This window comes from Pleurocapsa sp. FMAR1 (genome assembly GCF_963665995.1).
Taxonomy (GTDB): domain Bacteria; phylum Cyanobacteriota; class Cyanobacteriia; order Cyanobacteriales; family Xenococcaceae; genus Waterburya.
The window spans coordinates 2,593,282-2,650,952 of the sequence record NZ_OY762512.1; the positions used below are offsets into that span (position 1 = coordinate 2,593,282).

Consider the following 57,671-nt stretch of genomic DNA (forward strand, 5'->3'; position numbering starts at 1 on the left):
GAATCATATAGAGTTTTTGAGGTTAATTGTGTCATCGATCTTGATTCCAAATAGTTGTATGGTTTTCCTTCGATTCTATCTAAATACTTTTTTTCCCTAGTTCTTATTTCAGCGTCTAAACTAAAACATAAGACAAGATTACTGAAGAAAGTTGTTATTTTTAGCTTACTAGCTGTCCTTTTTGCGATCCCAAACTCAGGTTAGTTAGTTGTTAATTGCTTATTACTATTTATCAATAGATACTTATCTACCGCATCTTTATCTAAGAGTTTGGAAATTAGATATCCTTGTCCTCGATCGCAGTTTAAACTTTTGAGCAGATTTAGCTGAAAATTGTTTTCGATACCTGTGGCTGTAACCACCATCTTCATTTGATGAGCGATCGCAATAATTTGCTTTAACAGTAGCGTGGTCGATTTTTCCTGTTCTAAATTAGGAGTTGCTTGACCAATGTGAGCAATTAAAGAACGATCTATCGATAATTCATCAAAAGGAAAACGATGAAGGCAGGTTAGAGATGAATAACCCGAACCGAATTTGTCTAAACAAAGTTTTACCCGACGTTTTTTTAACTCCTGCAAAATACTCAAAGTATTCTGAGGCTGTTCTAGTAATACCGTTTCGGGGATATCAAACTTAATATGTTGTCCCTGAATTTTGATTTTACGCAAAATCATATCAACCTTATCAACCAAACTAGGATGAAAAAGCTGTTTAGCCGATAGGTTGATACAAATTCCCAGGTTGTTTTGACCTTTATTATTATGTTGCCAATGTTGAATATGTTGACAAGCCTGTTTTAAAACCAAGTTACCGATCGCATTCATCAAACCCATATCTTCGGCTGTAGCGATAAAATCTTGAGGTAGAATAACTCCTTGTTGGGGATGATGCCAACGAACCAAAGCTTCTAATTCAATAATTTGCTGGGTTGCTAAAGATATTATGGGTAGATAATAATTGACAAATTCTTGGTATTTAATTGCCTGTTTTAAGCTCATTTCCTGATTTGCCAACTCTTGATCTTCTTGAAGCTGAATATACATTTCTGGCTTAAATACCTGATAGCGATCGCCCTCTAAGTCTTTTGCTTGCTGCATGGCAATATCAGCATCGTTAAATAGACGGTCTATATCTTGATAATCTTGGCTGCCAATCACTATACCCATGTTGGCATTGATTAAGATTTTTCTTTGTTTGATCGCAAACGGAGTAGTCAGCTTTTGTCTAATTTTTTCAACTACAGCGATCGCCTCATTCACATTGCGGATCTTATCTAAGAAGATAGCAAACTCATCCCCTTCCAAGCGACTAAGTAACGCTGAATCGGGTAAACAAGAGTCTAGTTTATGAGCGATCGCCATTAACAGTTGGTTGGTTTCGACATTACTGATGGTGCATTTAATGGTCTTAAAGCGATCGCATTCTAATAAGATTACGGCAAAATAGTAATTAGGCTGCTGTCCCGTAACTCTCAATGCCTGCTTGAGACGACTAACAAAAGAATTACGGTTACCAAAGCCAGTGATCGGATCGTTAAGAGCCATCTTCAATAGTCTATCCTGAGCCTGCTGACGGAGATTAACTTCCTCTTGTAGCTGCTGATTGCTGTTTTCAAGTTCAGCGGTGCGCTCTTTTACTTTTTGCTCTAGTTGATTATTAAGCTCAATAATTTTGCTGTTGTTGGACTTGATGGTAATTTGATTGACAACTCTAACTACCACCTCTTCGATTTCAAAAGGCTTATTAATGTAGTCTACGCCGCCAACTTTAAAGGCTCTTTTCTTGTTGGCAAAATTATCCAAAGCACTGATAAAGATGACAGGAATATCTTTAGTTTGTGCATCAGCCTTGAGTTGTTCACATACCTGATAACCATCAATGTCAGGCATCTTAATATCTAATAAAATTAAATCAGCCCAACCAGATCGAGCAACTTTTATTGCTTCAAAGCCATTGTCAATACAACGAGTTTGATAACCCCGCTTATTTAAAATAGCAGCGAGTAACTCCAAATTATCTAGAGTATCATCAACAATTAAAAGATTTGCTTGGGGTCTTTCAGTCTGATTAGTGTTCAAGAAACCGTTTAGAAATGTTTTTTAGGTATGTAAATTTATAGTTCCCGAAAATCATTTGAAGGTATCATCCATGAATGATAAGTTTAATTACCATCTAAAGTTAAATAGAAATGCTTTTTATCTATTTTTTATAAATAAGTAGATATACGTAAATAACTGCCAAATTAAAAAAACTAAAATTTGGATGTATTAATTATCCTGACTCGTCGCCAATGTTACTATGTCTGATACGGAACAGACATAACTTTAAATTTATGCAAGACTATCGTACATAACTCAAATTAAAAGCCTTAATTAAATGATCAAGTTTTCTAAATTGATTAACTTTAATTAGGCAACTAGATTAAGATGCTAGGTTACGTTGGGTATTGTTGAGTTTTGCCCAACTTTCTATCTCAAAAGATTTTGGTTTTAGTCATTTAAATTATTCCCAAACAAATCCAAAATAAATGTCGTATAAAAAAGGTTATACAAATGTTCCTTATGTATTGGTTGTTGCGGATAACCAAGATGATCTATATCTCATCGGCTATATTCTAGAAGGAATGAATCTCAAATACTACGGAATTAGTGACAGCGAAAAAGTTCTAGATTTAGCAATAGATCAAACGCCTGAGTTTATTGTTCTAGATATAGTTATGCCCAAAATCTCTGGATTTGATATTATTAGCCAGCTTAAATCTAATATATTCACTAAAGATATTCCAGTTATTGCAGTAACAGGATTGGATAGATTTTATTATCAATCAAAAATTGCCAGCGCAGGTTTTGATGATTGTATTTATAAACCTTTTGCTTTTGAAGACTTTGAAGCCAAGCTAAAGTCTTCTTTTGTAAAGTTTAATTTTCAAGAAATATTCTTTGCTATTTGAATCTTATTATTAAACGAATCAGTATTATCTATTTAAGCTGTTATTTTCTTTTTTTAAGTCACTTTAAACTGTTATGCTGGCTAGATTGGCAATACCCAGTTTAAACTTGGTAATAATCTACAGTTGTATTGTTTATAGCTATAGTAAAGTGTTTTTCAATTTTCAAACCAAAAATTTTAAAAATTTATCAGTCTTTAGATAGACGATTTCCAGCAAAAGTCATGAGATATTGATATTAGTAAAAAAGTCTTTAAGAATAGTGTTTCAGTAAAGCTAAAGTCTTTTTTCATCAACATATCAACTTTCGATAAATGGCGAAAGCAAACTCATGAATAGTACCTCTCACAAACGTGCTGCTGGTTTATTTCATAATCGAGACAAAGCAGAGTCGGCAGTCCACGATCTTAAAGATAGTGGCTATGATATGCACAAAGTCTCGATCATCGCCAAAGATGCTGACCAGATAGATGGTGTAGAAACTACGGAAAAAATAGGTGATAAAGCTGATGATGGTGCTACTACTGGTGCGTTAACAGGCGGTACTTTAGGCGGTATTACTGGTTTATTAGTTGGTTTAGGTACATTAGCAATTCCAGGTGTGGGACCAATCTTACTTGCAGGAGCAGGGGCGACAACCATCGCTACGACTCTGGCTGGTGCAGGTATTGGCGTAGCAGCAGGCGGATTAGTAGGTGCTTTGGTAGGATTAGGCATCCCTGAAGAGAAAGCCAAAATCTATACAGATAGCGTCAAAGATGGCAGCTTTCTGGTGATGGTTAATGGTACAGAGGCAGAGATTGCTCGTGCAGAGGCAATTATGCATCATCATGGTATTGAAGAATTTGGTATCTATGATGCTCCAACTTCAAATGCAGAATCAACTGTAGGTGCAAACATAGCCCACATAGATGAAGATATCAAAACCAGAACTGATATTGCTGACGGCGAAAAAATTAAACTGTATGAAGAACGCCTAACGGTTAATAAGCAACGTGCCAAAACAGGAGAGGTTTCTATTGGCAAGCGAGTTGAAACCGAAATAGCCAACATATCTGTACCTGTGGAAAAAGAGCGTCTTGTAATTGAACGCAAAAACGTCATGGGAGAAGCAATTAGTCCTGAAACTGTTCACTTTGGAGATGGGGAAACAGTAAACGTCGATCTTTATGAAGAAACTGCCACGATTAATAAGCAAGTTTTTGTTCGTGAAGAAGTTAACGTTCACAAAGAAGTAGAGCAAGAAACTGTACAAAAGAGTGAAACTATTCGTCGCGAAGAATTAGAGATAGACGAAGAAGGTGATGTAATCCGACACTAACTCGGCTGTAAAAACACGATTGGGCAAAAGATAGAGCTAGATTCAACTTTTCAAAAATTTAATAGAACTTAAGCACCCAGTCTCAGCTTGAAACTGGTAGGGATTAAAGAATTTATTTTGCCCTTTGCTTCTAATGAAACCTTAATTTTGAATCTTCAACTTAGTTAATTCGATTACCACAATCGTTTAATCAACTGAATTTTTATTAAATTAAGAGGAAATATAATGAACAAACTAATAGTATTTTTAATGGGCAGTGTTTTGCTTTTCGGTGCAGTAAGCTGTGATGCAGCCAGAACAAGCTCCGATGCTCCTACTTCTAATGATGGCAAGGTAGAACAGGCAACAAAGGTAAAAGACACTAAAGAAGACTCTAGCAATAAAACTCGCCAAAATCAGCTAAATTCTGATATTCGCGCTAGAGAACAACGCAATGATATGGCTGGCGATCGCACTAAAAGAGCCGATGCCGATCTCGAAAGCGAAGTTAGGGCGAAGTTAGAATCTAATATCCCTCGCGCCAAGCTGACTGTCAAAGCTAATGATGGTAATCTAGTTGTTCTGGGAACAGTTCGCGATCAAAAAGAGTTTAATACCATTGAACCTTTAGCTCAAGAAATTCTTGGTGTTGATAAGGTCAATGTCGAAGGAGTTAAGATCGTAGCTACCAAATCATAAGCAAGTCGATTGCTTTGTCAGTGATGACAGTTAGCCTGATAATATCTGTTCTCACTAGTTTTGAAAATATAAGGATATGCCAGGCTAAGTTTGCAAATAATCTGTGACTATTCAGAATCTTTATTGGGCAGTCGCGTAAGGTATTGGCGATGCCTACGGCTAACCTCGTAATCGCCTAAATCAGCAATAGCTTAATTATTCACACAAAATATTTGGAGTTTTCTATGTCTTCTTTTAATCGAGGTACTCTCGTAACCATCATCTGTGAAATGGTTTTACAAGACCGTTTAATTAAGTTAATGAAAACATTGAATGTTTCTGGGTATACAATTATTCCAGCACAGGGCGCAGGTAGTCATGGTAAACGGATGGGAGATGTAGCAGGCTACAATACCAACATTGAAGTCAAAACAGTCGTTACCCCCGAAGTATCCACTCAATTGCTTGAAGATTTAGCAGACCTTGCCCAAAATCATGCTCTAATCGCCTTCAGGCAAAATGTAGAGGGTCTGTTTAATTAGCATCAAGCGTAAAATATATAAAACAGCAACCCTAATGAGACAATAGTTAGGCTATGAATTGTGTCAACTAGTTAGATTTAGTTAATATGACAACTGCGATCGCAACTCAACTAAAATCGCTCATTGATAGTCAGACAGAATTAGTCGAACTAAAAAATGCCGATGTCTATTGGCAAAGCAAGATAAATCAGGCAGTGATAAACGCTGACGCACCTATATACTTGCTATTTCCCAAGACTGTAGATGCTTTGGCAAAAATAGTTAAGCAGGCATCTCAAAACCAATGGCGTATTCTGATTTGCGGTAATGGCAGTAAATTAACTTGGGGTAATCTAAGCCAGGATATAAGCTTAGTAATCAGCACTCAAAAATGCGATCGCCTGATTGAACACGCCGTAGGAGATCTTACGGTAACGGCAGAAGCGGGAATGAAAATAGCGGATCTACAAGCAGTATTGCGATCGCACAATCAATTTTTACCCATCGATCCTAGTTATCCACAGACAGCTACTCTGGGAGGAATAGTCGCCACAGCCGATACTGGAAGCTGGCGACAGCGTTACGCTGGAGTGCGCGATCTGCTACTAGGATTATCTTTTGTCCGCGCTGATGGTGAAATTGCCAAAGCGGGAGGTAGAGTCGTTAAAAACGTAGCGGGTTATGACCTAATGAAATTGTTTACTGGTGCTTATGGTACTTTGGGGCTAATTTCGCAGCTTACTTTTCGGACTTATCCTTTAATTGCCACTTCTCAAACTTTATTATTAACAGGGAAAGCAGAGCAAATCGCTCAAGCTTGTCAGACGATCCGTAATTCTGGTTTAACTCCTACTGCTTTAGATTTACTTTCGGCTACGGTGGTAGATCGATTAGGTTTAGGGAAAGATATTGGTTTAGTGATGCGTTGGCAAACCATACCAGAAAGTATTGAGCAACAGATAGAGCAAGTACAGGCGATTGCCAAAGATTTAAGTTTAACCTACAAAAACTATCAAGATCGCTTAGAAACAGATTTATGGCAACAATGCGCCACTATCACCACAACTCCTGATTCTGATACAGCAATCACCTGCAAAATAGGTATTTCTCCCACTGCTGCCCTAAATTTTCTACAATTAAAACAGATTAGCTCGCCAAATATCGCCGTTAGAGTTCACGCAGCTAGTGGCATTGGAGAACTACAGCTAAAAAATATAGATAATCGGGCGATCGCCCAAATGCGTTCATATTGCCAACAAAACTACGGTTTTCTCACTATCCTTCATGCACCCAAATCAGTTAAACAAAAAATAGATATTTGGGGCTATACAGGCAATGCTAAACAAACTATGCAAACAATCAAAAACCAGTTCGATCCTCAGAATATTCTTAATCCTAGCCGTTTTCTTGTATAAATAACGATTACAAAAAGCTTAGAGCTTAAAGCTGATAGCCACGAACAGTATCACTAGCAATTTCTACCGCCAACCAGCAACGACTTTAAAATGACTAACTTTGATGCTAAAAATCCTCCGAAGCCAGAATTAATAGATACCTGTGTTCATTGTGGCTTTTGTCTTGCTACCTGTCCTAGTTATCGAGTCATTGGCAAAGAAATGGATTCTCCTAGAGGCAGAATTTATTTAATGGATGCCATCAATAAGGGCGAGGCAACTATCGACATGGCAACCTCTGAGCATTTTGATTCCTGCTTAGGCTGTCTTGCTTGCGTAACTACCTGCCCCTCTGGAGTGCAGTACGACAAATTAATCGCAGCTACTCGCCCGCAGATAGAAAGAAATCAACCCCGCAGTTTAGCCGACAGATTAATTAGAACTTTAATTTTCAATCTGTTTCCCTATCCCAACCGTCTACGCATCTTGCTTCCCCCTTTGTGGCTATATCAAAAATCAGGTTTACAAAAGTTTCTACGTAGCCAAGGAATACTTAAAAAGTTTGTTCCCCGTTTGGCAGCGATGGAGGCGATTTTACCTGCTATTACTGCTGATGCTTGGCAAGATAACTTACCCGAAGTTATACCCGCCCAAGGAAAACAACGCTATCGAGTGGGCATGATTTTGGGCTGTGTCCAGCGACTATTTTTTTCTCCTGTAAATGAAGCGACTGCCAGAGTATTAACTGCTAATGGTTGCGAAATTGTAATTCCCAAAACCCAGGGCTGTTGTGCTGCCCTGCCCGCCCATCAAGGACAAGAAGCTCAAGCCCAAACATTAGCCAGACAGATGATCGATAGCTTTATAGATCTTAAACTTGATGCAATCATTATTAATGCAGCCGGTTGTGGACATACCCTTAAAGAATATGGTCATATTTTGGCTGATGATCCAGAATATAAAGCCAAGGCTGAAGCATTTGCCAGCCAAGTTAAAGATGTTCAAGAGTTCTTATCCTCAATAGAATTAACCGCCGAACTACACGCCGTAACCTCATCAGAAATCACAATTGTCTATCAAGATGCTTGCCATCTTTTACACGGACAAAAAATTAGTCTTCAACCTCGTCAACTCTTAAGACAAATTCCTGGCGTTAAATTACGCGAACCTCTTGATGCTGGCTTATGCTGTGGTAGTGCTGGCATTTATAATATGTTGCAGCCTGAAACAGCAGATGAATTAGGCAGACAAAAAGCCACCAATCTAATCAATACGGGAGCAAGTTTGATTGCTTCTGCTAATCCTGGTTGTTCTTTACAAATACAAAAGCACTTAGAGTTACAAAATTCCCAGGTTAAATTATTACATCCAATTGAATTGTTAGACTATTCAATTCAAGGAAAAAAAATAGATTAGGTTAAAGCATAAAACCCAGTTTACAGGTTTGGCGATCGCCAGTCTTGTCATTATCTAGCAGAGTAAGTCAGCGGTCATAAGCCCTTGTATACTCTTAAAGTCCATCTTAGAAACAAAAAAGAGGTGATTTCAAGTAAAAAACGCTAATATTTTTATTAACGATAATAAAGTTTTGTAACTAAAAGTGACCGCAACCTATCCTCAAGATATTTCCACCGCCTCTAGTAGTTGGTACTCCTTAAAACCAATTTGGCAAGGAGGACAAGAAACCGTCCAGCAAGGATTGCCCCATAAGCAGTTAGCACCTACATGGCAAATGCTTTTATTGGGAGATGGCTCGCCGACTCACCTTTTGCAATTACTTACAGGCGAAAGAACTGAAGTAGACGTGATTGATATGTCTTTAATTGGTAAAAAAGACGATGGCGCACCAGAAGAAATTGAGGCGATCGCCGAACCAAGATTACGAAGACAAGTATGGTTGCGAACTGCATCAGGTCAAAGGTTAGCTTATGCTGCCTCTTGGTGGAACGCTAGTAATGTTGATGATTATCTGCAAAATCGCTCTTTACCCGTATGGCGAAATCTTTCTACACTTCATACAGAACTTTATCGAGATGTACGAGGAGTTTATTATGGTAATTCTTCGGCTTTAGAGTCGGCTTTTGGCGAAAAAGCACCCTTTTGGGGTCGTCATTACCTTTTTTGGCACAACAGTCAACCTTTAACTTTAATATACGAGGTTTTTTCTCCCTATTTACAGAAATATCTGGGAGAAATGACGCAAAAATAAAAACATTAAGCCACTAAATCTAAATTCTTTATAATTTCTTGACCCTATCTTTACGTCCTGACCATATACTGACATCCAGAAAGCGCAAATTTGGCGTTTTTAATTTTATAAATCACGAGGATATTATTATGGGTTTTCTTGGGAAACTGTTTGGCAGAAAAGAAGAAGATAAAGCAGCTAAAGCAGGAAAAGTTAAGGTTGCAGCAGCAGCCAAAGATAACGATATTGCCCCAGAAAAGGTTGGTTTAGATGGTCAATTTGACGAAAGCGGTTTAGCAAAGCGTGTTGCTCAAGCACTAGATGAAGCGGGAATTTCTGATAGTGTTGGACTTTGGGTGGCACAAACAGGCAGTACAGTTGTTTTAAAATATAACCCTGATGCTGAAAGCGTTCTTTCCAAAGCAGAACAAGTTGCTAAAGGTGTAGACGGAGCAAGCGCCGTTCAAACCGTACCTAATAGCTAAAAAATAAGTTAATACAAGTCCAATTATTAGAGCCGAAGGGCTTTGGCTATGATGTTTTTCGCATCTAGCCTTTTTTATTCAATAGCTATTTAACGCGAGTTCGGGATAAGAAAGAGACAAACAGATAAGCTGAAATTAACCATAAATCAGTATTTGTCTATCTCATGTTTATTAAAGACAAAATTATTTTGTTCGATTGGTGATGTCTTGATTCAGTCGCTTAAAGTTGAGGAATCCGCCCAAAGCGCTTCTTGTTCAACAAAGGCGCTTTGCCTTATGTAGCTCAACGGAGGGAACCTCCCTTCGGGTTCGTGCCTTTGCTCAAGTCGGGGAACCCTTTTGGCACTTTGACGGGCGGTATAAACGTCGCAGCAAAGCTACGACGACACGCCCTCCTCAACGGGTCACACAAAGGCGCACTTCCGCATGTGCCGCAACGCAAGTGCCTCACCACCGCAACTGCTTCACCGCAACGCTATTGAAAAGCATTCCCTTGCAAGGGAATGCTAACGGGTGTTGAACCATGCGCGGGGGTCTTTCCTCTTTTCGATCTGAATCGCTTTTTGTCTGAGTTTTGAACCTAGTTGGAGAAAACAACAATTAAATATTGGTTACTGCTCTCGCCTTCGCGATCGCCAACTGAGCCTAGGTGAAATGATGACAATTCTCATTTCGTTTCATACTTCTAGATAAATGAATTTATTGAGTGGATTAATTGCCTACTCTCACTGTTCTAAAAAACCCTCAATCGCAATTGATAACTTTGCTTTGCCCGCTTCTGGTTAAGCTGAACTCGCGTTAGTTAATTCCTAAGCTATGAGATTTGAACTTCATTTTATCGTTGTTTAAAACACACAAAAGTTGCATTATCACTTTTGGCATAGGACTCAGCTGTTTTTCAGCTCTTCATATTTTAGTTTAACTCACGTCGCCAAGTAGCGCCCCTGCTCCTGGCAGACTGCTGCCAATAGCCATCGTCGTCTCGTCAAACACGGTGGGGTCGCCGAACTCTAGTCCTAAAATATCGGCAATAGCCTGAGTGTCCGCCAAACCAGCATTGTAGTTGCCGTCAAGCGGTGTAATTGTGACCCTGTCAGCGAGGAAGTTGGAACCCTCGCTGTTAGGGTCGTCGGAAAGAACCGAATCCTCGAATGTAAAGCCGAAGGTGTCCGTGTTTCCTGGAAACGAAATCAGCTCAACGCCGACATCGAGCGCGGTAGCCTCGTCAAGCTTAGTGAAGGCAACGTCTTCGAGGCTGCCAGCAAGCGGGACATTGATATTAAGACCGCTGTCGCCTGTCAGAAAGTCCCCGTTAGCTGGTGCTGTTTCGAGCAGTGAGTCAATCACCTCGGTCGAGATGGCAGCTGCATTCTCAAACGCCGACTCCGTGCTTTCAAAGGGCGACGACGGAAGCTCTGTCGACACAGCGATCGCAGGAATGTCGTCGTCAAAGATGGAAGTCACCACTGGAGCGATCGTTGCCGACGTGTTGGCTGTGATGCCAGTGCTAGGACCAGCGCCGACGCCCGAGACGACGAGATCTGGTGCTTCCTCCGCGAACACTTCTGGCAGCAGCACATCTAGACCGCTCGAGAGCGTCGTGTTCGGTGTGGCGTTGACGGCGAAGCTTCCAGGGGTGAACTCCTGAGCCGCCCAAGGTCCAGAAATTGTAAGTGCCGTACCCTCAAAGCTCTGATCGACGAGAGGCGCGATGACCGTGACGTTATGACCAGCTTCTAGCAGCGCGTCTCGCTGCGCGATGAGACCAGACGAATCAAAGCCGTCGTCGTTGGTCAGCAGGATATTAAGGGCTACATCGGAATCATCTTTCTCGTTGAAGACATCAGCGAGACGAGCCTCGAGCGTCGCACGGTCAGATTCTGAAGAGAACCAGTTGCCGTCGATCGCCGACACGGTAATCCGATCGAGTAGAAACTGCGCGCCCTCTGAGATTGCGTTGCCAGACGATTCTTCGACGGGGATGAAATCGGATGCAAGAAAGATTGGATCTTTGGAGTCTGGGATGTCAAAGAATTCGGTTGGTGTGCCAGATGCCCCTGGTGGCTCTACCTCAGTCGCGTCGGGATCTAGAACGATCGGAAACATAGCCGTGGCTTCTTCGTCGATGAGCGTCATCGCTACGCCATCGAGGGTTTCCGATTCTGGCACATTAATTGAGAGACCGATGCCCTCTGGCAGGAGCGGCGCGCCTTCAGTCTGAGAAGTTTCGAGATCCTTAAGCACCTCGACCACGAACCCAGCAGAGCGCTCGAAAGCAAGATCGGGGTTCTCATTGTCGGCAGCCGACACTGCGATCGCCGGTAAGCCTTCAAACAAAGCGGCAACCGCGCCGTTGACCGTGCCTGAGATATTATTACTCGTGCCGATGTTTTCGCCCGCGTTCGTACCTGAAATGACGACGTCGATCGCCTCCCCAGGGAAGATCGCGCCGAGATCGGCTAACTCGAGTCCTGTCAAGACCGTTGGCACTACTGCGGCGTCAACGGCGAAGCTGCTGGGTCCAAATTCTTCGGACGCTTCGATCGTAAAGGAGCTGGTCAAGGCATCTAATCCGCCGAGCGTGCTGCCCTGCGCGCTCTGCTGGGACTCTGGAGCCACGACCGCCACGTCGTGCCCAGCTGCGACAAGACCGTTAAATAGAGTTCCGATTCCGTCTGCGCCGATTCCATCGTCGTTAACGAGAAGGATGTTGAGAGACATAGCCGTCTTCTTTACTATAATGTTTTTAATAAAGCAACTTAATTCAGTTGCACAGAGTTTAAAACACAATGATTCCGAATCAAGCCGTTTTGTCTTTCAATTAACGTCCACAACGCCAAATGTTAAAGACTAATAAAAAAATATCACTGCCTGATTAAATCTAAATTAAATTAAGGTCAAGGAAAAATAGAAATATTTGTATAGAGCTATATCCCTCTTCTGCCAGTTTCCGAGAATAAAAAGCAGTAAAAGCAAAAATTAGCCATCGGGAAAATAGAAAGAAAATTGATTCATGATAGCAATTAGTCGATGAAAACCAACCAATAAAGAACCCTAAAAGACTAGCTTCGTATCGCAAATAAGCAGAACACTAGTAAAAAAACATAGTTGATTATATAATCAATTAAATATAGAAAGAGTTAATTCCTGAGTTAGACAAGGCAGGAGTTTCAATGGGTGGATTAATTGCCTACTTTCACTGTTCTAAAAAATCCTCGAACACAATTGATAACTTTGCTTTGCCCGCTTCTGCTTAAGCCGAACTCGCGTTATTTAATTTTTGTCATTTTATAAAGATATGCCTTCTAGCTTATCGCTTCAAACTGCAAGCTTTAATAGAGAGTTTTACAACTGCTACTAATCCAATATATTCTAGGTTTGAGCGATTATTCCCCAGAAGGAGCAAGATATGAAAGATAGACCTATTATTCTCGGTATAGTTGGCGACAGCGCAGCGGGCAAAACAACGTTGACGAAGGGAATTGCTCAAGTGTTAGGAAAAAACAACGTTACCGTGATTTGTACTGATGACTATCATCGTTACGATCGCACCCAAAGAGCGGAAATGAAAATATCTGCTCTCAATCCAGACTGCAATTATTTAGACATTATAGAACAGCATTTGGCATTGCTACGTTCAGGAAGGTCTATCCTCAAGCCTATTTATAACCACAGTACGGGTGCTTTCGATCCACCAGAATATATTGAACCTCGTCAGTATGTTATTGTCGAAGGCTTACTAGGGTATTCAACCAGCAGGATGCGAGATAGCTATGATGTGAAAACCTATCTAGCTCCCCCAGAATCCTTGAGAGCATACTGGAAAATCAAGCGAGATACTCGTAAAAGAGGATACAGCGAAGAACAAGTTCAAGACCAACTACGTCAAAGAGAACCAGACTCTGAAGCCTTTATCCGTCCACAACGTAAATGGGCAGATATGGTTGTTAGCTTTTATCCTCCTGATGAAACAGAACTGGAAGAAGACAACATTATGCTTAACGCTAATTTAATCTTGCGTCCGACAATTCCTCACCCAGATTTAACCACTATTTTAAATTCTGAAGGCAATCATCTTGGTGCAGCTATTCGCCTGGGTTTAAGCCGTGATATGGGCAAACCCGTAGATATTTTAGAAATTGATGGTCATGCGAGTTTAGAGCAGGTTAGAGAATTAGAAAAGATTATGTGTGGCGAAGTTCCCTATCTAGGTCAATTTTGTAGTTTAGAAGGAAACCAAGAACTAGGAAAGTTAACTGGAACTACGGGAGAAACTTTACAAAGTTATCCTCTGGCTTTAACTCAGTTACTTATTACCTATCATATGCTCAAAGCAGCAAGCTAATAGGCATTGATAACAAGTTAAGAAAATGTACAATCTGTCAAGTAGATGCAAGTAAAAATCAGCTAGGGGTGAACAATGAGCAAAAGTCTAAAACAATCAAAAATAAGCCAATTTGCTCTATCTTGCCAAGGTTTAGCCAGATCCTTAGCTGTTTGCAGTTTTCTTAGCTTGACTTTGATTAATCCAGCTATGGCGGAAGAAAAATTGGTACCAACTTTGACAGTAACTGGGAATGGGAGCGAAAATATTGCTACTACCCTGACACAAGTTAAGTTAGGAGTTGAGATTCAGGGGAAAACGGCGATGGAGGTTCAACAAGAAATAGCCAAGCGAACATCAGCTTTGGTAGATTTGTTGCGCTCAAAAGATGTTCAAGAGTTACAGACAGCTGGTGTAAGCCTAGAACCAAATTATGACTATACTAATAATCAAAGAAACTTAGTGGGTTATATTGGCACAAATACAGTTAGCTTTCGCCTCCAGACTGAGCAAGTTGGAACTTTATTAGATGAAACCGTTAAAGCGGGAGCTAGTCGCATTGATGAAGTAAGTTTTATTGCTAGCCCTGAAGCGATCGCTGAGGCTCAAAAAGAAGCTCTCCGTAAAGCTACCATTGATGCTCAAGCTATGGCAAATGTTGTTTTGAAGACTCTAAATCTTGCTTCTAAAGAGATTGTTAGTGTTCAGGTTAATCAAGCCAGCGTCCCCCCACCAAATCCCCTTCGAGTTCAACAACTGTCAAAAGCGGATGCGGAAGTCAATACGCCTATTATTGGTGGAAAACAAACAGTCCAAGCTTCTGTTACTTTGCAAATCAGCTATTAGCTAAATCATCTCAAAAAAAGCATCGTCTAATTCATAGCCAAACAGTTGCGCCATAGATTTTAGGCGCGATCGCGATGGGATATTCTGCTCTTGTAGCCAATCTGAGAGAACAAAGATTTTATTCATCACAAATATTTCCAAGGCTTCAGGGTTAAAAATAATACCTTCGCTGCGGTTAAATTCATGAGGCACGAGCATTGCCGTATAACGAACTAGTTCTCCTGTTTTCCAGTCTAACAAGAATGGTATCCACGGATAAACTGCATCTAAGCGTATAAACCACAGTCTAATCTCTGGTATTTCCGATAATTCGCGAGGATCGTTATCTTCTCGCTGATAGTCGATCATCAACTGTAACTGCTGTTCATAATCGATGATCTTATTTAATGTAGAGTCTATTTGATTTTTGGCAGCAAATAAATCTAGATTGTTGATGGCTTGAGAATCTAAAACTAACTTGATAGTCACAATAAATATTACAAAAATAGAGGCTGAAGGACAATTCTGTTGAGCTAAAATTAACTATAGTGAACGCAAAGCATAACTGTAAAACGAGTTACTGTTTACTTTACTAATTTTTAGATTAGACATTTACATATATTTTAAGTTAAAGTGGTAATGACTATGTATAAGCTTGAATCCATCGAGCCTCACCTATGAAAACTCCAGAGGCAAACCTAACACCAATTAACTCTTTAGAGGATGCTTTAACCCGCTGCCAAGATTTGGGAATGCGGGTTAGTCGTCAGCGTCGCTATATTTTAGAGTTGCTGTGGTCACAAGAAGAGCATCTTTCGGCTAGAGAGATATACGACTTGCTCAATCAACAAGGCAAAGAAATTGGTCACACATCTGTATACCAAAACCTGGATGCTTTGTCTGCTGGAAGCATAATAGAATGTGTTGAGCGTTCTGACGGTAGATTGTATGGCAACATCAGCGACTCTCATAGTCATGTAAATTGCTTAGATACTAATCAAATAATAGATCTGCAAATTGAGTTGCCCAAAGCAATAATCAAGCAGATAGAAGCAGAAACGGGCGTCACCATTACTGATTACCGCATTGACTTCTTTGGTTATAAAAATGCAGCAAAAGCCGATTTAGGCAGTTAGAGCGGGTGGAAACGCTACATGCGGCACTTCGGCGCCTTTGTGTTTAAGAAGCTTGTTCCACGCCCGCTTCGACAGTTAGAGCATTTCTAATCAACATTACAGCTAATTTTTGTAAGCAGAAACGAATAACTTGTATTCCTGGCTACAAAAATGAGAAGATATAGACTCCTTGCTCAAGTGCAATCAGGCTAATCTTCATAGTTTTTAACAAAAGTTAGACGCAATTTTTTAGCTAATTAAAGTAAAAGCAAATTATAGTTTACTTTTTTATATTTTTCTAATTCAATATCTTGTACTCAGTTGCGATCGCAAACGCTAAGATAAAAAAGAATCTTAAATCACTAAGCAGCACACACAAGAATATCCTTCCTGATAATTATTTAAGAACAACATGGTTCAGACCCCTATCCAAACAAAAGTATCCAAAGTAGAAAAGTTAAAAGACCGCAGTAATTATCTGCGCGAACCTCTTTTAAGCGAACTGAAAGAAGGCACAACGCACTTTAGCGAAGATGCGATCCAAATTCTTAAGTTTCATGGCTCTTATCAGCAAGATAATCGTGACAATCGGGCGAAGGGTCAGGAAAAAGACTATCAAATGATGCTGCGTACTCGCAGTCCTGGGGGATTAGTCCCGCCAGAGTTATTTTTAGCTTTAGATCGCCTATCAGAAGAATACGGTAATCATACGCTCAGGATTACTACTCGCCAGGGTTTTCAGATTCACGGAATCTTGAAAAAAAATCTCCAAGAAGTAATCAAAAGTATTTTAGATAATATGGGTTCTACCCTGAGTGCCTGTGGAGATGTCAACCGCAACATTATGTCTCCTCCTGCACCATTTAAAAACAAACCCGAATATCAGTATGCTTTTGAGTATGCTAATAATATTGCCGATCTGCTTAATCCTCAAAGTGGAGTATATTATGAAATTTGGCTAGACGGAGAAAAAGCAATTAGCGCAGAAGAAGCTCCTGAAGTAAAAGCCGCCAGACAAAGCCAAGGCAATGGCATGATTGTTGAAAATACCCTTGAGCCTATTTATGGAGAGCATTACCTACCCCGTAAATTTAAAATTTGCGTAACTGTACCTGGCGATAACTCCATTGATGTTTATACTCACGACATCAGCTTGGTAGTAATGACCAATAAAAAAGGAGAACTACAGGGCTTTAACGTTATGGCTGGGGGTGGCTTAGGTCGAACTCACAACAAAGAAGAAACCTTTGCCCGCATCTCTGACGAGCTAGGCTATGTAGATAAAGCTGATGTCTATGATTTAGTCAAGGCAATTGTTGCCACTCAAAGAGACTATGGCGATCGCACTAACCGTCGTCATGCCAGAATGAAGTACTTAATTCATGACTGGGGTGTAGCCAAGTTTAAAGCTAAAGTTGAATCTTACTTTGGTCAAGAACTCAAGCCCTTTAAAAAATTACCCGAATGGCAATATCAAGATTTCCTTGGCTGGTACGAACAAGGTGACGGCAAGTGGTTCTTTGGTATTGGTGTCGAAAACGGCAGAATCAAAGATGAAGGTGCTTTCCAGCTAAAATCTGCCCTGAGAGAAATTGTGCAGCAGTTAAACATACCGATGCGCTTATCTCCCAACCACAATGTCATTCTCTGTGAAATTGACCCTGAACAAAAAGAAACAATAGAAAACATCCTCCAAAATAGAGGAATAGAAACCGATCCTAGCGCGATCGAGCCTTTGACTCGCTATTCAATGGCTTGTCCTGCATTGCCTACCTGTGGACTAGCGGTAACTGAATCTGAGCGAGCTTTACCAGGAATTACCGATCGCATTAGAGCATTATTGAATAAACTAGGAATGGCAGACGAACACTTCGTGATGCGGATGACTGGATGCCCCAACGGCTGCGCTCGTCCCTACATGGCAGAGTTAGGCTTTGTTGGTAGCGCACCTGGAAAATACCAAATCTGGCTGGGAGGGACACCAAATCAGACTCAACTAGCTCAACCCTACGAACAAAAAATGTCAGTAGAAGAGCTAGAAAACTTCTTTGAGCCTATTTTTGTTTTCTTCCAACAGAATCGCCAATCCCAAGAAAGTTTTGGCTCATTCTGTAGCCGTGTTGGATTCGCTGCCATTCGTAATTTTTCTGAAAACTATACAATAGGAAGCTATATGGATACAGATACTACTACAAAACGGAAGTTTCGCAAAAATCAACGTCGCGTTAGTGTCCCCGATGAGGTTTTTCCCAAACTAAAAGAGATTGCCGAAAAAGAAGGTAGACCGATGAATCAGATTATTGCTGATGCTTTGAGCGAATATTTTACTAAGAAGAAAGAAGCGTAATCTAGTTAGCTGTAACTTAAATAATTATTAGTGATTGTGGAGGCTGTCTTTTGGCAGTCTCTTTTTTTTATGTTATCTATTTAATACAACATTTGAGATCGGTATAATAACTGATTTGAATTTGTCTAAATTTGACTAAACTTTAAAAATCTATCTGCTACAGATATTTGAATATCAGCAGCATTTGCAGTCTTTTATTAATTGGTGACCACCATGAATAATGACAATATTAAAGATGAACTAATTTTAGTTGTCAAAGAGCTAAAAAAAGATCTAGCGACCCTGTTAAACGCTTTACAATCAGCTAAATACTCTATTATGGTGGTTCAAAATCAAGAAGACGCTCTAACTTTAGCTAAGTCGATCAAACCCAGCTTGATTGTGTTAGACATTTCAATGTCCCAGATGAATGGATGGGAAATATGTAGACAGCTAAAAAACAATTCTCAAACTAGCAAAGTTCCCTTAGTTTTGATTAATTCTTCGATAAATACTGCCCAGAGGGTGACTGAATTAGGTTGGCAAAACCTTAACTGTGTTGCTCGAAATAGCCAGCCTCAAAAAATTGTTCATTTGATTGAAACTTTTTTATCTAACAGGGTTAAGCATTCAGCAGACTTTTTAAGCAAGACAATTCGACTAAAAGAAAATCATCATTTATCAGGTTTAGAACGAAATTTAGAAGAATTTACTTCTCTTGTATCCCAAGATTTACAGACATCACTAAGTTCATTGACCATGTTTACTGATTTACTTACTAAAGAGTATCAGAGTGGTTTAGATCAAACAGCCCAAAATTATCTTGCAAGCATCAGCAATAGCAGTTCGCGGATGCAAACCTTGATTGAAGACTTACGGAATTATGCTCAAGCAGGAAAAAGTGAACAAACTTGGCTGATGGTTGATTTGAATCAAGTGATGCAGCAGGTTATTAAAGATTTGCAAAAGGCGATCGCTGATACCAAAGCAGAAATTATGGTAGGAGATTTACCCTGCATTTTGATCAATCCCCAGGAAATATATCAGATACTGCAAAATTTGCTCGAAAATGCCCTCAAGTTTAGTGGCAACGATCCCCGTATTCAAATTACTGCGGTTCAACAAGAACAAGCATGGTTAATTGCCGTAGCTGATAACGGTATTGGCATTCCTCAAGAATTTCATTCCCAAGTTTTTCAAGTTTTCCATAGAGTTCATTCCACCGAAGCTTATTCTGGGGCGGGGATCGGTTTAGCTGTTTGCGAAAAAATTATCGATCGCTACGGTGGAAAAATCTGGGTTGAGTCCAACGGCGATCGCGGCTCAACCTTTTATTTCACTTTGCCGATGGATGTTTGTTTACAAAAAACAGTTACCCTAACCCAAGTCAATAATTAACGCTACTTTCGGGTTATGAACATGAAATAGTTGAGCTGTAACCTATAACCTGTAATCTATAACCTATAACCAAAAAGCCTTTGAAAGATTTGTTGATTTTCCCCACCTAAAATTTCATCATTGAAGAACGGTTTTTCAATTACCTCTCTTTGCAATAGCTCTACTCTTCCACGCGAATCTTATCCCGAACTCAGGTTAAGTACGTATTATTATAGAGGTCAGCAAGTAGCAAGTAATAGGTATGAATTTACAGGGTTTAAAAGTAGAAGAAAGTTAAGTTGCTAGATTGAAAAAAATCAGATTCCCATAGACCTTTCGCCAACTATCAATCCACGATGCAAGACTCGATCGCCCACAACTTGAGAATGATCTGCCCGATGCATTGTACAGCGATCATCCCAAACTATTACATCTCCTGCTTGCCACCAATGACGATAAAGCCTGTTTTTACGAATTGAATGTTTATATAGCAGCCTAATAATTCGTCGCCCCTCCTCCGCATTTACACCAGATATAGCCTGACATCTTTCTGGCGTAGATAAATAAAGTGCCACCCGCCCCGAAATTGGATGCCGTCTAAATAATGGATGCCAGCTTTGGGTTTCCTGGCTTTTATCCAAGGTCAAACCAGAAACTAGATGTAAAACCTTCGCCTGCGCAAACCGCTGCTTCACCCTGTTGGGTAATGTCTCGTATGCCCGATATTGATTGCAAAATAGGGTTTCGCCTCCCGATGATGGCACTTTTACAATTCGTAGTGCGGTAAATGCGGGAGGTTTAGCAATATAGCTTGTATCCGTATGAAAAACGCTTCTAGGTGGGCGATCGCGACCTACATTAGTCACCAAGTTCAGCATCGGCGCACCAGGGACAGGCTTCTCTCCCACGGTAAACGTCAACTGCCCCAGCTTACTCAAAAAAGCAGCAAACGCTTCGTCAGTAATTTGCTGCCCCTTGAATATCATAAAACCGTTGCAAGCGATCGCAGCCTTGACCGCATCAATATTTTTACCGCTCAGATCGGTAATCTTAAGCCCTACAGCCTCTACCCCAAAAGGCGAAAGCATCCGCAAGTCATAGATCGTGCGATCGCCCTTCTCCAAAAAACTAAACAAATCTCTTTAACTCATCAAAACTAAGCTGATCGACTCGTAAATCAGCCCTCGAAAAGTCATGATGAGTCGTATTCTCTCCTGGAAACCCTACACAGCTTATCCCCGCAGTCTGGGCGGCCGTCACCCCACCCAGATTATCTTCAATAGCAAGGCAATTTTCTGCCTTCTCATTAAGTTCTTTCAACGCAAAAACATAAGCATCTCCAGCAGGCTTTGATCGCTCCACCATAGAAGCATCCACCACCAAATCAAAATCTGCCCGCTCGATATCCGACGCTAACGCTGACAGCAATGATGACACATTCTCCTCAGAGGTCGTCGTCACAAACCCTAGCTTTAATCCATGCTGCTTTGCCTGAGCGATGGTTTCAACCACACCAGGGCGCGGCTTCACCTCACCCGCCCTTAAGTACTCTTGAAATATCTGTGACTTCGAGGCATGAATCGCTGCTGCGTCTACCGACTGTCCAACCGAAGCTGCATAGTTTTTAATTCGATGTGTCCCGCCACTTTTTTCCAGCATTGACAAATATTCATCCTGCGTCCAGTGCCAATCGAGTCCATGTTGCTCAAACGCCTGATTAAAAGACTGTCTTTGAAGCTCAGAAGTATCGGCGATCGAACCAATAGACCCAAAAAAAATAGCTGACATAATTTCCACATTTCCTTATTTTATAGATAGAAAAAAACAATTTGAAAAACGTTGCCATTGATAACTTACCGTTGTTGTGGGTTCAAAGCCTTCTTCTTTTAGGAGGACTTTTTTAGTCCCTACGGGGATTACCTCTTGGCTAATCTTTGATCTTTAGTTTTCAATTTAGTGTCTGCATAGCTTGGTAATCCAACCTTTTTGCAAGCCAATGCGATCTTGTTTCCAACAAAGAGTAACTGCCGAGGGCGCGCTATATTCGAAGATAAACTAATAACTAGTAACTAAAATCACCGCCGTAAACGGTCGGCGAGCCGTCAATCAGACATCGCCTGCTGTAGCATCTGATCAAAAAATCTCTCCACTGGCGTACCCGCAGCACTCATCATCGCCACTAGAACGCTCCCTGGCGCAAAAGAACAATACAGCGCAGCCTCAATAAACCAGCACTGTCCCCTAGGGTCAATACGAATATCGAACAAACTGTAATGCCGACAGCCCAAAGCCAGATGGCATCGCTTTGCCATTTCCCAAACCTCTGGCACGACGGGATCGTCAACATCCACAGCCCATGAGTCAAATCCTTCTTTCACTGCTAGCTCAATCTCTTTTTCCTTGTTTCGTTTGAGCTTATTCTCATAAGCGCGAATGGGTCGCTTTTGGGAATCCATCCAGTATTCCTTCAGAGGCAGACAAACCATTTCTCCCTCCTGCATTACTACTCCACAGCGCACTTCTCGACCTAGTTCAATAAACTGTTCGACCAGCACCTCATCAGAGTGAGAAAAAGCGACCTCTAAAGCAGCCTGATAGCCATTTTTTTGCTTGACTAGAGTTACCCCCACAGAATTGTCAGTATTCGTCGGTTTGACAATTACCGGTAGCCGTGGCTCAAACAGATCGCCCTGCCGTAATAAAACACCTTTAGGTACTCGTACACCCTCAGCCGAGACAACCGCCCTTGCTTTTGCCTTATCAGCAGCGATCGCCATTGCTGTAGGTCGATTGCCTACATAAGGTATCTTCAACAGATCCAACAGCGCTCTGTACTCAGTCATTCCAGGTACGCAAAACATATGTGGTACTACCACATCAATTTCTTTTTTAGCCAGAAACACTACGGCTTCAGAAAAAGTAAATGGTTTGGCATCCGCAATCGAATTGCGATCTAAGTAGGCGGGAAATCTCCAGGTGCGATCGGTCGAGACATAGGCAATTACAAAGTCATACAGAGAAGAATTCGCCGTGGCTCGAATACAATTTTGAGCATACATTCGAGAAATATCGCAGTAGTGTTCGCTATCAGCAGACCCGACCAGATGAAGAACGCGTAAGTGGTTCATAATGACTGTTCGTTTTTATAGTAATCCTCAATAAAATTAGGATTACCGTATCGAATTTATAATTTAAATCAGCGATACAAGTTTAGCTTAGATTGAATATCAAAGTTTTTCTTCTTTATTCTTGCTCAAAATTGTGCTTAATTGGTAGATCTCTGCATGAATAATTAAGTTTTTTATTACCTCTTGGCAAAGCGGTTGGGGGGTGATTTGTACCAGAAGTCTAATAGAAAGCAGAAATTAAATCATCAAATATTTTTCTATTTTGGTAATAGGCGATACACATTAACCAACCAGAAAATAATGAAAGAGCTATACTATTTTGAGAAAGGAACTGAATCTGAGATTTATTCAAATTCTCTACTTTTATTTCTCATAATTTGCTGATTTAAAAGTAGATAAATCCACTTTTGGTGGCAAGGAAGACTTGATGGTTGTTGGTAGCAATGAAGCTTAATCTGAATGATTATATATCTAAGAAAATTGCAGCTAAATGATTAGAAATACTATACTTTTATAGGCAAGCATTTTGTGTTTATTCTTTGCGGATTTTTTACCTAGCTTATGTAAAACCTTAAAAAATCTCAAGCTTAAAGTAATTACTAGTGGCTAAAGTTAGCTTTAAAATCGTCATAATTAGCTTTATTGTTACAAATATGACAATCTGTACAGAACTTATTTGGTAGAAAAGAACAGATAAAGTTCGTCTTTATTATGTTCGCTCGACGTTTTCATAGCAGTTTACAAGGTCTTAACTAGATCTTTAAGCAAACTTTATGGGAATTAAGTGATCTTGCTCATGCAAATTAGCCAAAAAATCGTGCAGGATAATGTTAAGTAAATAGTTAATCAGCCAAAAACTTAATTGTTATGTTATTCAACGCCAATCATTAATTAGAACTGAACCCCTTTACCGTTGGTCAAAATGTTTTAAGTCTGCACCAGCATTAACTGAAGCAAACCAACGTAAGTAAATAGAGATGATAATTTAATCAGCCAAATCTCTATATCTAAGCAAATTATTAAAGTTGAGGAGTCAACCATGAACGCAATGCAATATACAATTGAAAGCCTACATCTGGAAAACTGGATTTATCCACGCCAGCGTCGGCAATCTTCCCAAAATTCAGCAAAAGCCAGAAAAATAGATTTACTTGCTCCATTACGTCAATGGTTAGACAATATTGAAGTAAAAAATAGTGCGATCGCTCATCTTATCTGTAAATCGATTCCTAGCCAATGTCCTTTTGAACGAGAAATAAAGTTGTTTGGACACTCTATTGTTAAAATTCCCCCTATGTGTAAGCTAAATCCTCTTTATAATGAGGTGGTTGGTTTGCGTTTTCGGGCGATTTGCTACTTAGCTGATGTTTGTGGAGAAGATGTTAGCCTCTATTGCTAAGATACATTAGACATCTTTTTTCTAATAGACACAATCGTGGCAATTATCGCTCTCAAAGCCTGGTATCTAGAACAATACGAGCCAATTAAGACAGTAATTCAAAAACCCTCTACCCTGCGTTTAAGCAGAAATAGTTTGTTAAAAACGGGTTTACGGGCAGATTTTTTAGACGATCGCCAGGAGGTAGAGGGATCAGACTGGTTTCAACTGTATCTAGAGGGTAGAACGGTAGAGTTTTATGTTCAAGGAAGCGGTAGCTATATCGTTTCTAATATCGATTTAGTCTCTCAAGAAATTTATTTCACCAAGTGTAATAGTATTTCAGGACTTGAACCTGTGATTTACTATAGCCCCCAAGCTCATTATCAAGCTGCTAATCAAGCTGTTACTTCAGCTTTAGAAACTATAGTCGAAGATTTAACCAAGCGATCGCGCATACCTCTATCTTTAGAAGTTACACCTCACGCTGCCAAATCCCCCTTACGCCTAAGCAATAGTCAATTTAGAAAAATCAGTAAAAGCCTGTTGTTGATAGCTGATGTTACTCCCATTAGTAGTATTTCTGGGGAAAAGCAACCCAGCCTGTTAATAGATCCGACTGTATGTGTGGAATTGGGTTATGGAATTCAAAACAAAGACCATGGACAGATCCTATTGCTGAATATGGAACGTCCAGACTTAAAAGGAATAATACCTTTTGATATGGCAGGTTACAAGCAACTCAGCTTTACCAACGCTGCTCAATTAGCCAAAAGCCTGCCTAAATTGCTCGACACTTTGCTACAGCGATACAATTTATTTTAAGTGAACGACTCCTTGATTATCAAGGAAAGTACCAATAAATTAAGTGCAGATTATGGGTTAAACTTTATATTAATTGAGAATAATTCCTATAAGCCAACCAAATTTGTCTATCTGCCAGGGCAACTGAGAATGAATACATATTTCAGTTGCCAAAGTAATCAAATATGAAACAATTAGTAATTCTTCAGCTTCATAATATTAGTAAAACTTTTCCTAACAAAACAACATCTTCTATAGATAGTCGTCACACCAAAGTTTTAGATGATGTAAGTCTTACTTTAAAGCATGGAGAATTACTCGGTTTACTTGGACCATCAGGGTGCGGAAAAACTACCTTATTAAGGGTTGTGGCTGGGTTTGAATCAATTTCTGAAGGAACGGTTGAAATAGCAGGAAAAGTAGTATCTACCAACTCTAGCTCTTTAGCTGCGGAAAAGCGCAATACAGGCATGGTATTTCAAGATTATGCTCTATTTCCCCATCTGACAGTAGCAGAAAATATTGCCTTTGGTTTAAAAAATCAGGGTAAGAAACGCAGTAGCGGTATTTTTGCTCATCAAAAAGCATTCAAGGTTCAAATCAAACAAAGAGTAAGTGAAGTTTTAGAACTAGTGGGATTAAGTGGTTTAGAAAAACGCTATCCTCATCAGCTATCTGGAGGGCAACAACAGCGTATATCCCTAGCTAGAGCCTTAGCACCTCAACCCTCTCTAATCCTACTAGATGAACCTTTAAGTAATTTAGATGTCCAGGTACGTCATCGGTTAAGGGGAGAAATTCGCTCAATCCTGAAAGCAGCAGGAACTTCAGCTATTTTTGTAACTCACGATCGCGAAGAGGCTTTAGCTATTTCCGATCAAATTGCCGTCATGCGTAACGGTAAGCTAGAGCAAATAGGCACTCCAGAACAAATTTATCTCAATCCTGCATCTCGTTTTGTGGCTGAGTTTGTGACTCAGGCTAATTTTCTCCCTACTACTAAAAAAGGTGACTTTTGGCTGACAGAAATTGGCGCAATAGAAGCAGCAGAAGCAAACGTGATTATGAATTCAGATGAGAAATCGGCGAAACAAGGAGATTTAATGCTGCGTCAGGAAGATATTGTGTTAGTTGCCGACAGTACTTCTAAGATAACGGTTATCGAAAGACAGTTTCTCGGTAGAGAATATCACTACACCGTAGAAACAGCTTCAGGCAAAAGAATCCAGGCTCGTACTAACTCGAATAAGGCGATCGCCCTAGGTACAAACGTTAGCCTATCATTTAACATTTCCTCTCCACGGATATTTCTCTCTTTGGTGAAAGCTGCTTGAGGGTGAGCGACCTTTAGATTTTTAAGACCTGGTTATAAATACCCTTGCTGATTGCCAACGATAAGCGATCGCTACAAGGGTAGTTATTTATGCCTATACTTTGCTGGTTTCTACAGATTTTGATTTTATGCTGTTGCTTTCTGATGTTGGTTCAGATTTCTGAATCCATAAGGAAGTACAAGGGATTTTACTTTTATCACAACGATGAGCATACTTCTCTGCTACTTCAGTTACTTCTTTTAGTAATCCCTGACTTAAGGTTGTTGGCTTCAGACCTAAATCTAAAAAGCGTTGGTTTTTGACAAATAACTCGTTTTCAGGTGCTTCATTACGGGGATTCTTTAAATAAGCGATTTCCCCTTGAGTCATATCTGCAATCATTTTAGCGAGATCTTTAATTCGATGAGTTTCTGTCATCTGATTAAGAATTCTCACTCGTTCACCTTTGCTGGGTGGATTTTCGATCGCTAACTGCACACAGCGGACAGTATCTTTAATGTGGATAAAAGCTCTGGTTTGTCCTCCAGTTCCATGGACAGTAAGAGGATACTTTATAGCTGCCTGCATTAAAAAGCGATTGAGAACTGTACCATAATCGCCATCATAATCAAAACGATTAACTAACTTTTCATCCATCAAGGTTTCAGGAATGTTCGTTCCCCAAACAATTCCTTGGTGTAAGTCGGTAACGCGAATGCCATCGTTTTTATTGTAATAGTAGAAAAATAGCTGATCCTGAGTTTTAGTCATATGATAAACACTGCCAGGATTAGCGGGATAAAGAATTTCTTGTTGAATGCGATCGCCATTATCGGTAACCACTTCTACATCTAAATATCCTTCGGGTATTTTCATCCCCGCAGTACCATAGCCATAAACTCCCATTGTGCCTAAATGGACTAAGTGAATATCTAAACCAGATTCGACAATGGCACAGAGTAAATTATTAGTCGCGTTGAGATTGTTATTAACTGTATAACGCTTATGTTTAGAAGATTTCATGGAATAGGGAGCAGCCCTTTGTTCAGCAAAATGGACGATCGCATCAGGCTTTTGATCCAAAATCAGATTTAGTAAGCGATCGTACTCTTGGGCAATATCAATATTATGAAACTTAATATTTTTTCCTGTAATCTCTTTCCAGGTATTTAATCTTTGTCCAATAGGTGAGATAGGAGTCAAAGAACTAACTTCCAACTCGTTATCAATGTTGCGTCTAGATAGGTTATCGACAATAACAACTTCAAAGTCGAGATTCGATAGATGTAAAGAGGTAGGCCAGCCACAGAAGCCGTCTCCTCCAAGGATGATAACTTTCATATTTTACTCCCAACTATAAAATTCATACGTTAGCAATTTCTGGCTAGGCTAAATCGCAAAAATATCAGCCCAGAGTTTATTTAACCAAAGTTTATGCCTTTATTTTCTCTTTCACGGAATTACATTTGGGTATGCTAGATCTTGATTCAAAAAAGCAATTATCTTGGTTTTTCCTAATCTTTCTCAGATAAAGCTGATAACCAAAACCTGTAAAGTGAGCTACGGGCATAGTTGCGATCGCTATAGTGCAACATAACCAACGGCTAACTAAGCTAGGCATCGGTTTTTCGCAGTGATACCAAAATTCCTCACGAAATTTACTTTTATATTTTAGGGTTATTCGCGCTGCTTCTAAGGCAATTAGGCAAAAGCCCAATAAAATTAAAAGTATTGTATGTAGTAAACCATCGAGTATAGTTAAGTCCGCTAGTATAGCGATCGTTAATCCTAGAATGCCAAAAAAAGGAATTTTGTTTCTTAAAGGTAGTTCTTGGGCATATTTGGATGACACAATACAGCTACCCCTGCCGTATTTTACGTATTGTCGCCATAAACTTAGCCAGTTGCTGCGAGGAAAATACCAAACCTTTATGCCTGAACTTATATAAATTGCGCGATCGCCTTTGGCTTTAAGTAAGCGAAAATTTAGTTCAGAATCTTCTTTACGAGTGACTTCATATCCTCCCACATCTTCTAAATCTGAACGCCAAAAACAGCCTAAAAAAACCGTTTCCGCATAGCCGTTGTAGTTGGGATCGCGATATTTTGCTCCCCCACTGCCTATAAGACTACGAGAAGCTAAAGCTACTCCAGCTTGAAAGGTATTAGCGGCTACGAAACGTTGCGCTCCTCCTACATTTACTGCCTGAGACTTTTGCAAACCTGTCACACATTCTTCTACATAATTGTCAGCGTAGTTGCAGTGAGCATCGGCTCTTAAAAAGATATCACCTTTACAAGCCTCTAAACCAATGTTAAGAGCAGCAGACTGTATACGGCGGGGATTGTTTAGCAATCTTATTTGGGGATAAATGCGTGATATCTCTTGAATTTTGGCCTGTGTTCCATCAGTACTTAGCCCATCGACAATCAGTATTTCTAATAAATTAGAATATTTAGAAGCCAAAAACTTACGTACAACCGCTTCAATATTGTCTACTTCATTATATGTAGGAATTACTATTGAAACAGAAGGATTTTTGCTCACGCTCATGTTGATTTTGATCCAAAGTACTTATTTTTTAATCGCTAGTTAGCAAATCTAGCGTCAAATACGGCTATAAGAGATTAAATTGAGAGATTGTCTTGTTTAATGGGTCGTTTTAGCTCAATTAAAACCATCCAGGCTTGGCTTTTAATGACTGGCAACTTCAGCAGAATTGAATCTATAAACTCACAACAACGAAGTAAACTTTTAAATCCAGGCTTGCCTACGAAAAAGCAAGCAAATAGACTAGTCAGATAAAAATAATGAATCTGAGTTTGCTCGAAATTACGTTTAATTGCTTTTAAGTCAGTTTCAGATAAAGGATGTTCGTCTTGGGAGCGAATACTTGGTGTCAAGCGACGATACAAATTAATTAAGAAATTATGTCCTAAAGGTTCAAGAAAAATTGCTTTGCCTTCAGGTTGCAAAATTCTGGTGATGGAATCTATAGCTGAAGCTAAGTTGAGATGATGTAATATTCCTGAACCACAAATTAAATCATAAGAGCCTTCGGCAAATTCCAAATGTTCAGCATTCATAATCTCAAAACCAATGTTGCCTTTAATATTTTCTGTTGCTGCTTGCTGAATTGCAGTTTCGATAGCAACTGGTGAAATATCAATCCCTGTAACTAATTGCGCCTCATATTTGGCTATTTTAAAAGCATAGCTTCCTTTGCCACAGCCATATTCAATTACTTTTGAATTCTTACTGTTCTGGAGTATCTTTTGCTGATATGCTCTAGTAATTGAGCCTGTTATGCTATAGAATTTACCTACTTTCTGTTGCCGTTGATTATCGTCAATATAACGGCGATTATGAAATTGCCTTTCCCGTTCAATTCTCTCATTACTGGTGGTCATTAGCAGTCAGCCTTAGTATTTTTTTTATTAGTATAGATAGATTTAATTAATATCAAAGCTAGAGCCAAAGTTTGGCTGGAATCATTGCTAAACGATAAAAAGATTTGAGTAAACAGTAAAAGTCAACTTTGAACCGATTAAACCAAGATAGTTCAAAATAGCGATCGCGGATACGACGGTGATTAAAAAACTGTTGAAAAACTCTGACTGAAGATACGCCAGTAGTATCGTAATAGGCTATGGGAAAATACAATAATTGAGGATTGGATAGTTGATTTGCTCTAATGTTGTATTCATAATCCATTCCCATTGATAAAGACTCGTTATATAAACCTAGCCGTTTAATTAGTTTGCGGGAGTAAAAAGTCGATTGATGGCAAACAGGATTACCATAAAAAAAAAGGCTATTACGCCAAATTTTATGCTGTCGGCGATGCTTTTTTAAATATTTATTTTTACTTACAGAAATAGTCTCCCCTGTTGCCCACAACCATTTGTTCTGACGATAATCAGCAACTACCTGTTCTAATATGTTTTCTGCAACCAATGTATCGCCAGAATTAAGAAATAAAACAATTTCTCCTTGACTATGGTTAATTCCCTGATTAAAAGCAGAAGAGATACCTTTACCTTCTTGAGGATAAAAAAACAGGTTGGCTCGATTAATAAAAGGCTTGAGTTTATTAAGTTCTAAATTATTAGATTCAGGGTAAACAATAATATGTTTGATGGTTTGATAAGACTGTTGACTAACGTTATTTAAAGTATCAAATAGCGATTCATCAATTTTGTTAGTAATTGTTACTATATCTATCCAAATTTTATTAACCATTATCCATAGGTATAGCGTAAATTTGGTTACCAATAATTCATAGGGCTAGATTACTACATAAATCATCACAAATTCGTAAGTATTTTTGAGCCTGCTGTTCTAGACTAAACTGAGCGATCGCTTTATGCCTACTTTGAATCCTTAACTGATGGTATCTATCAGTATCAGACAAAATCCAATGAATTCCTTGCGCTAAGTCTTCTGGTAAAAAGGCTTGGGCTAAATAACCATTTTGTTGATGATCGATTAAATCTGGCATCCCCCCAATGTTAAAAGCAGCACAGGGAGTGCCACAGAACATTGACTCTAAAACCGTGTTGGGTAAGTTATCCTGCACCGAGGGAGCAACAAATAAATCTGCTGCACTATAAATCAAAGACAAAGAAACATCATCGTTTAGTTTGCCCGTGTAATGAGCTTTAAAACCAAAATCTAAAGGATCTACAGGCGCAGAAGCACCAAAGATAACTAGTTCAATTTCTTCAGTGGATTCTAGCTGTTGTAGGCTTTGCAATGCCGATCGCAACAAGAAAAAGCCCTTACGTCGATCTTGAGTGCTATCAAATGCCCCAAATAGAATGATCTTTTTATCCCTAGGTAAATTTAAAATTTTTCTGGCTAATTCGGTAGGATGAGGCTGATAAATCTGAGGATCGATGCCATTGCCAATCACCTTGACAGGAAAATCTTGAAATAATGAACTAGCTTGAGCGCAGTTAGCTAGCCACTTGCTAGGGGTAACAATAGTCAAATTTAAATCTTTCCAGGCTCTAGCTTTACGCTGCCAATTCCAGCGAGATAAATCCCAGCTATGATTACTTCCTAGTTGAGGACAAGCACCACAAGATTGTAAATAGCGATCGCATTTTCCACTATAGTGACATCCTCCTGTAAATGCCCACATATCATGTAGAGTCCACACCAAAGGCTTTTTTAATTGACCTAAAGCTTCAATAGGCATAAATCCGCCACATACCCAGTGGAGATTAATAATATCGGGATTAATTTGCCTGATTTTGCTAATAATTTTATTAGGCAACCACTGAGAAGAATAAATATTAATCGTGGTGTCTCGCTGAGGATATAAAGCCAAGGGTAGCCGATCTAGTGCAGGCTTAAGCGCAGCAATTCCTCTGCCGACTTTACTGGTGGGAGCAATTACTGTATAGTCATCACCCTGTTTATTCTGCACCAACATTTGAGAGCTAGCTTTTTGTGCCAGCAAGCCCTGATGTAGTCGATAAGCAGCACGGGCTGCCCCTCCACCAAGATCTTTAGCACTTACAATTAAGATTTTCAATTATCGATCGTCAATGAACAATTATCAATTGATATAAAAATAAAGTTTTGAGGGAAAACTTCAATTAAGTTCCTCTATTTTAAATTTTTATTGACTCTCTCTATATCTTAGAAATGATTTGGCTAAAGCAAAATTGACAGCGATATAATTTTTGTGCCATCATATGACTATCAGGTCACATGACCAATAGGTCATAATATACATTTATAGCTTTCTGCTATGCCAAACCAAACATTTTTCAACCTACCTGATAAAAAGCGAAAGACAATTACAGATCTAGCGATCGCCGAGTTTGCCAGTCATGATTACGATAGTGCCTCCATTACCAAGATTGTTAAACAAGCAAAAATAGCTAAAGGCAGTTTCTATCAATATTTTGAAGATAAAAAAGAACTGTATTTATATCTCGTCGATTTAGCTAGCAAGGAAAAACTAGCTTTTCTCCAACAGGCAGAACCACCAGAACCCAACATGGGTTTTTTTCTATATTTGCGTTGGTTATTTGGAGTCGGCACGAAATTCGATCTAACACATCCCGCCCTAAGTCAGATTGTTTATCGAACCGTCTATGGCGATGTTCCTTTTCGCGAAGAGGTTTTAGCCATGACTCAAGCATCATCCACCGAATATATGAAGCAGTTGGTGAAACAAGGGATTGAAGATGGAGATATCGCTACCGATATCAATCCCGACATGGCTGTTTTTGCCATCAACACTTTGGGAGAAGGATTGAAACACTTTATCCCTGCCCAACTGGGCTTAGATACCAAGCAGCTTGCCCAGAAGGGAGTAAAAACAGATATCGACCTTGATGCCATCAATCATATTTTTGATGACCTGTTTCAGATTCTCGAATATGGATTAGGCAACAAAACTAGTCAAACTAAATCTACCAAAAGCAAAGCGACTACCACTTCTAAAAAATAGATAACTTCCAAGCTCATCTCTACTACCGAGTAATTCTGTGCTTTCTATTCATCCCATCATTTTTAATTACTACTTATGTCCTTACATAAAACCAATCCAACCAATTCCGAGGGGTTCGCCGATCTAGAACCTGCAAAGGATGACAATCTTGAAAAACCAATCGCAGTTGAATCAACTGTAGATCATTCCGAACTTACCCAAACAGAACAACAGCCTGAGTCCCAAGGGATAAAAAAACTGTGGTGGATAATTCCTATCCTGGGCTTATTCTTAGCAGTTGGTGGCATCTCTGTAATGCGGATTCGCGATAAAAATAGCGAACAGGCGGTAGTTACTAAAACCGCCCCGTTAAACGTGCGTACCGTAGCAGCACAGCAAAGTCCTATTCGTAACTGGGTATCTAGTGAAGGTACAGTTAGAGCCGTTCGATTCAAGCATCTAGCCTTTGATGTCGATGGAGAAATAACCTATATTGCTGATCGCGATGGTAGAAATCTTAGAGAAGGCGATCGCGTAACTAAAGGCGAACTTCTAGCTCAGATTGACGATCGCGAACTCCAGGCAGATGTAAATAAGGCGCAGTCTGCTATTACCGAGGCGCGAGAACAAAAAGCAGCTACAGCAGCCGAAGTAGCTCAAGCTGAGTCACAAGTAGCTCAAGCCCGCGCTCAGGTGGGACAAATCAAGGCACAACTCAATCAAGCTAAGGCTGCTAGGAATTTCTCCCAATCGGAGTTAAATCGCTATCAGCAAATCTATAATGAGGGTGCATTATCAGCTAGCGACATCGATTCCCGTCGTAACGATCTGTTAAATGCCGAGGCACAGGTACAGTCGGTTGAAGCTCAGATAATTTCAGCACAGGCACAAATTGGTACAGCACAAGCACAGGTACAGGCAGCCCAAGACCAATTACGGGCTAGTGATGCGAGAATTGCTACCGCACAATCCCAACTAACTCAGGCACAAGTAGCCTTAGAAGGCACAAAGCTCTACGCACCCTTTGATGGCATTGTGGCATACAAAAATATTCGCGAAAACGAATACTATTCCACCCAGTCAGTTTCCTCTCAGTTGAGTAACTACCAAGGATTGCTAGACCGAGTACCCATTGTGGTAATCGACCCCAGCCAGTTTGAAGTAACTGCCGATCTTTCTGCCTCTGTTGGCGAACAGGTGCGTCCTGGGCAAACTACAGTAATTGCTAATGAAGATAATATTCAGACTAATTTAGATAACGAAGATTTAATCGATTCGGCTCAAGTCCGAGGTAAGGTCTTTGCAGTTAATCCTGCGGTAACTCCTGGGGGCAGAGCGATTCAGGTTACTTCTAGAATGACTATCGGTACTGGTAACTTACTGCATGGGTCAAACGTTACCCTTTGGGTTGCCGTAGCACAAAAAGACGATGCGGTGGTCGTTCCCCTAAATGCCGTGATATTCCGCGATCGCAATCCTTATGTGTTTGTGGCTAATCCTGATACGGGCAAAGTCGAACAGCGTCAGGTCAAGTTAGGCATTGAAGGATTAAATCAACGAGAGATTATTGAAGGCGTATCCCCAGGGGAACTATTAGTTACCGAAGGTCAAAACCGCCTAGTTGATGGTGCGCCCGTTAAAGTTATGCAGTCTCAAAATCAGTTTAGTAATGGGGAGGTACAGTAATGAGTCAGATAAAACCTTCTAATAACGATCATCATTCCGAGCCTCAACCCAAAATTGCGAAAGCTTCACCCTTTGCTCGATTCTTCTTTCTCCGCACCGTATTTGGCATCTTATTAACAATTTTATTAGTAGTCGGTGGACTCTTAGCTTATGGCTCGATGATTAAAGAGTCCAACCCCGATATAAATATTGCTACAGCTAGCGTCACTACTACCTGGGGTGGTGCTGACCCCGAAACTATCGAACAGGAAGTTACCAACGAACTAGAAAAAGAAATCAAGTCAGTTGAAGGAGTCAAAACTCTCAAAAGTGCTTCCTATAGCGGTTATTCCTTAATTAATGTTGAATTTAACTCTAACGCTGATGTTAATCGCTCGATCCAGCTTTTAAGAGATGCGGTGTCTAAAGCCGAATCAGAAATCCCCAGAGAAGCAGAACAGCCGGTCGTGCAGCAGGTTTCGGTCAACGATGCGCCGATTCTTACAGTGGCTCTATTTGGCGACCTGGATTTAGCGGTTCTTAATCAGTCAGCAGAACGGTTACAGGATCGTCTAGAAGGTGTGCCTGGGGTAACAGAAGTTACTTTGGGGGGTAGTCGCGATCGCGTAGTCCAGATACAGCTAAACCCCAGTCGTTTGGCTTCTTTGGGCATTTCACCCACCACCGTTGCCAGTCGTCTCCGCACTGCTAACCGCGATGCCCCTCTCGATGAAATTGAAAGCAGCACCATCGGTACTCAAGTTAGGTTTTATGGTCGCTTCCGCAGTCTTAAGGAATTACAGCAGCTACCTATCTCGCGTTTAGACGGGCGGGTAATTCGTTTGAGTGAAATTGCCGAAATTCGCCAGGAACTAGAACAGGAAGACACTAGAGCCTTTATTAGCTGGCAGGGAGAAGACTACAAACCAGTAGTCAGCGTAGCGGTTAAGAAAGTGCCAGGACAAGATTCAATTAAGGTAATTGAAAACGTTAAAGCAGAAATAGAAGCAGCCAAGACTGACTCTAATGACTGGGCTTACGGCATGGAATATGAGGTCATTGCCGATGATTCGGAGATTATTTGGGAACAGCTTGGCAGCCTATTTGTTAACTCTCTACAGGCAATGGTAGCGGTGTTTGTAATTCTGTTTATCGCCTTATCCTGGCGCGAGGCATTAATCGCGGGACTTTCTATTCCTCTAACTTTCCTGGGAACTCTAGCGGTGCTGTGGCTGTTGGGACAAACCCTCAACAACATGGTCTTAATTGGGATGGTGTTGGCTTTGGGTATCTTAGTTGATGTCTTTATCCTAATGATGGAAGGGATGCACGAAGCAATCTTTGTCTCTGGACTTCCCTTCAACCAAGCAGCACTCAAAACTGTCAGGACTTATGCAGCACCAGCCTTTGCAGGACAGCTTACTACTATCCTGGCAATGACTCCTCTAATGGCTATTGGGGGAACGATGGGTAAGTTTATCCGCGTCTTGCCTATTACCGCAGTAGTCTGTTTAATTCTTAGTTTTGTAATTGCTTTACTCGTTGATATTCCTCTATCCCGCTTTTTACTGGCAAACGTCAAGGGCAATCATCAGCCATCTAGAATCGATCGCCTGAGTGAAACAGCTTCTAAAAAGTTTGCACGCTGGAGTTTGAACTATACCGTTTGCAATAAGGCTACGGCTCGTGCTTGGAGTTTGGGGGCAGTAGCATTATTTATCTGCGCTATCTTTGCCTTTACTCAAATTCCCACTACTTTCTTTCCCGAACAGGATGGACGCAAGCTAAGTGTTAACGTCGAAATGCCTCCCACCACTACCTTAGTTAAGTCTCAAGAGATTGCCGACGAACTGGGCAGCATCCTCCAAGAAAAAAACTACTTTACCAGCGTTACTAAATACGTCGGTCAACGCAGTAATTTGGTAAGTTCAGGAGAGCTACAGCCCAATCAAGGCAGCTATTTGCTCGGCTTTTCAGTGGTGTTTACTCCTGAAGATGAACGAGAAAGACTGTCCTATGAATATTTAGATGAGATTAGAAACGACCTTACCCCAACTCTGGCTAACTATCCAGGCGCATCTCTAGTCTTAAATTCCGAAAGTTCTACAGGCAGTGGCGAACCAATTCAGATTGAGATTACGGGTAACGATATCGGCGAACTAAGAAACATATCTGATTCAGTACAGCAAGCTTTGAGACAAATTCCAGGCACTAGCGACGTGCGCGATAACCTGGGAGACTTACAGCCCGATTTGAAACTAATACCCAAACGCGAAGCACTAGACTTTTACGGCATTACTGAAGAAGAATTAACTAGTCAAGCCCGTTACTACATGACCGCCACGGATGTAGGAGACTTCGATCTCGGTGGCAATGAGGAAGATTTAGAAATCAGACTTAGTACTGCTTGGAAATCCCGTAACGGTGCGGTGGGCAGTCCCACACAAAGAGAAGAATTAAGACTGATTCGCTTTTTTAACAATGATGGTGAAGTAATACCCGCAGGTTCTTTGGTTAGTACCGTTCCCGACCAAGCACCCCTGTCTATTACTCACCGAGGGGGCAAACGTACCGTCACTGTTTTATCCAAGAACGTCAATCGTACTGTAGGCGAAATTTTAGCCGATTTAGAACCTGAATTAAAACAGATGCAGCAAAACTGGTCTTCTGGCTATGACTACAGCTTTGGTGGAGAAACAGCAGAACAGGCTGAAACCTTTGGTTCGGCTGGTCAGGCACTTGGTTTGGCAATCTTTCTCGTCTTTGCCGTCTTAGTTTTACAATTGGGTTCATTCCGACAGCCGTTTATTATCCTGCTGGCAATTCCCTTAGCACTTATCGGCACAATGGGCGGTTTCTTCCTCGCTTGGATTCCCTTTTCCTTCTCCGCATTTATCGGCATCATTGCCTTGGTAGGTATTGTAGTTAATGATGCGATTGTGATGGTAGATACGATGAACACCTATCAGTCAGAGGGCATGAAAGTTCGCGAGGCTGCTGCTTTTGGAGTCAGCGATCGCCTAAGACCTATTTTAACCACCAGCGTTACCACAATCATTGGCTTAATTCCCTTGGCACTAAGCGATCCTTCTTGGATGCCTTTGTGTAGTGCGATTATCTTTGGCTTGATGGCAGCTACCTTAACGGCACTGGTAGTCATTCCCTGTCTCTATCTTCAGTTCACGCCCAAGACTGAGATAAATGATGCGGAAATAGCTTGATGAAAAGTAAAAGCAAATTATCTAAAACCAAAAATGTAATTAAATAATTAAGTCTGAAGAACTCATTGCGGTTTTAAAAGCCTACATTACTATTCACTGTTACTAGACTTCTCAGTAGCCTTAGTTTTCGATTGTTCAATATTTGCGTTCGTTGAAGATTGTTTATTAGATACTCGTCTGACTTGCTCAACTTGACTGACTTGAAAAATTAAGGTGAAGCGTTTACCAGTTTCTTTGGCGACAAAATCTTCTAAAAGCCCTACTTGCTTGGGGTTTGGAGTATAAGCTCCGATAACAGAAACATCTAAGTAAGCTTCAGGCGGTTCGCTTCTCCAGTTGACACGGGTGTCGATCAATTTCACGCGCTGAAAAGTAGCAGTACGGTTTACCAAGACATCTTGTACAAAAGCTTCTAATTTTTCTTGTTGCCACAATTGTACAAAGCTAATAGTTAAAGGAATGATAAGTATACTAGTGAAAATTGCCGTTCGCCTAAGAGCTTTTCCACCGCGACGTAGTGACGTACAGCCTGTAATGACAAAAATCAGCATACAAGAAAGAGTAATTCCTAATAAATTGGTCAGGTACAAAAGAGTTGCACCTAAACTAAGTGACCAATCTCCTTGAGACAGACTCAAGCCAATTACACAAATTGGTGGCATGAGCGCGACAGCAATTGCCGTACCAGCCAGACTAGAAGAAGTTTTAGGCTTTACTTTGGCAAAGCCACTAATTGCTCCTGCTGCGATCGCTATTCCCAAATCTAGTAAAGTAGGTTCAGAACGAGCCAAAACTTCGCTGCCAAATTGGGGAACTCTAACCAAAAAACCAATGCACCAAGCTAAAGCAATTGATATTAGCGTTCCTACCACAATGGCAGTGGCAGATTTACGGAAAATAACAATGTTGCCTTCTAATGATGCAAATGCCAGTCCTCTAATCGGTAACATTAAAGGGGCAACAATCATTGCACCTATAATCACAGCAGCACTATTAGAGAGCAATCCAAAAGTAGCAATAGCACAAGAGCCTACAGTCAACGCCAGATAGTTAATCTCTAAAGTTGACTCTTCCAGTAGCTCCAGTTGCATTTGCTTGAGCTTTTCTGGTTCGGGTTTTTTACTGCCGAAATTCCGAAACCGGCTGCTAATATTCATCTACAAAGCCCTTCAATTTCATTGTTGATGAGTTATGTCATGGGACTTAAGTAGTAAGCATATTGATTCTTACGCTCAAGTTACAATAAGGCTATAGTACTAGTTTGAAACACTGCTTTTTATAACTTTTTGTATATTCAAAATCTTAACTTACTAAAGATGTAGCAATCGAACTTTAGATTAGGACATCTTTACGCTCTCTTTGCGTCTTTGCGCGAGATGGTTACTTGACACCAAAAGTTGGATATGGCAAAAATCATAAGATTAAACTTTTAGTCATATCTTCAGAAAAGCTATCGAAACCAATACTTTAGCTTCTTACTCATCAGTCGATTTACAAAACTATACAGTACAAGATAAATTGTTCGGCTATAATGTGACTACACGGTCAGGTGACTAGTTGGTCATATAAAAAACAACTGCAAAGACTGGCTTCACAGACAACATTTTTTATAACAGGAGTTTATACATTTAATTATGTTTACAACCACACATAATCCATTAAACAAAATATTTAGCATTCCTACTTGGACAATGGCTCTTATTGTAAGCAGTTCGGCATTATATCCAACTGTGGGATTAGCTCAAAGTCGCCCGCTAGCAGCCAAAAGCGCACAGCAAGAAACTCTGTATCTCAACAACGATCGCACCTATTCCTATAACTTAGTCGCTAAAGAAAGAGGAGTAATCGATGGTGTTGTTATTCCTGCGGGTGCGACTATTGTAGGGAAATACGTCCCAGCTAAAGGCGGACTCCGCTATGTAGCAGAAGCAGTAACTTACGATCGCTATAGCTATTCTATTAGCGCGAGTTCTCCAGTGCTAGAAGATATTAAAGACTCCAGAGACACATCGACTGGCGCGATTTTAAAAGATGCTGCTGTTGGTGCTGCTGGGGGTACAATCCTCGGTGAAATTTTTGGTAATGCAGATGCCAAAGAAATTATCGGTGGTGCAGCAGCAGGAGTAGCAGTTGGTAATCTTACTGCCGATCGCGTTGTGGCTATCGATCCTAAAGTCAGCATAGTTCTTTACGACAATTAAACGAACTCTGTATTTAATTAGTACTTAAGTACTTAGATGGTCGCTCGCAATCTGATAGAAAAATTCGCAAAAACAATTCAACCTCAACTTATTTTTACCGCTCAAAATTTACACCACAGGAGTTTACCCTCATGGCTACATTCAGAAGATTTATTAAAGCAATTAAAGACTATTACCAACAGGGAGAAGCAGGAGACATCGCTTATCTCAAAATCGAACTACTTCGTATTGGAGGTAGTCCCGAACTGTTGGCTAAGTTAGAAGATCTTGAAGACTACTATCCCACCGTCAATTTAGAAGAACTGGCGCAATTACCAGAAGGTACGTTGGGTTATGAATATGCCCAGCACATGAAAAAGAATGGTATTCACCCCCTAAAAATTAGTGACGATCTGATTGAAGCTGCCAAAGCTAATCCTTTTGCTCTCAGATTTACGGCTACTCACGATATCTTCCACATCCTACTGGGCTTTGATACTTCCTACGCAGGAGAAATCGGCGTATTAGGATTCACTATTGGTCAGGACTATAGCAAGTTTCTTAATGCTTACGAACCAATAATTAAGCATCTTTATCCCCTAATATTGCGTTCTCAAGCTCGACAAATACGGGCAAATCTGGCAAAAGGTAAAGCGATTGGCGAACAGGCGCAATGTCTGTTGGCTTATCCCTTTGAATTAAATTGGTCGCGTCCAATTGAAGATATTCGGGCTGAATTGGGACTGGTATTAGATAACCAGCAGTTAGACGCAGAATCAATCAATCCTACAAAAGATCGCTCCCGTGAAATAGCTACAGCTTAATCGAGCTATCTCTTTCTACTCTCATTACTACATCACAATAAACATTATAGGAAACTATTATCATGCCTAGCATCAAACGTTACGCTAAAGCACTCAAAGACTACTTCACCACTGGAGAGACTGGCGACGCTGCTTTTGGCGAAATCAAATTCTATGGAATAGGCTTAAATCCCGCGCTTAAGGATCGATTACAAGATTTTGTCGGCTACTACCCCAAAATTGACTTAGAAGAACTAGCTCAGTTACCCGAAGGCACACTGGGTTACGAATACGCTCAACACATGAAGCAGCATAATATTCAGCCTTTGGAGATTAGCCCAGATTTGAGAGAAGAAGCCGATCTCAGTCCTTTTGCACTACGGTATACCGTTACCCACGATATTTTTCATATTCTTCTAGGCTTTGATACCAGTTATGCAGGAGAAATGGGAGTCTTCGGTTTCACTGTAGGTCAGAACTATAGCAAAATGCTGAAAATAGTTGAGCCTCTGGTTCTCTTGATTTTCTGTGTAATTAGACCGTTTCAAATTAAGAAAATCTGGGAGTGCGATCGCATTGGTCAAGCATTAGGTAAGCAAGCTGAGTGTCTGTTGACTTACCGCTTTGAAGATAACTGGGCGCGTCCGATTGATAATGTTCGGGCTGAATTAGGACTGGTTTTGAGTAATGAGCAATTGGAGAAGATAGAAAGTACTCCCATGATGGCTAAATCCCAGACAGAAGTAAGCGCATAGACGAACTATTTAATTTTGAGAATTTACCTGCCCTGATTTAAGTTCAGCAATTCTCTCTTGAGTCAAACGATTTTCTTTTTCCAGAGTTTCCAAAACAAAGTCTGGTAATTGTGCTGATTTATTTAAGGCTAAGGTAAAATTTTGTGTAGCTTCTTCTAAAACCTGGATATCATCATTCTTTTTGCCAATTTGTCTGAGGATCTGCCCTTTGAGATAATAATGTTCTGGATTATCGGGAGCAGCTTTTATAGCTTTATTAGCATATTCTAAAGCCTTATCATATTGTTTCAAATCCCGATATGCCACTGCTAGACCTCTATCCACTAAATAACCAGGTGCAGCATTCGATTCAAAACGAGCGATCGCCTGTTCTGGTTTAGAAAAAGGCAAGTTAACGGCTAATAATAAATCCATATAGCCTTTAATCAAGTTCAATTCAGGATCGTTAGGGTCGCTCTCTTCTGCGCGATCGAGATATTTGAAGACCAACTGTAGCTTATTAATAGCATCTAAAGCACCGTCTTTTTGATAAACATAAGCACCATCTAAGAAATGACCCACTGCCAAATAAAGATTACCCCGTAGAGGATCGCTTTGGCTTAACAATTGGGCTGACTCTAAAGTCTTATCAGCGTATTTTTTGATGCCTTCCCAATCTTTTTCTTTTTCGGTATAAGCTAAAGAAGCAAGCAGGGCATAAGTCAAAGGTTCGTCTGGTTTTTCGGCTTCAGCCTGTAATAGTTCATTATTAACTGTTTTGTAGTCTCCTTTAAAAAAAATAGTTTCAAATGCTTGTTCGGTATATTTGTCAATATCACGAGGATTTTTTTGACGGAAAGGATCTGCTGCCCAAGCTGCACTACTAAGACCAATAATCATAGTAATGCTTAATGGTATCCAAATTGTTTGTTGCAACTGAGTTTTAAAACTAGTAATTTTAGTTTCTCTTTTCATTATGCCTAATTATAATTATTAGTAAATTTGGTAAATATTGACGTAAGCAACAAAAATCTAGTTCCTGAAAACAGAAGTAATATTATCATTAACAATAACAAAAGCTAAATTAAACCCCTCTCAATTAAAGAGCTTATAATTAAGCTATAAAAATCTAGGTTATTTAGATAATGCTGCGTCTGCAAAATTTAACTTATCATCCTCCTGCTACTGTTCAACCTATCTTGAAAAAGATTAACCTAGAACTTCCAGCACAGAAACTAGGATTAATAGTCGGAGCTAGTGGTTCGGGTAAGACTACTATTTTAGAGATTTTAGCGGGATTGGCACAGCCAACCAAAGGGGAAATTTTCTGGCGCACCAAACAATTGACTGATGTTGAATTACAGCAGCTAGCAGGATTAGTGTTTCAGTTTCCTGAACGGCATTTTTGTGGTGGTAGTATTTTAGAAGAATTGCGCTTGGGTCATCCAGAATTAGATTTAAAAAGAGTTAAAGATGCTTTGAGCGAGGTAGGATTAGATCATATATCTTTAAAAATATCTCCCCATGCTCTTAGTGGTGGGCAACAGCGTCGGTTGGCTTTGGCAGTACAGCTAATTCGTCAGCCTAATGTACTGATGTTAGACGAGCCTACAGCAGGATTAGATTGGTCGATGAGGATTCAACTAGCTAAACTGCTTAAAAAATTAAAAGAGCATTGGACATTGCTAGTAGTTACTCACGACCCTGGAGAGTTGATAGATATAGCCGATCGCTGTTGGACAATTAGCCATGGAGATCTCCAGCCCATTGAGCCAGTGGCATTGAATCGATAATCTAAAAGCTTATGAGTCAGATCGAAACTAATAGATTGCCCCAAATGACAACAGTTTGGCAACAAAGCCTTAATTGGCAGCCCGACGCAGCCCAAGAGCAATTATTTCAACGGGTTTATCAAGAGGTTATCGAAGGAAATCGTCAACAGAATCTAACTCGTATCACTATACCAAAAGACTTTTGGGAAAAACACCTTTGGGATTCCCTCTCAGGGATAGTTGGCTTGGAGCAAGATTTTTTAGCTCAAAAACTCCAGGTGATTGATATTGGTACAGGAGCGGGTTTTCCTGGTATTCCTCTAGCGATCGCCTTTCCTCACTGGCAAATTACGCTGCTAGACTCTACTCGCAAAAAGATTAACTTTGTCAATGATTTAATTACCAAACTTAAGTTAAATAACGCCACGGGCATAGTTGCTCGCGCCGAAGAGTTAGGCAGAATCCCAGGCGATCGCCAAGCTTACGATTTAGCTTTGGTTAGAGCAGTAAGTAAAGCCTCTGTCTGTGCTGAATACAGCTTACCGCTAGTGAAAGTAGGTGGACTGGCTGTTCTTTACCGTGGACACTGGAACAAGTCAGATACCGCCAGTTTAAAGTCTGCTGTAGCTCGCTTGGGCTGCAAAATAGAATTAATTTATCCTTGGGAAACTCCTATTAGCCAAGGGGTACGCCATTGTATATATATCCGTAAACATTCCCCAACATCCAAGAAATTTCCCCGCGAAGTTGGTGTTCCAGAAAAGCAACCGCTTTGAATCGATGATCAATGACCAGTCAGCTTTTGGTAGACAATAACAATAATTGGCGTTGGTGAGTGCGTAATGTTTGTTCTTAATTGCTACTACAATAAGCAATCCTGTTTAAAAGTTTTTTATCAGCTTGAAAGCTCGTTCAATAATCAAAATTTGGTCAAATAAAGTCATCAGATCCATTGACTCATAAAGTCCCTCGCTGACTTCTAGAGATGCGCAATCGACGGCTGCTGGCATTGCTTCACTGATAATGTCTAACAGTTCAACATCCGAGGCATAATAACCCCCTGATTTTCTCTTGTTGACACGGTTAATTTCGCGCACCGAATTTTTAATAGATACATTCCCAGATCTAGTAGTGCGTTTTTCTACCTCTTGCTTAATTAGATGAATTAAGAGGATTACAGCGTAACTGTAAATTTTATTTAACTTATCCTCTTTTGACGAGAGGAAATGCCCTGAGTTAAAGGGCATATTCTACTCTCGTCGTGACATTTCCTCTAATTCGCCAACAATTTCCAACGCCTTATCGTAGTTTTTCTCCTCTATGTATTTCCTTAACTCCAGCAACTCTTCCATAACTTTAATAAATTATCTGCCCTTTCTCCAAATCTATCTCAAAATTATATGTAAGTAGAGCGACATAATTAAACTGAAAATAGAATTCTCTTAGTCCCCCAGTCCCCTAGTCCCCTAATCTCCCAGTCATTGATGGGAACAATAGTGGCGATCGCTCTTCAAGGCGAGCGAGGATTAGAAACCTTTTCAATTCTCCAGATTATCCGCTTCAACTGCATTATTAATCCTTTAGAATTGAAGTTAACCGTATTTTAAGTAGTGAAATAGCGACTTTTATGTTCAACAACTTGCCAATTATAGTTAACCTAGATAACAGTTTGGTTTACAAATCTAATTAGAAGCTTACATAAATAAAGTTAATATTTATAATGATAAGAAATTATTAGGGTTTTCCATTCTGAAGACAATTATTCTAAAATAAAAATTAATTGGTAAAATTAGGCACTTACATAGCCAAGTGTTTGAGTAAAACTTAGGTACAGTTGAGGAAGGACTGCCATAGTGATTCAAAACCTAGATCAGCACTATAAAGTCTTGGGATTAAACCCAGGCGCATCTCTCGAAGAGGTTAATCAGGCATATAAAGATTTGGTATTTATTTGGCATCCCGATCGCCTTCCGCAAGAAAATGAGCGGTTGATCCAGAAATCTGTTGAAAAACTACAGCAGATAAATGAGGCCCGAGATTCTTTGCGTTCGTACCATCGTCAGCACAAAAAGACTGCCAAACACCAGCCAAGCTCGACAACCAAACATCAGTCTGGATCGACAACTTATTACGATAGACAAGCAAAACCATATTCTCGTAATACACAGGCTTACTCTGGGAGCAATCGTACCTCTGCTGATACAGCCAATCGGCAACAGACTTATGCCAAGTCAAATTATAACCCAGGAAACTACCAGCAAAGTCGCCCTTGGGACTATCGAGCATACTATTCTACATCCAGTAATCCAAGCGATCGCAAAACTAGTGGCAGTGACGGTTATCAAGACTTCCATCAGCCTAGTAAAAGCTATAGTTCACCTCGCCCAGTCGAAAATAGCTGTACAAGACCATACTTCAAAGACCTTCGCGGTGCGGATCTAAGCAGATCTAACTTTAAAGAAAAGGATTTTTCTTGTAGAGATCTATCCGAAGCAAATCTCTCCTATGCCGATCTGAGCGATACTTTCTTGCACAAGATAATTCTAGAAGGTGCTAATCTTCAGGGGGCGAACTTAAAAGGTGCTAATTTACTTCAGGCAAACCTGAGAAATGCCAATCTTCAAGATGCCAATCTAATTGGTGCAGACTTGAGCGGTTCGGACTTAAGCGGTGCTAACCTAAACGGTGCCAAAGTCGGCTTTAACAATAAAATTATGGTAAAAATTACCGCTGTTAAATTAACTGGTGCTACTTTACCTGATGGTTCAATTCATCCATAAAGTGTTGCAGACTTGTCGGTAGCAGTTGCCGATTAGACTATTTTAGCTCTCAGCTATAAGCTACAAGCTATTATTTCTGAGAGTCTACACTTTTATGCTGAGTCCTATTCTTCTGCTCGTTTATCCCGATTATGGTGATTCACTAACTAAAACTTTTAAGATATTAATATATAGACAATCAATATTACTTAAAACTTTATCAGTAATCATTTATGGCTCGCAGAAATCGCAATCAAAATAGTTACGATAATCCTAACGATCGTTACGATCCTCCAAATTATCGCTCAAGTCCTCCTACCCCTCCTACCCCTCCTCCTAAAAAAAGTCCTATAGATATAGCTAAAGTAGCAATTATCGCCAGTGTTTTTGTCGTTGGTATAGTTATTGGATTATCTCTAAACCTCTCTAGCGGCTCGAGCGGTAATGAATCTGTCGATTCTAGTTTACAAATAGATCGCGCAGCACCAAACCCCGAACTGTGTCAGCAATTTGGAGCTAGTGCGATCGTCACAGATATGCGGGTATTTTTGACCCTGAATCCCTTTAGCGTCTATTTAACCCAGCCTAGTATGCAGCCTGGGTGTGTTCTACGGCGTACTAATTGGTCTATTTTAGAGCAAAGAAAATTAGTCAATTCCGAACAGGTTAGAGATTGCAAGAGACGCATGAATACTTTTGGATTTATCGGCCCATTAGAAGGAAAGCCCAAAATCGACTGTGTTTATCAAAATGATGCTGCGGGAAATCTATTTTTACAGAATGGGCAATCAGGAGCGTTACCAGAATCAGACAATTTCTAAGGATTATTCTGAAGATTTAGTCTAAACTAAAGGCGATAAAACAACTTTATATATAAGAACTATTAATAAATATGTGTGGAATTGTCGGCTACATAGGTACTCAAGCTGCAACAGACATTTTAATTTCTGGTCTAGAAAGATTAGAGTATCGGGGTTATGACTCAGCAGGAGTAGCCACGATACTAGAAGGAAATATTAACTGCATCAAAGCAAAAGGCAAACTTTATAATCTGCGAGAAAAAATAGAACGGGACGTCAATCCTGCTCAAATAGGAATTGGACATACTCGTTGGGCAACTCATGGTAAACCAGAAGAACGCAATGCTCATCCGCATCTGGATATGGAAAAGCGGATCGCTGTAGTTCAAAATGGAATTATTGAAAACTATCAGCAAATACGAGACGAATTAAAAAGTAAAGGATACGAGTTTCGTTCGGAAACAGATACAGAAGTTATTCCCAATTTGATTGCTGAAGTTCTCAAAACCGCTGAGGAAGATTTTTTACCTCGTTACGCTCGTTTGCTGGCAGCAGTTCAAAAAACAGTAAATAGACTAAAAGGAGCATTTGCGCTAGCTATTATTTGCGCCGATTATCCTGAAGAAATAATAGCAGTTAGACAACAAGCTCCTTTAGCTATTGGTTTTGGACAAGGAGAATTTTTTTGTAACTCCGATGTTACAGCCTTGCTTCCCCATACTCGTGCTGTTCTTAGTCTGGAAAATGGCGACATAGCAAAACTTACGCCATTAGGAGTAGAGATATACAACTTTGCAGGCGATCGCATTTCCCGTTTTCCTCGCACCCTAGATTGGAATCCCGTACAGACAGAGAAACAGGGTTTTCGTCACTATATGCTCAAGGAAATCTATGAGCAGCCAGCAGTAGTTAGAACTTGTTTGGATACCTATATTAATCCTAACTGGCACGCCGATGAAAATCCTGATTTTAGCCCCGTAAATATCGGTTTGTCTCCCATAACGGATGATCTCGAACATATTCAAATATTAGCCTGTGGTACGAGTTGGCACGCTGCTTTGATCGGCAAATATTTATTAGAACAAGTTGCAGGTATTCCCACTACAGTAGATTACGCTTCAGAGTTTCGCTATTCTCCCAAACCCATAATTCCTAATACTTTAACCATCGGTGTAACTCAATCTGGAGAAACCGCCGATACCATTGCTGCCTTAGAGTCAGAAAGAGCTAGACGAGCGGGTTTAGAACCAAAATTTCAGGCAAAACTACTGGCTATTACTAATCGTGCCGAAAGCAGTATTGCTCAAATATGCGATCGCATTATCGATACCCATGCAGGAATAGAAATTGGTGTAGCAGCTACCAAAACTTTTGTCGCTCAAACAATGGGTTTTTATTTTTTATCCCTAGATTTGGCTTATCGTCGTCAAGCTATACCCAATAGCAGAATTGAAGAGATAATTGAAGGCTTACGTCATATACCTAGTCAGATAGAAACCATTCTTGATACTCAAGCAGATGCGATCGAGGAATTAGCTCACGACTTTGCTACCGAAACTGAAGACTTTATCTTTATTGGCAGAGGTATTAACTTTCCTATCGCTCTCGAAGGTGCATTAAAGCTCAAAGAAATCTCTTACATCCATGCAGAGGCATATCCTGCTGGTGAAATGAAGCATGGACCGATCGCTTTATTAGATAACAAAGTACCAGTAGTAGCCGTGGCTATGCCTGGAAGCGTCTACGAAAAGGTTATTTCTAACGCCCAAGAAGCAAAAGCTAGAGATGCTCGTTTAATTGGTGTCACTACGGCGATGAATGCTACTGAAGCGGGACACACCTTTGATGATATGTTGACTGTGCCAGAGGTAGACGAGTTGATTTCTCCTATATTATCAATTATTCCCTTACAAATGCTGTCTTATCACATTGCTGCAATTAAAGGCTTAGATGTAGATCAGCCTCGTAATCTGGCAAAAAGTGTTACTGTTGAGTAGAAATATTAGCGTTTCATCAATCAATAATGTTAGATTACACCGCGACTGACATAATTAATCATTTAGTGGAAGCAGGAATAGCTGGAATTGTAGGAAACTATTCTACTGATTTGGTCAAATCAAGAGGTACAAAAGCACTTGAGCTAGGACGCAAGATATGGCAAACGATAAGTAATCGCTTAAAAACCGATCCTGATGCAAAAATTATAATCGATAGAGTAGAGCATGACAAATCAGAAAAGCATCTAAAAATGCTAATACCTTGTTTAGAAGAAGCAATGGAGGATGAGAAATTTACAGCAGAACTATTTCAACTTCTGAATCAATTTGTTGATGTCGAGCCTGAAAAAAATATTAACAGAGATTTTACTGCCAAAGGCAGTTCGGCTGTACTAGCCAATGCAACCGCATACATACAAAATATTGGAGGACAACATAAACATGAACATTATAACGATTCTGCACCAGGAAAAAAGTTCTAGATAGAATTGAATATAACAGTATTGAGTTAGATACTATTCCTTATAATCTTCATAACTGGGTAGAAAGGATAGAAGAGGTACGTACTATAAAATTTTGGCTAAATAGTGAAGAAATTCGCACTATAGGATTGCAAGGTTTTGGAGGAGTTGGAAAATCTACGATAGCTTCTTATTTTTATAAATCTAGTAATTTTAAAGATAAGTTTTGGGCTAACGTTAATGGTCAAACAGATTTTATATACTTTGCCGAACGAGCAATTATAGAATTGAAAGGGCAAATGCCTGAAATTCCTAAAAATACTAATCTTACAAAAGACACCACTGGTTCTTTATTAATTAATAGCTTATTAGCTTGTCTTAATCAAAAACCTTGTTTGCTAGTGATAGATAATTTAGAATCTCTAATAAATAACGAAAGAGAGTTACAAGACAAAGGATACCATGACTTTTTTCAAAAATGGTTAAAAGGAGGAACTTGTAGCACACTTTTAATCACTACTCAAGATATACCAAAATCGCTTCAAAATATTAACAACTGGTATTTTCTTAAAGGAATGAAACTTTCGGAGGGAGTTGCTTTTGCTAGAAAACTAGGAATATCAGGAACACAAGCAGAAATAGAAAATTTTGTGCAATTTATAGATGGGCATCCTTTGACTTTAGAATTGGTTGCAAGCTATCTTAGAAACGAATGTTATGAATTAAAAGAAATTGAAGAACAATTTAAGTTAGCATACGAAAAAGCCAAGGGAGAACATCGTAAACAAGAAGTATACCTTGAGTGGATAATTCAGCAGCATTTAGCAAGGCTATCAAAACAATTCAAAAACTTTTTAATTAATTTGAGTGTTTACAGATTATCTTTTAATGCTGAAGCAGCTAGCTATATGTGGCTCGAACCTAAGGAAGAAAAAACTATTAGCATAGCACTAAAAGACTTGTGGCATCGTTCTTTACTTTTAAAGACTAGAAATAAAAAATATCAGTTTCAACCTTTAATACAAAAATATATATCTCAACAAAAAAATTATCTTTTTCAAGCACATCAAAAAGCAGCTAACTATTATGAGACTCATTATAAAGATATTAACTCTTGGAACAAGTTAGAAGATATATCAGAACATTTAGAAAGTTTTTATCATCTATACGAAATTCAAATAATTAATCCTAATGAGTTCTTCCGCGATTTTTATGTATTTTTATACTTGTATTTTGATAGATTGTATATGTTTATTGATTCACAAGGCTATAGTTCGGTTGTTATAAAGCTTTGTAAAAACTTGATATCTTTAAACTCCCCTAAGTATAGACAGATACAAGCAGCAAGCTTAATTGCTTTAGGTCAAGCCTTTATATCGACAGTAGAAAGTGATAAAGCTATTCATTTTTTGAAAAAAGGGATAGTATTTCATCTTGAATTAACAAATACAAAGTCAGCTTCTGAAGCTAACTTACCTTTGGGTAATGCTTACTGTGAGAAAGGAAATTATCAAAAAGCAATAGAATGCTATCGAGAATGTTTGAAAAAAACTACAAGTATTGATATGCAAGCAAAATGTTTTGATGGTATTGGTACTGCTTATTCAGAATCGGGACGTGATAGAGAAGCAGTTGATTATTATATGCAAGCTTTAACAAATAATGTAATAACAGATGAAATATTAATTGCAACTATTGAGGGTAATTTAGGCTCTACATATATAAAAATGAATAACTATGTAGAAGCCAAAAAGCATATTGAAACACAGTTAGACATATCGAGAAACATCAATAACAAAGTCCAAGAAAGAACCGCATTGATGAATTTAGGAACTGTTTCTCACTATTTAGAACAAACTTTAGAAGGTATTAAATATATACAAGATTCAATCAAATTAGCCAAGGAAATGAAAAATTTATCTGCTGAAGCTGGTTCTAGAAATTCTTTAGCAAATATATTTATCGACCTTAAACAGTTTGACGATTCTCTGATTCATGCTAAAAGAGCATTGGAAATTTCAAATAACTTACCACCAAAAGGTATATCTTCTTTGAATGTAGGCGTATCATATCTATTACAAGGTAAATATCAACCAGCAGAAGAGTTTCTTTATCAATCTTTGAATATAGGAGAAGAAATACTTGATATCAGTTTACAAGCCGATAGTTTATTTAATTTATCTAACTTATTTAGGCATCAGAATAAAATATTAGAAGCAAAAATAGCTATCGAAAACTCTAGAAAGTTATATGAAAGAATGAAGCTTATTAAAAGAGTGGAGGATTGCGATCGCTTAATCTATCAATTAGATTATGTTGATAAAGATACTTCGATTACTAATATAATTAGAAAATTGTTTGGTGTAATTGATTTAACTGACTGATTAGTATGATATTAAAAGATATAAAAATAGTCATTATACGAGCCGAAAATAATTTTTTATTTCACTTCTATTAATTCCAAAATTAAAATTGCGATCGCATATCATGATTATCAAAGGATATGAAGAAGCAAACGGGTTTCTCAAAGCTGCTAAAAGACAGATAGAGCATTAAATATCGAAGTAGATATAAAACTAATCTGCAAAAAAGACGGCACTGCCAAACCTAAAACTGTAAAAGCTACTGTAAAACATTACGTTTACAAAAAACAAACCCAATTTGTTGAAACTATCGGCATGGCGATCGCATTACTATTCGCTCCTGTTGCCTGTTTTTATTTCATTGCTCCCAAATCACGTCTCCACGAGAGAAGCAAACAGTACTGTTTAGTAATACCAGATATAACTGATTTAGCATTATATGCACGACAAAGACAAAAGCTGAACAATTGGGATTACCAAATGTTTTATGCTTCTGGCTACAGCGACGCTGGTTTTCGCTTACTTACCCAACTGGCTACCTCTCGTATCATTCAACAAAATAACTTAAAACGCTCTCAAGTAATCACCTTTGGGCAAACTCCGTGGACAGGATTTCAGAAAATTCGTAAGGGCGTTGAATTTATCGAACTAACAGGCAAAGAACCTGTACCCAATACAAATCAAGAGATAGACGAGTCTTTATTAAAATTGCGAGACAGCGCGGTGGGCGGTTTCACCGACATAAAGCGACTGTCGAGCTTGCGATCGCAAGCTGTGGATGAAGCGACTAAAAATATTCTGGCAGCAGACAAAGAATATAACGATCGCATTAATCCCATACTATCTCAACAATTAGACCGCTTAGAACAGCTTAGATGGGAACATAATTGACAGCTTGAACTTCAGTTCAAGAATACCAGCGCAATTACAGAAAGCGAAAAGCAGAAAGAGCAAAATCGCATCAAGCGTGTTTTCGATGACTATTACTCCTGGGTAGAGGAAAGCACCATTACCGAGAAAGCACCTTATATCAAGATCGTTGCCGTTTTAAGAGGCGATCCTTTTTGAGACGCGGAGATGGGGAGACGCGGTGATTTTAGAGATAATTGGGAGATATTAAAAATGGCTGTTTTAAATGGAATTATTAACGAAAATGAATTTTATTCACACCATTATCTTGATACTATTTTACAGAACGATCTAAAAGATATTGTTAAACGCTGGAATGAACTAGCAGAGGAGACAGGAGATAAGTCGCCACCAAAAGCGATCGCATCTTTGAAGGTTGATTATTTTAAAACTCGCAGTCAAATTAGCCAAGAAAAAGATATTAAGGAGCGTTTATTGCTTCAGAGGCAATGGTTTAGTAAGTTTTTCTCCGTACTGGGTTATGAGTTTGAACCGACTGAGAAGGTTTTAGATGATGATGAGATAATTCCCGTAGTTGCGGAAGTCAATAAGAGTAACGGACAGCCTTTATTGTGGATTATTGAAGCTATTGCCGATACTGAAGAAGCGGCTGATGTTCTTTCTTTAGGCTTAAACGAAGCACAGTTCAATCTAGATCATTCAACTACCGATACCAACCAATCATTGCGTTCCCCTGTTTCCGCGTCTCCGCATCTTCCTAATCCCGAACTACTAAACATCGACTTCGAGGATTTAATTTCTGACTATATATTTGCTCAAGACGATCCGCCTCGTTGGATTATTCTAGCTGGTATTCACCAAGTAGTTTTATTAGATCGCTTTAATTCGATCACTGCTCTACTTGTACTTTTAGCGCACGATTCATCTCCTCAAACCCTTCTCTTGTTTGCTTGTCTAAGCTGTTCCAGAGAAAAGGTACAAGCAGACCAGAAAAAAGTTCACGTTGTACAAATCTAGTTCGATTCTCTCCAATCGGTTCAATTTGGAATTGATGCTCTCCGTCAAAAATACCTGGTAGCAGTAATCGCCCAGTCCAACGAAGTTCACGTCCTGGATGCAGTGCTAGAATTACTGGACGAAAAGTCATCCCCTTCCCACCAGATGGTTGCATAAACACTTCCAACGTCTCACCCTGCCTTGCTTCTCCATTGATAGAGCGGATGAAGGGGTTCCATTGATTGTAGCGGCTAAAGTCGATTAACACCTTCTAAACAGTTTCTGCTGGTGCATCAATCTCAATATTGGTATTAATTTCTCGTACCATACTCACCTCCCGATAGACTGAAAAATACCTACCTATTCTACTAAACTGCGCTTGTAAGCTGCATGAACCGATCTCTTTTCAAGCTTTTCGGCTACGACAAACCGCTTTAATAGGCTGCCTCTGCCTGAGTCTAGAACGGCATAACTATTTATTATACAGAAACTTTCTGTATATCTACTCTATATAGAATGATATCAAGAAAAAGTCTGAATATCATTCTGTAGAAAAACTGCTTGAATAGGCTAGTGATGTCAAAAGAATAGAAATCAAGGCGTGAGACTGTTTATTTTGATTTCTAAAATTACTTTTTATTAGATTGTATTTGCCAATTACTTAACCAACATTTCGACCGATAGGCGTTTAAAGGTTAATCTTTCCCCTTTTACATCGACAAAAATAGTGTCGCCAAGATTGTACTCTCCTCGTAAAATAGAAAGAGCGATCGCCGTTTCTAAATAGCGGGAAATAGCGCGTTTTAGAAGTCTGACTCAGTAATATTTGGAGTCAGATAACGCCTGAATTAAGCCCGCGGGTTCGGCTTGAATGAATTGTTAGGCGGCATCCTGATTTGCCAGAAACTAGGGCGACTCAGGGAAATAAGGAATTTCTTGGCTAAGACACACCCATGGCTGTGAGCGTGAAGTCCAGATGTCCAGCATGGGTTTGAACCAAGAATGGTCGTCCAAGGTTGGGAAGCGGATGGACATGAATTCTGGGACTGCTTCGCCGCGCGTGAAAAGTGGAGTTCCACAATCAGCGCAAAAGCTACGAGATGTAGCGCCGCCAGTATTGCCACGAACGACATGCGTCTTGGGAGTGCCAGTAATTTCTGTAGCCGAAACTGGGACGACTATGCCTGACGCGAACGGGGCGCCGCTCGAACGCTGGCAGTCTTGGCAGTGACAGTTGAGCATTGCGACAGGCTCTTGCTTGCACTCATAGCGAATGGCTCCGCATGCGCAACCGCCAGTAAAAGGTGCCGTCATATCTGGGTTCCTCCCTTGCCGATTAACTATTTATTATCCAGAAACTTTCTGTATATTTACTCTATATAGAATGATATCAAGAAAAAGTCTGGATATCATTCTGTAGAAAAACTGCTTAAATAGGCTAGTAATGTCAAAAGAATAAAAATCAAGGCGTGAGACTGTTTACCTTGATTTCTAAAATTGCTTTTTATTAAATTAAAGTATTTGCCAATTACTTAGCCAGCATTTCAACTGATAGACGTTTAAAGGTTAATCTTTCCCCTTCTACATCGACAAAAATAGTGTCACCAGGATTGTATTCTCCCCGCAAAATAGATTTAGCGATCGCCGTTTCTAAATAGCGAGAAATAGCGCGTTTTAGAGGTCTGGCACCGTATACGGGGTCGTAACCCAACTCTGCTAGGTAATCTAAAGCAGCATCGGCGATTTTCAAAGACAGCTTTTGTTCTTCTAGACGGCTTTCTAAACCTTCGACCTGTATTTGAACAATATTACGTAACTGTTCTTTAACTAAGGCATGGAAGATGATAATTTCGTCAATCCGATTGAGAAATTCAGGACGGAAACTATCCCGCATGGCATTCATTACTCGCGATCGCATTTCTTCATACTGACTATCATCCCCTGCTACATCTAGGATGTACTGGGAACCAATATTACTGGTCATGATAATAATCGTACTGGTAAAATCTACGGTACGTCCCTGAGAATCTGTTAATCTGCCGTCATCTAAAACTTGCAGCATGATGTTAAAGACATCAGGATGAGCTTTTTCGATTTCGTCAAACAGAATTACAGAATAAGGACGACGACGAATTGCCTCGGTTAACTGTCCACCTTCGTCATAACCTACATATCCTGGAGGCGCACCAACCAAACGAGATACCGAATGTTTCTCCATATACTCAGACATATCAATGCGAACTAAAGCCTCTTCTGTATCAAACAGACTTTTAGCCAAAGCCTTGGCTAGTTCGGTTTTACCTACTCCAGTCGGACCAAGGAAAATAAAGCTAGCAGTAGGACGCTGAGGATCGGCTAATCCAGCGCGAGAACGTTGAATAGAATCGGCAACCGCGCTTACAGCTTCTTCTTGACCAATTACTCGTTCATGGAGTTCAGCCTCTAGGTTAAGCAGCTTAGATTTTTCTGATTCAATCAGTTTTTTGAGGGGTATACCTGTCCACTTAGCAATAATTTCAGCGATGTCAGACTCTAATACTTCCTCCCGTAGCAGGGAATTACCACTAGTTTGTCTCTCAGCTAGCTTCTGTTCAATTTCGACAACTTGTTCTTGGAGTTTGGGTAATTTACCATGACGTAGTTCAGCAGCACGATTGAGATCGTAAGCTCTTTCTGATTGCTCAATTTCCAAATTGACGGCGTTGATCTCTTCTTTGAGAGCGCGGATTTGGTCAATGACTTCTTTTTCTGACTGCCATTGAGCGTTGATCTCTGACTGTTCTTCTTTAAGATCGGCTAGTTCTCTTTCTAGCTTCTGCAATCTTTCTTTAGATATGGGATTATCTTCTTTCTCTAAAGACAGTCTTTCCATTTCCAATTGCAGAATCTTACGGTCAACTTCGTCTAACTCTTCAGGCTTGGAGGTGATTTCCATCTTCAGTTTTGCCCCCGCCTCGTCTACTAGGTCGATCGCCTTATCGGGTAAAAAGCGATCGCTAATATAGCGATTAGACAAACTAGCAGCAGCAACTAACGCCGTATCGGCAATTGTTACCCCGTGGTGTCCTTCATAGCGTTCTTTAAGTCCGCGCAAAATAGAAATAGTATCGATTACGTTGGGTTCATCTACCAATACGGACTGAAAACGTCTTTCTAAAGCTGCGTCTTTCTCAATGTATTTGCGATATTCATCTAGGGTAGTTGCCCCAATACAGCGCAATTCGCCTCTAGCTAACATAGGCTTGAGTATGTTGCCCGCATCCATTGACCCTTGTGCTGCACCTGCACCCACAACGGTATGGATTTCATCGATAAATAAAACAATGTTGCCTTGAGATTCGGTAACTTCTTTAAGAACAGCTTTGAGACGTTCTTCAAACTCGCCTCTTAGCTTGGCACCAGCGATTAACGCACCCATGTCTAGAGCCACAACAGTGCGATCGCGCAAAGATTCAGGCACATCTCGATTGATAATTCTTTGTGCCAGTCCTTCGACAATGGCGGTTTTACCAACTCCAGGCTCACCAATCAATACAGGGTTGTTTTTAGTACGGCGAGATAGTATCTGAATGGTACGGCGAATTTCTTCATCACGACCAATTACAGGATCTAATTTACCTTCTCTGGCAAGTTGAGTTAGTTCCCGCCCATACTTTTCTAGCGCATCATATTTTCCTTCGGGATTTTGATCCGTCACTTTTTGCTTTCCACGCACCTGTTTAATAATTTCCTTGAGTTGTTTTTCGGTTAAACCAACTTCTTGTAGTAGTTTACGTCCAAAACGATCGTCTTGAGCAAAGCCTAAAACTAAATGTTCAATGGAAATGTAATCGTCATTAAATTCAGTACGATATTTTTCCGCCCGATCTAATAGGCTATCTAAACTGTATCCTAAAAAAACGCTACTGTTAGAATTACTGACTTTTGGCTGGCTATTAATAAACTGGTCAACTTTATTACGCAATAGCTGCACGCTGACATTAGCCTTGTTGAAAATACTGCTGGCTAATCCTTCTTCTTCGATTAAAGATTTAAACAGGTGTTCTGTTTCTACCTGTTGCTGTTGACTTTGTTTAGCGATGTCCTGAACATTGGCGATCGCTTGCCAGGCTTTGGCAGTAAATTTTTGCGGGTTGTTTGGTTGCATATTTTTCTTGCTTAACTAAGGGATAAAAACTTTGATCTAATAATTTGATTTAATAATTTAAAAATATATGCCTAATCTGTGACTATATCTAGGAGAGATTGGGCTTAAAAGTTCGTTGTCTATAGGTAGATTAAGATTTAGAAACTTTATTCTTTGATTTAATGTAATTGTAGCGATAACAAAAGCACGTAGTTAGGTAGGATACCCCAACCGCTCAATTCTGGTTTTCCCAGTTTTAAAAGCCATAAAAACGAGTCGCACAACGCCACAAATTGAAATTGACATTAAGATTTGTTGCTCAAAAACTCGATCTATTACCCTGACAAAGGCAAGCTGAAACCATCTTCA

Annotated in this window: 49 protein-coding genes (1 of these 49 running past the window's edge); 31 read left to right on the forward strand and 18 right to left on the reverse strand. The window is 39.8% G+C overall.

Annotation, left to right across the window (positions count from 1 at the left end; all coding sequences use genetic code 11):
- Window positions 1-35, reverse strand: partial view of a DUF29 domain-containing protein gene (locus SLP02_RS12545; RefSeq protein ID WP_319420993.1) — the beginning only. It extends 418 nt beyond the left edge of the window; 35 of the gene's 453 nt are visible here — the first part of the coding sequence; its start codon is at window positions 33-35; its stop codon lies off the left edge, out of view.
- 165 nt (window positions 36-200) lie between these two features.
- Window positions 201-2,081 (reverse strand): GGDEF/EAL domain-containing response regulator, encoded by a 1,881-nt coding sequence (locus SLP02_RS12550; RefSeq protein ID WP_319420994.1) that lies wholly within the window; start codon window positions 2,079-2,081, stop codon window positions 201-203.
- Between the two features lie 449 nt (window positions 2,082-2,530).
- On the opposite strand from SLP02_RS12550, the gene SLP02_RS12555 reads away from it, so the two are divergent.
- The 8 genes from SLP02_RS12555 to SLP02_RS12590 all read left to right on the forward strand — a co-directional run bounded on the left by SLP02_RS12555 (window position 2,531) and on the right by SLP02_RS12590 (window position 9,516).
- Entirely contained in the window at window positions 2,531-2,953 is a 423-nt protein-coding gene (locus SLP02_RS12555) for a response regulator (RefSeq protein WP_319420995.1), read from the forward strand.
- Window positions 2,954-3,281: 328 nt separating this feature from the next.
- Window positions 3,282-4,271, forward strand: a complete 990-nt coding sequence (locus SLP02_RS12560) for a YsnF/AvaK domain-containing protein (protein ID WP_319420996.1) — start codon at window positions 3,282-3,284, stop codon at window positions 4,269-4,271.
- A 225-nt stretch (window positions 4,272-4,496) separates the two neighbouring features.
- Window positions 4,497-4,949: a BON domain-containing protein gene (locus tag SLP02_RS12565; RefSeq protein ID WP_319420997.1), complete on the forward strand. Its 453-nt coding sequence runs from the start codon at window positions 4,497-4,499 to the stop codon at window positions 4,947-4,949.
- 224 nt (window positions 4,950-5,173) lie between these two features.
- Window positions 5,174-5,470 carry a P-II family nitrogen regulator gene (locus tag SLP02_RS12570; protein ID WP_319420998.1) on the forward strand — a complete coding sequence of 99 codons (297 nt, stop codon included), beginning with the start codon at window positions 5,174-5,176 and terminating at the stop codon, window positions 5,468-5,470.
- Window positions 5,471-5,556: 86 nt separating this feature from the next.
- A complete protein-coding gene (locus tag SLP02_RS12575) occupies window positions 5,557-6,864 on the forward strand; it encodes an FAD-binding oxidoreductase (RefSeq protein WP_319420999.1) in 1,308 nt (435 codons plus the stop codon).
- A 90-nt stretch (window positions 6,865-6,954) separates the two neighbouring features.
- On the forward strand, window positions 6,955-8,259 hold the full coding sequence (locus tag SLP02_RS12580; RefSeq protein ID WP_319421000.1) for a (Fe-S)-binding protein: 1,305 nt from the start codon (window positions 6,955-6,957) through the stop codon (window positions 8,257-8,259).
- A gap of 184 nt (window positions 8,260-8,443) precedes the next feature.
- Window positions 8,444-9,052, forward strand: a complete 609-nt coding sequence (locus SLP02_RS12585) for a chorismate lyase (protein WP_319421001.1) — start codon at window positions 8,444-8,446, stop codon at window positions 9,050-9,052.
- A gap of 128 nt (window positions 9,053-9,180) precedes the next feature.
- Window positions 9,181-9,516, forward strand: coding sequence for a hypothetical protein (locus SLP02_RS12590; RefSeq protein WP_319421002.1), 336 nt, complete (start codon window positions 9,181-9,183; stop codon window positions 9,514-9,516).
- A gap of 918 nt (window positions 9,517-10,434) precedes the next feature.
- Here the strand turns inward: SLP02_RS12590 and SLP02_RS12595 are convergent.
- Window positions 10,435-12,237 carry a 5'/3'-nucleotidase SurE gene (locus SLP02_RS12595; RefSeq protein ID WP_319421003.1) on the reverse strand — a complete coding sequence of 601 codons (1,803 nt, stop codon included), beginning with the start codon at window positions 12,235-12,237 and terminating at the stop codon, window positions 10,435-10,437.
- A gap of 688 nt (window positions 12,238-12,925) precedes the next feature.
- On the opposite strand from SLP02_RS12595, the gene SLP02_RS12600 reads away from it, so the two are divergent.
- Both SLP02_RS12600 and SLP02_RS12605 read left to right on the forward strand, forming a co-directional pair.
- Complete coding sequence (locus SLP02_RS12600; RefSeq protein WP_319421004.1) at window positions 12,926-13,861, forward strand: phosphoribulokinase; 936 nt, start codon at window positions 12,926-12,928, stop codon at window positions 13,859-13,861.
- Between the two features lie 75 nt (window positions 13,862-13,936).
- Window positions 13,937-14,686, forward strand: a complete 750-nt coding sequence (locus tag SLP02_RS12605) for an SIMPL domain-containing protein (protein WP_319421005.1) — start codon at window positions 13,937-13,939, stop codon at window positions 14,684-14,686.
- Here SLP02_RS12605 and SLP02_RS12610 read toward each other — a convergent pair whose 3' ends face one another.
- Entirely contained in the window at window positions 14,687-15,154 is a 468-nt protein-coding gene (locus tag SLP02_RS12610; protein WP_319421006.1) for a CRR6 family NdhI maturation factor, read from the reverse strand.
- Window positions 15,155-15,342: 188 nt separating this feature from the next.
- Between SLP02_RS12610 and SLP02_RS12615 the strand changes: the two genes are divergently transcribed.
- The 3 genes from SLP02_RS12615 to SLP02_RS12625 all read left to right on the forward strand — a co-directional run bounded on the left by SLP02_RS12615 (window position 15,343) and on the right by SLP02_RS12625 (window position 19,504).
- Window positions 15,343-15,801, forward strand: coding sequence for a Fur family transcriptional regulator (locus SLP02_RS12615; RefSeq protein ID WP_319421007.1), 459 nt, complete (start codon window positions 15,343-15,345; stop codon window positions 15,799-15,801).
- A 391-nt stretch (window positions 15,802-16,192) separates the two neighbouring features.
- Window positions 16,193-18,127 (forward strand): sulfite reductase, ferredoxin dependent, encoded by a 1,935-nt coding sequence (gene sir, locus SLP02_RS12620; RefSeq protein WP_319421008.1) that lies wholly within the window; start codon window positions 16,193-16,195, stop codon window positions 18,125-18,127.
- Between the two features lie 213 nt (window positions 18,128-18,340).
- Window positions 18,341-19,504, forward strand: a complete 1,164-nt coding sequence (locus SLP02_RS12625; RefSeq protein ID WP_319421009.1) for an ATP-binding protein — start codon at window positions 18,341-18,343, stop codon at window positions 19,502-19,504.
- A gap of 296 nt (window positions 19,505-19,800) precedes the next feature.
- On the opposite strand, the gene SLP02_RS12630 is transcribed toward SLP02_RS12625, so the two are convergent.
- The 3 genes from SLP02_RS12630 to SLP02_RS12640 all read right to left on the reverse strand — a co-directional run bounded on the left by SLP02_RS12630 (window position 19,801) and on the right by SLP02_RS12640 (window position 22,611).
- Entirely contained in the window at window positions 19,801-20,619 is an 819-nt protein-coding gene (locus SLP02_RS12630; protein ID WP_319421010.1) for a TauD/TfdA dioxygenase family protein, read from the reverse strand.
- Complete coding sequence (locus tag SLP02_RS12635; protein ID WP_319421011.1) at window positions 20,612-21,271, reverse strand: HAD family hydrolase; 660 nt, start codon at window positions 21,269-21,271, stop codon at window positions 20,612-20,614. Before SLP02_RS12635 ends, SLP02_RS12630 begins: the two co-directional genes overlap by 8 nt.
- 314 nt (window positions 21,272-21,585) lie before the next feature.
- Window positions 21,586-22,611: a D-alanine--D-alanine ligase family protein gene (locus tag SLP02_RS12640; RefSeq protein ID WP_319421012.1), complete on the reverse strand. Its 1,026-nt coding sequence runs from the start codon at window positions 22,609-22,611 to the stop codon at window positions 21,586-21,588.
- 1,039 nt (window positions 22,612-23,650) lie between these two features.
- Between SLP02_RS12640 and SLP02_RS12645 the strand changes: the two genes are divergently transcribed.
- The 3 genes from SLP02_RS12645 (at window position 23,651) to SLP02_RS12655 (ending at window position 26,127) form a co-directional block, all read left to right on the forward strand.
- Window positions 23,651-24,010, forward strand: a complete 360-nt coding sequence (locus SLP02_RS12645) for a Mo-dependent nitrogenase C-terminal domain-containing protein (RefSeq protein ID WP_319421013.1) — start codon at window positions 23,651-23,653, stop codon at window positions 24,008-24,010.
- 36 nt (window positions 24,011-24,046) lie between these two features.
- Window positions 24,047-24,814: a hypothetical protein gene (locus SLP02_RS12650; RefSeq protein WP_319421014.1), complete on the forward strand. Its 768-nt coding sequence runs from the start codon at window positions 24,047-24,049 to the stop codon at window positions 24,812-24,814.
- Window positions 24,815-24,978: 164 nt separating this feature from the next.
- On the forward strand, window positions 24,979-26,127 hold the full coding sequence (locus SLP02_RS12655) for an ABC transporter ATP-binding protein (RefSeq protein ID WP_319421015.1): 1,149 nt from the start codon (window positions 24,979-24,981) through the stop codon (window positions 26,125-26,127).
- Window positions 26,128-26,220: 93 nt separating this feature from the next.
- On the opposite strand, the gene SLP02_RS12660 is transcribed toward SLP02_RS12655, so the two are convergent.
- From SLP02_RS12660 to SLP02_RS12680, 5 genes are all read right to left on the reverse strand, one after another.
- A complete protein-coding gene (locus SLP02_RS12660; RefSeq protein WP_319421016.1) occupies window positions 26,221-27,447 on the reverse strand; it encodes an NAD-dependent epimerase/dehydratase family protein in 1,227 nt (408 codons plus the stop codon).
- Between the two features lie 91 nt (window positions 27,448-27,538).
- A complete protein-coding gene (locus tag SLP02_RS12665) occupies window positions 27,539-28,660 on the reverse strand; it encodes a glycosyltransferase family 2 protein (protein ID WP_319421017.1) in 1,122 nt (373 codons plus the stop codon).
- A gap of 74 nt (window positions 28,661-28,734) precedes the next feature.
- Entirely contained in the window at window positions 28,735-29,517 is a 783-nt protein-coding gene (locus SLP02_RS12670; protein WP_319421018.1) for a class I SAM-dependent methyltransferase, read from the reverse strand.
- A gap of 58 nt (window positions 29,518-29,575) precedes the next feature.
- Complete coding sequence (locus tag SLP02_RS12675) at window positions 29,576-30,349, reverse strand: glycosyltransferase (RefSeq protein ID WP_319421019.1); 774 nt, start codon at window positions 30,347-30,349, stop codon at window positions 29,576-29,578.
- Between the two features lie 37 nt (window positions 30,350-30,386).
- Entirely contained in the window at window positions 30,387-31,649 is a 1,263-nt protein-coding gene (locus tag SLP02_RS12680; protein WP_319421020.1) for a glycosyltransferase family 4 protein, read from the reverse strand.
- Between the two features lie 219 nt (window positions 31,650-31,868).
- Here SLP02_RS12680 and SLP02_RS12685 point away from each other — a divergent pair, with 219 nt between their 5' ends.
- The 3 genes from SLP02_RS12685 (at window position 31,869) to SLP02_RS12695 (ending at window position 37,441) form a co-directional block, all read left to right on the forward strand.
- Window positions 31,869-32,576 carry a TetR/AcrR family transcriptional regulator gene (locus tag SLP02_RS12685; protein ID WP_319421021.1) on the forward strand — a complete coding sequence of 236 codons (708 nt, stop codon included), beginning with the start codon at window positions 31,869-31,871 and terminating at the stop codon, window positions 32,574-32,576.
- Window positions 32,577-32,651: 75 nt separating this feature from the next.
- Window positions 32,652-34,241, forward strand: a complete 1,590-nt coding sequence (locus tag SLP02_RS12690; protein WP_319421022.1) for an efflux RND transporter periplasmic adaptor subunit — start codon at window positions 32,652-32,654, stop codon at window positions 34,239-34,241.
- Window positions 34,241-37,441 (forward strand): efflux RND transporter permease subunit, encoded by a 3,201-nt coding sequence (locus SLP02_RS12695; RefSeq protein ID WP_319421023.1) that lies wholly within the window; start codon window positions 34,241-34,243, stop codon window positions 37,439-37,441. The genes SLP02_RS12690 and SLP02_RS12695 overlap by 1 nt, the downstream gene beginning before the upstream one ends.
- 89 nt (window positions 37,442-37,530) lie before the next feature.
- On the opposite strand, the gene SLP02_RS12700 is transcribed toward SLP02_RS12695, so the two are convergent.
- Entirely contained in the window at window positions 37,531-38,598 is a 1,068-nt protein-coding gene (locus SLP02_RS12700) for a DUF389 domain-containing protein (RefSeq protein ID WP_319421024.1), read from the reverse strand.
- 477 nt (window positions 38,599-39,075) lie between these two features.
- On the opposite strand from SLP02_RS12700, the gene SLP02_RS12705 reads away from it, so the two are divergent.
- From SLP02_RS12705 to SLP02_RS12715, 3 genes are all read left to right on the forward strand, one after another.
- On the forward strand, window positions 39,076-39,642 hold the full coding sequence (locus SLP02_RS12705; protein WP_319421025.1) for a hypothetical protein: 567 nt from the start codon (window positions 39,076-39,078) through the stop codon (window positions 39,640-39,642).
- Between the two features lie 131 nt (window positions 39,643-39,773).
- Window positions 39,774-40,445: a Coq4 family protein gene (locus tag SLP02_RS12710; protein WP_319421026.1), complete on the forward strand. Its 672-nt coding sequence runs from the start codon at window positions 39,774-39,776 to the stop codon at window positions 40,443-40,445.
- Between the two features lie 62 nt (window positions 40,446-40,507).
- Window positions 40,508-41,179: a Coq4 family protein gene (locus tag SLP02_RS12715; RefSeq protein WP_319421027.1), complete on the forward strand. Its 672-nt coding sequence runs from the start codon at window positions 40,508-40,510 to the stop codon at window positions 41,177-41,179.
- A 9-nt stretch (window positions 41,180-41,188) separates the two neighbouring features.
- On the opposite strand, the gene SLP02_RS12720 is transcribed toward SLP02_RS12715, so the two are convergent.
- Entirely contained in the window at window positions 41,189-42,133 is a 945-nt protein-coding gene (locus SLP02_RS12720) for a Sll0314/Alr1548 family TPR repeat-containing protein (protein ID WP_319421028.1), read from the reverse strand.
- Between the two features lie 170 nt (window positions 42,134-42,303).
- Here SLP02_RS12720 and SLP02_RS12725 point away from each other — a divergent pair, with 170 nt between their 5' ends.
- Both SLP02_RS12725 and rsmG read left to right on the forward strand, forming a co-directional pair.
- Window positions 42,304-42,951 (forward strand): ABC transporter ATP-binding protein, encoded by a 648-nt coding sequence (locus SLP02_RS12725; RefSeq protein WP_319421029.1) that lies wholly within the window; start codon window positions 42,304-42,306, stop codon window positions 42,949-42,951.
- 11 nt (window positions 42,952-42,962) lie between these two features.
- Entirely contained in the window at window positions 42,963-43,706 is a 744-nt protein-coding gene (gene rsmG, locus SLP02_RS12730) for a 16S rRNA (guanine(527)-N(7))-methyltransferase RsmG (protein ID WP_319421030.1), read from the forward strand.
- A gap of 105 nt (window positions 43,707-43,811) precedes the next feature.
- Here rsmG and SLP02_RS12735 read toward each other — a convergent pair whose 3' ends face one another.
- Entirely contained in the window at window positions 43,812-44,177 is a 366-nt protein-coding gene (locus SLP02_RS12735; protein ID WP_319421031.1) for a hypothetical protein, read from the reverse strand.
- A gap of 234 nt (window positions 44,178-44,411) precedes the next feature.
- Between SLP02_RS12735 and SLP02_RS12740 the strand changes: the two genes are divergently transcribed.
- The 7 genes from SLP02_RS12740 (at window position 44,412) to cas8a1 (ending at window position 52,201) form a co-directional block, all read left to right on the forward strand.
- A complete protein-coding gene (locus tag SLP02_RS12740; RefSeq protein WP_319421032.1) occupies window positions 44,412-44,537 on the forward strand; it encodes a hypothetical protein in 126 nt (41 codons plus the stop codon).
- Between the two features lie 246 nt (window positions 44,538-44,783).
- A complete protein-coding gene (locus tag SLP02_RS12745; protein WP_319421033.1) occupies window positions 44,784-45,710 on the forward strand; it encodes a pentapeptide repeat-containing protein in 927 nt (308 codons plus the stop codon).
- A gap of 212 nt (window positions 45,711-45,922) precedes the next feature.
- Window positions 45,923-46,510, forward strand: a complete 588-nt coding sequence (locus tag SLP02_RS12750; protein WP_319421034.1) for a DUF3172 domain-containing protein — start codon at window positions 45,923-45,925, stop codon at window positions 46,508-46,510.
- 71 nt (window positions 46,511-46,581) lie between these two features.
- A complete protein-coding gene (gene glmS, locus SLP02_RS12755; protein WP_319421035.1) occupies window positions 46,582-48,486 on the forward strand; it encodes a glutamine--fructose-6-phosphate transaminase (isomerizing) in 1,905 nt (634 codons plus the stop codon).
- Window positions 48,487-48,512: 26 nt separating this feature from the next.
- Entirely contained in the window at window positions 48,513-48,968 is a 456-nt protein-coding gene (locus tag SLP02_RS12760; protein ID WP_319421036.1) for a hypothetical protein, read from the forward strand.
- A gap of 128 nt (window positions 48,969-49,096) precedes the next feature.
- Window positions 49,097-51,331, forward strand: a complete 2,235-nt coding sequence (locus SLP02_RS12765; RefSeq protein ID WP_319421037.1) for a tetratricopeptide repeat protein — start codon at window positions 49,097-49,099, stop codon at window positions 51,329-51,331.
- A gap of 195 nt (window positions 51,332-51,526) precedes the next feature.
- Entirely contained in the window at window positions 51,527-52,201 is a 675-nt protein-coding gene (cas8a1, locus tag SLP02_RS12770; RefSeq protein WP_319423678.1) for a type I-MYXAN CRISPR-associated Cas8a1/Cmx1, read from the forward strand.
- Window positions 52,202-53,069: 868 nt separating this feature from the next.
- Here the strand turns inward: cas8a1 and SLP02_RS26665 are convergent.
- The 3 genes from SLP02_RS26665 to clpB form a co-directional block, all read right to left on the reverse strand.
- Window positions 53,070-53,444 (reverse strand): SRPBCC family protein, encoded by a 375-nt coding sequence (locus SLP02_RS26665; protein WP_413467182.1) that lies wholly within the window; start codon window positions 53,442-53,444, stop codon window positions 53,070-53,072.
- A 638-nt stretch (window positions 53,445-54,082) separates the two neighbouring features.
- Window positions 54,083-54,490, reverse strand: a complete 408-nt coding sequence (locus SLP02_RS26670; RefSeq protein WP_413467183.1) for a GFA family protein — start codon at window positions 54,488-54,490, stop codon at window positions 54,083-54,085.
- A gap of 214 nt (window positions 54,491-54,704) precedes the next feature.
- Window positions 54,705-57,323 (reverse strand): ATP-dependent chaperone ClpB, encoded by a 2,619-nt coding sequence (gene clpB / locus SLP02_RS12780; RefSeq protein ID WP_319421039.1) that lies wholly within the window; start codon window positions 57,321-57,323, stop codon window positions 54,705-54,707.
- Between the last annotated feature and the right edge of the window lie 348 nt (window positions 57,324-57,671).

Bases quoted from the DNA above. Each gene is read 5' to 3' on its own strand.
- SLP02_RS12555 (WP_319420995.1), top strand. From the start codon at position 2,531: ATGTCGTATAAAAAAGGTTATACAAATGTTCCTTATGTATTGGTTGTT.
- SLP02_RS12560 (WP_319420996.1), top strand. From the start codon at position 3,282: ATGAATAGTACCTCTCACAAACGTGCTGCTGGTTTATTTCATAATCGA.
- SLP02_RS12565 (WP_319420997.1), top strand. From the start codon at position 4,497: ATGAACAAACTAATAGTATTTTTAATGGGCAGTGTTTTGCTTTTCGGT.
- SLP02_RS12570 (WP_319420998.1), top strand. From the start codon at position 5,174: ATGTCTTCTTTTAATCGAGGTACTCTCGTAACCATCATCTGTGAAATG.
- SLP02_RS12575 (WP_319420999.1), top strand. From the start codon at position 5,557: ATGACAACTGCGATCGCAACTCAACTAAAATCGCTCATTGATAGTCAG.
- SLP02_RS12580 (WP_319421000.1), top strand. From the start codon at position 6,955: ATGACTAACTTTGATGCTAAAAATCCTCCGAAGCCAGAATTAATAGAT.
- SLP02_RS12590 (WP_319421002.1), top strand. From the start codon at position 9,181: ATGGGTTTTCTTGGGAAACTGTTTGGCAGAAAAGAAGAAGATAAAGCA.
- SLP02_RS12595 (WP_319421003.1), bottom strand. From the start codon at position 12,237: ATGTCTCTCAACATCCTTCTCGTTAACGACGATGGAATCGGCGCAGAC.
- SLP02_RS12600 (WP_319421004.1), top strand. From the start codon at position 12,926: ATGAAAGATAGACCTATTATTCTCGGTATAGTTGGCGACAGCGCAGCG.
- SLP02_RS12605 (WP_319421005.1), top strand. From the start codon at position 13,937: ATGAGCAAAAGTCTAAAACAATCAAAAATAAGCCAATTTGCTCTATCT.
- SLP02_RS12615 (WP_319421007.1), top strand. From the start codon at position 15,343: ATGAAAACTCCAGAGGCAAACCTAACACCAATTAACTCTTTAGAGGAT.
- sir (WP_319421008.1), top strand. From the start codon at position 16,193: ATGGTTCAGACCCCTATCCAAACAAAAGTATCCAAAGTAGAAAAGTTA.
- SLP02_RS12625 (WP_319421009.1), top strand. From the start codon at position 18,341: ATGAATAATGACAATATTAAAGATGAACTAATTTTAGTTGTCAAAGAG.
- SLP02_RS12635 (WP_319421011.1), bottom strand. From the start codon at position 21,271: ATGTCAGCTATTTTTTTTGGGTCTATTGGTTCGATCGCCGATACTTCT.
- SLP02_RS12640 (WP_319421012.1), bottom strand. From the start codon at position 22,611: ATGAACCACTTACGCGTTCTTCATCTGGTCGGGTCTGCTGATAGCGAA.
- SLP02_RS12645 (WP_319421013.1), top strand. From the start codon at position 23,651: ATGAACGCAATGCAATATACAATTGAAAGCCTACATCTGGAAAACTGG.
- SLP02_RS12655 (WP_319421015.1), top strand. From the start codon at position 24,979: ATGAAACAATTAGTAATTCTTCAGCTTCATAATATTAGTAAAACTTTT.
- SLP02_RS12660 (WP_319421016.1), bottom strand. From the start codon at position 27,447: ATGAAAGTTATCATCCTTGGAGGAGACGGCTTCTGTGGCTGGCCTACC.
- SLP02_RS12665 (WP_319421017.1), bottom strand. From the start codon at position 28,660: ATGAGCGTGAGCAAAAATCCTTCTGTTTCAATAGTAATTCCTACATAT.
- SLP02_RS12670 (WP_319421018.1), bottom strand. From the start codon at position 29,517: ATGACCACCAGTAATGAGAGAATTGAACGGGAAAGGCAATTTCATAAT.
- SLP02_RS12675 (WP_319421019.1), bottom strand. From the start codon at position 30,349: ATGGTTAATAAAATTTGGATAGATATAGTAACAATTACTAACAAAATT.
- SLP02_RS12685 (WP_319421021.1), top strand. From the start codon at position 31,869: ATGCCAAACCAAACATTTTTCAACCTACCTGATAAAAAGCGAAAGACA.
- SLP02_RS12690 (WP_319421022.1), top strand. From the start codon at position 32,652: ATGTCCTTACATAAAACCAATCCAACCAATTCCGAGGGGTTCGCCGAT.
- SLP02_RS12695 (WP_319421023.1), top strand. From the start codon at position 34,241: ATGAGTCAGATAAAACCTTCTAATAACGATCATCATTCCGAGCCTCAA.
- SLP02_RS12700 (WP_319421024.1), bottom strand. From the start codon at position 38,598: ATGAATATTAGCAGCCGGTTTCGGAATTTCGGCAGTAAAAAACCCGAA.
- SLP02_RS12705 (WP_319421025.1), top strand. From the start codon at position 39,076: ATGTTTACAACCACACATAATCCATTAAACAAAATATTTAGCATTCCT.
- SLP02_RS12710 (WP_319421026.1), top strand. From the start codon at position 39,774: ATGGCTACATTCAGAAGATTTATTAAAGCAATTAAAGACTATTACCAA.
- SLP02_RS12715 (WP_319421027.1), top strand. From the start codon at position 40,508: ATGCCTAGCATCAAACGTTACGCTAAAGCACTCAAAGACTACTTCACC.
- SLP02_RS12720 (WP_319421028.1), bottom strand. From the start codon at position 42,133: ATGAAAAGAGAAACTAAAATTACTAGTTTTAAAACTCAGTTGCAACAA.
- SLP02_RS12725 (WP_319421029.1), top strand. From the start codon at position 42,304: ATGCTGCGTCTGCAAAATTTAACTTATCATCCTCCTGCTACTGTTCAA.
- rsmG (WP_319421030.1), top strand. From the start codon at position 42,963: ATGAGTCAGATCGAAACTAATAGATTGCCCCAAATGACAACAGTTTGG.
- SLP02_RS12735 (WP_319421031.1), bottom strand. From the start codon at position 44,177: ATGCCCTTTAACTCAGGGCATTTCCTCTCGTCAAAAGAGGATAAGTTA.
- SLP02_RS12750 (WP_319421034.1), top strand. From the start codon at position 45,923: ATGGCTCGCAGAAATCGCAATCAAAATAGTTACGATAATCCTAACGAT.
- glmS (WP_319421035.1), top strand. From the start codon at position 46,582: ATGTGTGGAATTGTCGGCTACATAGGTACTCAAGCTGCAACAGACATT.
- SLP02_RS12760 (WP_319421036.1), top strand. From the start codon at position 48,513: ATGTTAGATTACACCGCGACTGACATAATTAATCATTTAGTGGAAGCA.
- SLP02_RS26670 (WP_413467183.1), bottom strand. From the start codon at position 54,490: ATGACGGCACCTTTTACTGGCGGTTGCGCATGCGGAGCCATTCGCTAT.
- clpB (WP_319421039.1), bottom strand. From the start codon at position 57,323: ATGCAACCAAACAACCCGCAAAAATTTACTGCCAAAGCCTGGCAAGCG.